General features: G+C 59.5%; 53 protein-coding genes and 4 tRNA genes (1 of these 57 cut by a window edge). 13 read left to right on the top strand and 44 right to left on the bottom strand.

Going from position 1 to position 55,561, the window contains the following annotated elements; genetic code table 11:
- Positions 1-267 precede the first annotated feature (267 nt).
- The 23 genes from gmhB to ACB034_RS15685 form a co-directional block, all read right to left on the bottom strand.
- The gene (gene gmhB / locus ACB034_RS15795) at positions 268-810 is read right to left on the bottom strand and encodes a D-glycero-beta-D-manno-heptose 1,7-bisphosphate 7-phosphatase (RefSeq protein WP_371173217.1); all 543 of its coding nucleotides are present in this window, start codon (positions 808-810) and stop codon (positions 268-270) included.
- 113 nt (positions 811-923) lie between these two features.
- Positions 924-2,108 (bottom strand): elongation factor Tu, encoded by a 1,185-nt coding sequence (gene tuf / locus ACB034_RS15790; RefSeq protein ID WP_061476754.1) that lies wholly within the window; start codon positions 2,106-2,108, stop codon positions 924-926.
- A 54-nt stretch (positions 2,109-2,162) separates the two neighbouring features.
- On the bottom strand, positions 2,163-4,268 hold the full coding sequence (gene fusA / locus ACB034_RS15785) for an elongation factor G (protein WP_026456683.1): 2,106 nt from the start codon (positions 4,266-4,268) through the stop codon (positions 2,163-2,165).
- Positions 4,269-4,343: 75 nt separating this feature from the next.
- Entirely contained in the window at positions 4,344-4,814 is a 471-nt protein-coding gene (gene rpsG / locus ACB034_RS15780) for a 30S ribosomal protein S7 (protein ID WP_026456684.1), read from the bottom strand.
- A gap of 93 nt (positions 4,815-4,907) precedes the next feature.
- Positions 4,908-5,282 (bottom strand): 30S ribosomal protein S12, encoded by a 375-nt coding sequence (gene rpsL, locus ACB034_RS15775; protein ID WP_026456685.1) that lies wholly within the window; start codon positions 5,280-5,282, stop codon positions 4,908-4,910.
- 182 nt (positions 5,283-5,464) lie between these two features.
- Positions 5,465-5,743, bottom strand: coding sequence for a sulfurtransferase complex subunit TusB (gene tusB / locus ACB034_RS15770; protein WP_042025343.1), 279 nt, complete (start codon positions 5,741-5,743; stop codon positions 5,465-5,467).
- 7 nt (positions 5,744-5,750) lie between these two features.
- Positions 5,751-6,110 (bottom strand): sulfurtransferase complex subunit TusC, encoded by a 360-nt coding sequence (gene tusC, locus ACB034_RS15765; RefSeq protein ID WP_371173216.1) that lies wholly within the window; start codon positions 6,108-6,110, stop codon positions 5,751-5,753.
- A gap of 9 nt (positions 6,111-6,119) precedes the next feature.
- Entirely contained in the window at positions 6,120-6,512 is a 393-nt protein-coding gene (gene tusD, locus ACB034_RS15760) for a sulfurtransferase complex subunit TusD (RefSeq protein ID WP_371173215.1), read from the bottom strand.
- Positions 6,513-6,596: 84 nt separating this feature from the next.
- Positions 6,597-6,977: a RidA family protein gene (locus ACB034_RS15755; protein WP_026456688.1), complete on the bottom strand. Its 381-nt coding sequence runs from the start codon at positions 6,975-6,977 to the stop codon at positions 6,597-6,599.
- Positions 6,978-7,000: 23 nt separating this feature from the next.
- Positions 7,001-7,717, bottom strand: a complete 717-nt coding sequence (locus tag ACB034_RS15750; protein WP_042025337.1) for a transcriptional regulator — start codon at positions 7,715-7,717, stop codon at positions 7,001-7,003.
- Positions 7,718-7,911: 194 nt separating this feature from the next.
- Complete coding sequence (gene rpoC / locus ACB034_RS15745; RefSeq protein WP_042025334.1) at positions 7,912-12,216, bottom strand: DNA-directed RNA polymerase subunit beta'; 4,305 nt, start codon at positions 12,214-12,216, stop codon at positions 7,912-7,914.
- A 91-nt stretch (positions 12,217-12,307) separates the two neighbouring features.
- A complete protein-coding gene (gene rpoB / locus ACB034_RS15740) occupies positions 12,308-16,336 on the bottom strand; it encodes a DNA-directed RNA polymerase subunit beta (protein WP_042025333.1) in 4,029 nt (1,342 codons plus the stop codon).
- Between the two features lie 224 nt (positions 16,337-16,560).
- Positions 16,561-16,926 carry a 50S ribosomal protein L7/L12 gene (gene rplL / locus ACB034_RS15735; protein ID WP_026456242.1) on the bottom strand — a complete coding sequence of 122 codons (366 nt, stop codon included), beginning with the start codon at positions 16,924-16,926 and terminating at the stop codon, positions 16,561-16,563.
- Between the two features lie 51 nt (positions 16,927-16,977).
- Positions 16,978-17,478: a 50S ribosomal protein L10 gene (gene rplJ / locus ACB034_RS15730; protein WP_005339895.1), complete on the bottom strand. Its 501-nt coding sequence runs from the start codon at positions 17,476-17,478 to the stop codon at positions 16,978-16,980.
- A 257-nt stretch (positions 17,479-17,735) separates the two neighbouring features.
- Positions 17,736-18,437, bottom strand: a complete 702-nt coding sequence (rplA, locus tag ACB034_RS15725; RefSeq protein ID WP_026456243.1) for a 50S ribosomal protein L1 — start codon at positions 18,435-18,437, stop codon at positions 17,736-17,738.
- 4 nt (positions 18,438-18,441) lie between these two features.
- Positions 18,442-18,870 (bottom strand): 50S ribosomal protein L11, encoded by a 429-nt coding sequence (gene rplK, locus ACB034_RS15720; RefSeq protein ID WP_026456244.1) that lies wholly within the window; start codon positions 18,868-18,870, stop codon positions 18,442-18,444.
- A 134-nt stretch (positions 18,871-19,004) separates the two neighbouring features.
- Entirely contained in the window at positions 19,005-19,556 is a 552-nt protein-coding gene (gene nusG, locus ACB034_RS15715) for a transcription termination/antitermination protein NusG (RefSeq protein ID WP_005306318.1), read from the bottom strand.
- Positions 19,557-19,565: 9 nt separating this feature from the next.
- Positions 19,566-19,937 (bottom strand): preprotein translocase subunit SecE, encoded by a 372-nt coding sequence (gene secE / locus ACB034_RS15710; protein WP_026456245.1) that lies wholly within the window; start codon positions 19,935-19,937, stop codon positions 19,566-19,568.
- Positions 19,938-19,997: 60 nt separating this feature from the next.
- Positions 19,998-20,074, bottom strand: a tRNA-Trp gene (locus tag ACB034_RS15705).
- Between the two features lie 53 nt (positions 20,075-20,127).
- Entirely contained in the window at positions 20,128-21,312 is a 1,185-nt protein-coding gene (gene tuf / locus ACB034_RS15700) for an elongation factor Tu (protein ID WP_061476754.1), read from the bottom strand.
- 93 nt (positions 21,313-21,405) lie between these two features.
- Positions 21,406-21,480, bottom strand: a tRNA-OTHER gene (locus ACB034_RS15695).
- A 4-nt stretch (positions 21,481-21,484) separates the two neighbouring features.
- Positions 21,485-21,559: transfer RNA gene (locus tag ACB034_RS15690), tRNA-Gly, on the bottom strand.
- 38 nt (positions 21,560-21,597) lie between these two features.
- Positions 21,598-21,682 (bottom strand) — tRNA-Tyr (locus ACB034_RS15685).
- Positions 21,683-21,945: 263 nt separating this feature from the next.
- On the opposite strand from ACB034_RS15685, the gene coaA reads away from it, so the two are divergent.
- On the top strand, positions 21,946-22,884 hold the full coding sequence (coaA, locus tag ACB034_RS15680) for a type I pantothenate kinase (RefSeq protein WP_026457408.1): 939 nt from the start codon (positions 21,946-21,948) through the stop codon (positions 22,882-22,884).
- 74 nt (positions 22,885-22,958) lie between these two features.
- Here the strand turns inward: coaA and birA are convergent, their stop codons facing one another.
- Positions 22,959-23,924, bottom strand: coding sequence for a bifunctional biotin--[acetyl-CoA-carboxylase] ligase/biotin operon repressor BirA (gene birA, locus ACB034_RS15675; RefSeq protein ID WP_371173214.1), 966 nt, complete (start codon positions 23,922-23,924; stop codon positions 22,959-22,961).
- The gene (gene murB, locus ACB034_RS15670; protein ID WP_371173213.1) at positions 23,921-24,958 is read right to left on the bottom strand and encodes a UDP-N-acetylmuramate dehydrogenase; all 1,038 of its coding nucleotides are present in this window, start codon (positions 24,956-24,958) and stop codon (positions 23,921-23,923) included. The genes birA and murB overlap by 4 nt, the downstream gene beginning before the upstream one ends.
- A 127-nt stretch (positions 24,959-25,085) precedes the next feature.
- Here murB and ACB034_RS15665 point away from each other — a divergent pair, with 127 nt between their 5' ends.
- Both ACB034_RS15665 and ACB034_RS15660 read left to right on the top strand, forming a co-directional pair.
- Entirely contained in the window at positions 25,086-25,739 is a 654-nt protein-coding gene (locus ACB034_RS15665) for a TrkA family potassium uptake protein (protein WP_026457411.1), read from the top strand.
- Entirely contained in the window at positions 25,736-27,091 is a 1,356-nt protein-coding gene (locus ACB034_RS15660; RefSeq protein ID WP_371173212.1) for a TrkH family potassium uptake protein, read from the top strand. The genes ACB034_RS15665 and ACB034_RS15660 overlap by 4 nt, the downstream gene beginning before the upstream one ends.
- A 39-nt stretch (positions 27,092-27,130) precedes the next feature.
- On the opposite strand, the gene ACB034_RS15655 is transcribed toward ACB034_RS15660, so the two are convergent.
- A complete protein-coding gene (locus tag ACB034_RS15655) occupies positions 27,131-27,964 on the bottom strand; it encodes a cupin domain-containing protein (protein WP_371173211.1) in 834 nt (277 codons plus the stop codon).
- Positions 27,965-28,067: 103 nt separating this feature from the next.
- Here ACB034_RS15655 and ACB034_RS15650 point away from each other — a divergent pair, with 103 nt between their 5' ends.
- Entirely contained in the window at positions 28,068-28,601 is a 534-nt protein-coding gene (locus tag ACB034_RS15650) for a carboxymuconolactone decarboxylase family protein (protein ID WP_042025191.1), read from the top strand.
- 13 nt (positions 28,602-28,614) lie between these two features.
- Positions 28,615-29,055, top strand: coding sequence for a DUF417 family protein (locus ACB034_RS15645; protein ID WP_371173210.1), 441 nt, complete (start codon positions 28,615-28,617; stop codon positions 29,053-29,055).
- 40 nt (positions 29,056-29,095) lie between these two features.
- Here the strand turns inward: ACB034_RS15645 and ACB034_RS15640 are convergent, their stop codons facing one another.
- The 3 genes from ACB034_RS15640 to ACB034_RS15630 form a co-directional block, all read right to left on the bottom strand.
- On the bottom strand, positions 29,096-31,066 hold the full coding sequence (locus ACB034_RS15640; protein ID WP_371173209.1) for a DNA topoisomerase III: 1,971 nt from the start codon (positions 31,064-31,066) through the stop codon (positions 29,096-29,098).
- Positions 31,067-31,133: 67 nt separating this feature from the next.
- Complete coding sequence (locus tag ACB034_RS15635; protein ID WP_201942202.1) at positions 31,134-31,628, bottom strand: response regulator; 495 nt, start codon at positions 31,626-31,628, stop codon at positions 31,134-31,136.
- Between the two features lie 59 nt (positions 31,629-31,687).
- Positions 31,688-33,652: an ATP-binding protein gene (locus ACB034_RS15630; protein WP_371173208.1), complete on the bottom strand. Its 1,965-nt coding sequence runs from the start codon at positions 33,650-33,652 to the stop codon at positions 31,688-31,690.
- Between the two features lie 278 nt (positions 33,653-33,930).
- Here ACB034_RS15630 and ACB034_RS15625 point away from each other — a divergent pair, with 278 nt between their 5' ends.
- Both ACB034_RS15625 and torA read left to right on the top strand, forming a co-directional pair.
- Positions 33,931-35,061: a NapC/NirT family cytochrome c gene (locus ACB034_RS15625; RefSeq protein WP_026457288.1), complete on the top strand. Its 1,131-nt coding sequence runs from the start codon at positions 33,931-33,933 to the stop codon at positions 35,059-35,061.
- 23 nt (positions 35,062-35,084) lie between these two features.
- Positions 35,085-37,565: a trimethylamine-N-oxide reductase TorA gene (gene torA / locus ACB034_RS15620; protein WP_371173207.1), complete on the top strand. Its 2,481-nt coding sequence runs from the start codon at positions 35,085-35,087 to the stop codon at positions 37,563-37,565.
- 87 nt (positions 37,566-37,652) lie between these two features.
- Here the strand turns inward: torA and ACB034_RS15615 are convergent, their stop codons facing one another.
- From ACB034_RS15615 to ACB034_RS15600, 4 genes are read right to left on the bottom strand one after another with little or no spacing between them, the layout of a single operon-like run.
- The gene (locus ACB034_RS15615) at positions 37,653-38,114 is read right to left on the bottom strand and encodes a hypothetical protein (RefSeq protein WP_026457286.1); all 462 of its coding nucleotides are present in this window, start codon (positions 38,112-38,114) and stop codon (positions 37,653-37,655) included.
- A 41-nt stretch (positions 38,115-38,155) separates the two neighbouring features.
- Positions 38,156-39,505, bottom strand: a complete 1,350-nt coding sequence (locus ACB034_RS15610) for a sensor histidine kinase (protein ID WP_371173206.1) — start codon at positions 39,503-39,505, stop codon at positions 38,156-38,158.
- Entirely contained in the window at positions 39,502-40,158 is a 657-nt protein-coding gene (locus ACB034_RS15605) for a response regulator transcription factor (RefSeq protein WP_371173205.1), read from the bottom strand. Before ACB034_RS15605 ends, ACB034_RS15610 begins: the two co-directional genes overlap by 4 nt.
- 21 nt (positions 40,159-40,179) lie before the next feature.
- Complete coding sequence (locus ACB034_RS15600) at positions 40,180-40,515, bottom strand: PepSY domain-containing protein (protein ID WP_371173204.1); 336 nt, start codon at positions 40,513-40,515, stop codon at positions 40,180-40,182.
- A 63-nt stretch (positions 40,516-40,578) separates the two neighbouring features.
- Between ACB034_RS15600 and ACB034_RS15595 the strand changes: the two genes are divergently transcribed.
- Positions 40,579-40,827 carry a PepSY domain-containing protein gene (locus ACB034_RS15595; protein ID WP_042025202.1) on the top strand — a complete coding sequence of 83 codons (249 nt, stop codon included), beginning with the start codon at positions 40,579-40,581 and terminating at the stop codon, positions 40,825-40,827.
- Here the strand turns inward: ACB034_RS15595 and msrQ are convergent.
- On the bottom strand, positions 40,824-41,450 hold the full coding sequence (msrQ, locus tag ACB034_RS15590; protein ID WP_371173203.1) for a protein-methionine-sulfoxide reductase heme-binding subunit MsrQ: 627 nt from the start codon (positions 41,448-41,450) through the stop codon (positions 40,824-40,826). The genes ACB034_RS15595 and msrQ overlap by 4 nt on opposite strands.
- A gap of 20 nt (positions 41,451-41,470) precedes the next feature.
- Entirely contained in the window at positions 41,471-42,475 is a 1,005-nt protein-coding gene (gene msrP, locus ACB034_RS15585) for a protein-methionine-sulfoxide reductase catalytic subunit MsrP (RefSeq protein WP_371173202.1), read from the bottom strand.
- Positions 42,476-42,843: 368 nt separating this feature from the next.
- On the opposite strand from msrP, the gene ACB034_RS15580 reads away from it, so the two are divergent.
- On the top strand, positions 42,844-43,317 hold the full coding sequence (locus ACB034_RS15580; RefSeq protein WP_042072502.1) for a DUF1097 domain-containing protein: 474 nt from the start codon (positions 42,844-42,846) through the stop codon (positions 43,315-43,317).
- A gap of 79 nt (positions 43,318-43,396) precedes the next feature.
- Here ACB034_RS15580 and ACB034_RS15575 read toward each other — a convergent pair whose 3' ends face one another.
- The 4 genes from ACB034_RS15575 to ACB034_RS15560 all read right to left on the bottom strand — a co-directional run bounded on the left by ACB034_RS15575 (position 43,397) and on the right by ACB034_RS15560 (position 46,792).
- Positions 43,397-44,677: a sigma 54-interacting transcriptional regulator gene (locus ACB034_RS15575; RefSeq protein WP_026456989.1), complete on the bottom strand. Its 1,281-nt coding sequence runs from the start codon at positions 44,675-44,677 to the stop codon at positions 43,397-43,399.
- Positions 44,674-45,192, bottom strand: a complete 519-nt coding sequence (locus ACB034_RS15570; protein ID WP_026456990.1) for a hypothetical protein — start codon at positions 45,190-45,192, stop codon at positions 44,674-44,676. Before ACB034_RS15570 ends, ACB034_RS15575 begins: the two co-directional genes overlap by 4 nt.
- 5 nt (positions 45,193-45,197) lie before the next feature.
- On the bottom strand, positions 45,198-46,598 hold the full coding sequence (locus ACB034_RS15565) for an ATP-binding protein (protein ID WP_371173218.1): 1,401 nt from the start codon (positions 46,596-46,598) through the stop codon (positions 45,198-45,200).
- A gap of 101 nt (positions 46,599-46,699) precedes the next feature.
- The gene (locus ACB034_RS15560) at positions 46,700-46,792 is read right to left on the bottom strand and encodes a YnhF family membrane protein (RefSeq protein WP_124239460.1); all 93 of its coding nucleotides are present in this window, start codon (positions 46,790-46,792) and stop codon (positions 46,700-46,702) included.
- Positions 46,793-46,915: 123 nt separating this feature from the next.
- On the opposite strand from ACB034_RS15560, the gene ACB034_RS15555 reads away from it, so the two are divergent.
- Entirely contained in the window at positions 46,916-47,473 is a 558-nt protein-coding gene (locus ACB034_RS15555) for a 2-amino-4-hydroxy-6-hydroxymethyldihydropteridine diphosphokinase (RefSeq protein WP_371173201.1), read from the top strand.
- Here ACB034_RS15555 and ACB034_RS15550 read toward each other — a convergent pair.
- Complete coding sequence (locus ACB034_RS15550) at positions 47,399-48,103, bottom strand: SDR family oxidoreductase (protein ID WP_371173200.1); 705 nt, start codon at positions 48,101-48,103, stop codon at positions 47,399-47,401. The two genes, ACB034_RS15555 and ACB034_RS15550, sit on opposite strands and share 75 nt — an antisense overlap.
- 148 nt (positions 48,104-48,251) lie before the next feature.
- On the opposite strand from ACB034_RS15550, the gene ACB034_RS15545 reads away from it, so the two are divergent.
- Positions 48,252-48,656 (top strand): CBS domain-containing protein, encoded by a 405-nt coding sequence (locus ACB034_RS15545; protein ID WP_224210822.1) that lies wholly within the window; start codon positions 48,252-48,254, stop codon positions 48,654-48,656.
- 50 nt (positions 48,657-48,706) lie between these two features.
- Here ACB034_RS15545 and ACB034_RS15540 read toward each other — a convergent pair whose 3' ends face one another.
- Entirely contained in the window at positions 48,707-49,243 is a 537-nt protein-coding gene (locus tag ACB034_RS15540) for a DUF2301 domain-containing membrane protein (protein ID WP_371173199.1), read from the bottom strand.
- Between the two features lie 86 nt (positions 49,244-49,329).
- Here ACB034_RS15540 and ACB034_RS15535 point away from each other — a divergent pair, with 86 nt between their 5' ends.
- Positions 49,330-50,094, top strand: coding sequence for a transporter substrate-binding domain-containing protein (locus ACB034_RS15535; RefSeq protein WP_342013662.1), 765 nt, complete (start codon positions 49,330-49,332; stop codon positions 50,092-50,094).
- Positions 50,095-50,206: 112 nt separating this feature from the next.
- Here ACB034_RS15535 and asnC read toward each other — a convergent pair whose 3' ends face one another.
- Positions 50,207-50,668, bottom strand: a complete 462-nt coding sequence (gene asnC, locus ACB034_RS15530) for a transcriptional regulator AsnC (RefSeq protein ID WP_223379716.1) — start codon at positions 50,666-50,668, stop codon at positions 50,207-50,209.
- 154 nt (positions 50,669-50,822) lie between these two features.
- Here asnC and asnA point away from each other — a divergent pair, with 154 nt between their 5' ends.
- Positions 50,823-51,815, top strand: coding sequence for an aspartate--ammonia ligase (asnA, locus tag ACB034_RS15525; RefSeq protein WP_371173198.1), 993 nt, complete (start codon positions 50,823-50,825; stop codon positions 51,813-51,815).
- Positions 51,816-52,116: 301 nt separating this feature from the next.
- Here asnA and clpB read toward each other — a convergent pair whose 3' ends face one another.
- Both clpB and pgeF read right to left on the bottom strand, forming a co-directional pair.
- On the bottom strand, positions 52,117-54,690 hold the full coding sequence (gene clpB / locus ACB034_RS15520) for an ATP-dependent chaperone ClpB (protein ID WP_026457211.1): 2,574 nt from the start codon (positions 54,688-54,690) through the stop codon (positions 52,117-52,119).
- Positions 54,691-54,859: 169 nt separating this feature from the next.
- Positions 54,860-55,561: the 3' portion of a peptidoglycan editing factor PgeF gene (pgeF, locus tag ACB034_RS15515; RefSeq protein ID WP_371173197.1), read on the bottom strand. 36 nt of this gene lie beyond the right edge of the window; only the last 702 of its 738 coding nucleotides appear in the window; the start codon falls outside the window, past its right edge; the stop codon is at positions 54,860-54,862.

Genomic DNA, 55,561 nt, shown 5'->3' with positions numbered 1-55,561 from the left:
AGATTGCTTGATTCAAATTGTTAAAGAGCGACGCAGCTTTTGGCTGCTGCGGGAGTGGCATTCTACTCAACCGCCTTCTCGAGTCAAGCCTTATTTTCACAGGCTTTTCGAGGCTACCGACTTGGCTTTCTGCGTTGCCGCTTGCCGTGTCGATGGAGGCGCATTATAGGGAGCTGAAACTTTCTGGCAAGCAGATAATTGCAAAAAGATGGCTCTCATCGCTCAACCGCTCACAAAGCCACCAAAAAGCATTTAAAACCAGCAAAATCAGCCCACGGTGGGAGCTGCCACGGCAAAATCATGCAGATTGTCATAGATGGCATCGGCCAGCTCGATGCCAGCATCCGTTACCGGCTTACCCGTTCTGACCATGATCTTGTGACCAACACCGGCATTGATGGCGGCTTTCAGATCGGAAGGCTTGTCACCCACCATATAGGAACGACTCATATCGATGTTCAGCTCTTGCTTGGCAAGCAGCAACATTCCCGGTTCTGGCTTGCGGCAGTCACAGGGAGCACCATGCTCCGGATGATGGGGGCAGAAGTAGATACCATCGAGATCCACGTCGCGATCGGCCAGTGACCAATCCATCCACTCGGTCAGGTTCATGAAATCATCTTCGCTGAAATAACCGCGGGCGATACCAGACTGGTTGGTGACAACGACCAGCAGATACCCTTTCTTCTTCATCAGTTGCAGGGCTTCAATGACCCCGGGCAAAAAGTGGAAGTCATCTACCTTGCTGACATAACCGGTGTCTTCGTTGATGACACCATCACGATCCAGAAAAATGGCTGGTTTGCTCACAGAAACGACCTCTATCAATGATTTCGCAAAAGTATCTCACAGGCCATTTAAAGCCCCAAAAGTAAAAGGGGTGGCCGAAGCCACCCCTTTCATGCGCGTATTTAAAGTATCGATTAAGCGATAACTTTAGCTACAACACCCGCACCTACGGTACGGCCACCTTCACGGATGGCGAAACGCAGGCCGTCGTCCATCGCGATCGGCGCAATCAGGGTAACAACCATCTTGATGTTGTCGCCCGGCATGACCATCTCTACGCCTTCCGGCAGTTCGATGGTACCGGTCACGTCGGTAGTACGGAAGTAGAACTGCGGACGGTAGCCTTTGAAGAACGGGGTGTGACGACCACCTTCTTCTTTGGACAGTACGTACACTTCAGATTCGAACTTGGTGTGCGGCTTGATGGTGCCCGGCTTGGCCAGAACCTGACCACGCTCTACGTCTTCACGCTTCACGCCACGCAGCAGTGCACCGATGTTCTCGCCTGCACGACCTTCGTCCAGCAGCTTGCGGAACATCTCAACACCGGTACAGGTGGTCTTGGTGGTATCTTTGATACCCACGATTTCCACTTCTTCACCTACTTTAACGATACCGCGCTCTACACGACCGGTTACTACGGTACCACGGCCAGCGATGGAGAATACGTCTTCGATAGGCATCAGGAACGGCTGGTCAATCGCGCGCTCCGGCTCCGGGATGTAGGAATCCAGGTGACCGGCCAGCTCGATGATCTTCTCTTCCCACTGAGCTTCGCCTTCCAGCGCTTTCAGTGCGGAACCACGGACTACCGGCAGGTCATCACCCGGGAAGTCGTACTCGGACAGCAGTTCGCGAACTTCCATCTCGACCAGTTCCAGCAGCTCTTCGTCATCGACCATGTCGCACTTGTTCATGAACACGATGATGTACGGAACGCCTACCTGGCGACCCAGCAGGATGTGCTCACGGGTCTGCGGCATCGGGCCGTCAGTCGCAGCTACTACCAGGATTGCGCCGTCCATCTGGGCAGCACCGGTGATCATGTTTTTAACGTAGTCGGCGTGACCCGGGCAGTCTACGTGAGCGTAGTGACGGGTAGCGGTGTCGTATTCTACGTGGGAGGTGTTGATGGTGATACCACGCTCACGCTCTTCCGGTGCCTTGTCGATCTGGTCGAAGGCGAAAGCTTTACCACCGAAGTGCTTGGCCAGCACGTTGGTGATAGCAGCAGTCAGGGTGGTTTTACCGTGGTCAACGTGGCCGATGGTGCCGACGTTTACGTGCGGTTTGGAACGCTCAAATTTTTCTTTAGACACGACGTAGTCCTTCTAGGTTAAACCCGCCTACCGTCGTAGGCGGGGAATCTTAAATTACTTGGATTTGCGCTCTTCGATCACAGCCTGGGCAATGTTGTTCGGGGCATCTGCATACTTACCGAATTCCATTGCGTAGGAGGCACGACCTTGAGTGGCGGAACGCAGGTCAGTCGCGTAGCCGAACATTTCAGCCAGCGGCACCAGGGCACGTACGATCTTGCCGGACGGGCCATCTTCCATACCTTCGATCAGACCACGACGACGGTTCAGGTCACCGATAACGTCGCCCATGTAATCTTCCGGAGTTTCGACTTCTACTTTCATGATCGGTTCCAGCAGAACCGGGTTGGCTTTCATGAAGCCAGCCTTGAAGGCCATGGAAGCAGCGATCTTGAACGCCAGTTCGGAAGAGTCAACATCGTGGTAGGAACCGAAGTGCAGACGCACGCCCAGATCCATAACCGGGTAACCAGCCAGAGGACCAGACTTGAGCTGCTCCTGGATGCCTTTGTCGACACCCGGGACGAATTCGCCAGGAATGACACCGCCTTTGATGTCGTTGACGAACTCGTAGCCTTTGCCTTCTTCCAGCGGGTACATGTCGATCACAACGTGACCGTACTGACCACGACCACCAGACTGCTTGGCATGCTTGCCTTCAACGTCTTTAACGGTGTTGCGGATGGTTTCACGGTAGGCAACCTGCGGCTTACCTACGTTGGCTTCAACCTTGAACTCGCGACGCATACGGTCAACGATGATGTCCAGGTGCAGCTCACCCATACCGGCGATGATGGTTTGGCCAGATTCTTCGTCGGTCCATACGCGGAATGACGGGTCTTCCTGAGCCAGACGGCCCAGTGCCAAGCCCATCTTCTCTTGGTCAGCCTTGGTTTTCGGCTCAACCGCGATGGAGATTACCGGTTCCGGGAATTCCATACGCTCGAGGATGATCGGCGCTTTTTCGTCACACAGAGTGTCACCAGTGGTCACGTCTTTCAGACCGATGGCAGCAGCGATATCGCCTGCGCGAACTTCTTTGATCTCTTCACGCTTGTTGGCGTGCATCTGAACGATACGGCCGAAACGCTCGCGCTTGTCCTTGACGGAGTTCAGCACGGAGTCACCGGAGTTAACCACACCGGAGTACACGCGGAAGAAGGTCAGGTTACCAACGAACGGGTCGGTAGCGATCTTGAACGCCAGAGCAGAGAACGGCTCGTCGTCAGAAGCGTGACGTACGTCTTTGGTTTCGCCGTCCATTTTCAGGCCGTCGATAGCAGCAACGTCGGTCGGAGCAGGCAGGTACTCAACAACCGCATCCAGCATTGCCTGTACACCCTTGTTCTTGAACGCGGAGCCACAGGTTACCAGGATGATTTCGTTGTTCAGCACGCGCTGACGCAGTGCTTGCTTGATCTCTTCCTCGGTCAGCTCTTCGCCGCCCAGGTATTTTTCCATCAAGTCTTCAGAGGCTTCTGCAGCAGCTTCAACCAGGTTCATGCGCATTTCTTGCGCTTGTTCCAGCAGCTCGGCCGGGACGTCTTCGTAGTCGAAGGAAACGCCTTGGTCAGCTTCGTTCCAGTTGATAGCCTTCATCTTGACCAGGTCGATAACACCCTTGAAGTTCTCTTCGGAGCCGATGTTCAGCTGCAGAGGAACCGGAGTGCCTTTCAGACGGGTCTTGATGTGCTCAACGCAACGCAGGAAGTTGGCACCGGTACGGTCCATCTTGTTGACGAACGCGATACGGGGAACCTTGTACTTGTTAGCCTGACGCCATACGGTTTCAGACTGTGGCTGTACGCCACCTACGGCACAGTACACCATTACGGCACCGTCCAGAACACGCATAGAGCGCTCTACTTCGATAGTAAAGTCAACGTGGCCCGGGGTATCGATGATGTTGATACGGTGCGGTTGGAACTGTTTACCCATACCGGACCAGAAAGCAGTGGTCGCGGCGGAGGTGATGGTAATACCACGCTCTTGTTCCTGTTCCATCCAGTCCATGGTGGCTGCGCCATCGTGAACTTCACCGATCTTGTGGCTTACACCGGTGTAAAACAGTACACGCTCGGTAGTAGTAGTCTTACCGGCGTCAATGTGAGCGGAGATACCGATGTTACGATAACGCTCAATGGGGGTTGTACGAGCCATTGTCATCCTCTTACTAAGGCGCTTGTCCCTAGATAATTAAAGGTGCGCAGAGCCAGAAGACCCTGCGCAAGCGGATTACCAGCGGAAGTGAGCGAAGGCCTTGTTCGCTTCAGCCATACGGTGAACGTCTTCACGTTTCTTGACAGACGAACCCTTGTTCTCAGCGGCATCCAGCAGCTCGCCAGCCAAACGCTGAGCCATTGATTTTTCACCACGTTTACGAGCGGCATCAACCAACCAGCGCATTGCCAGAGCATTGCGACGAACCGGACGAACTTCTACCGGTACCTGATAGGTTGCACCACCGACGCGACGAGATTTAACCTCGACCGCCGGACGAATGTTATCCAGAGCTTCTTCAAATACAGCCAGGTGCTCTTTGCCGGATTTAGCGGCAATGATATCCAGAGCACCGTATACGATGGCTTCGGAAACAGATTTCTTACCGTCAACCATTACTACGTTGACAAATTTAGCCAGCAGCTCAGATCCGAACTTGGGATCCGGCAGGATTTTACGCTGACCAACAACACGACGTCTTGGCATTTCAATTCTCCGTGAACTTCAGGGGTTACCCAAAACTAGAAAGTTATCTAACTAGAAACGAATTAACGTTTGGCCTTACTTAACGGAGAACCATTAAGCTTTCGGACGCTTCACGCCGTACTTGGAGCGAGCCTGCTTACGGTCTTTAACACCGGCACAGTCCAGCGCACCACGAACGGTGTGGTAACGAACACCAGGCAAGTCTTTTACACGACCGCCACGGATCAGAACAACAGAGTGCTCTTGCAGGTTGTGACCTTCACCGCCGATGTAGGAGGTGACTTCGAAGCCGTTGGTCAGACGTACACGGCATACTTTACGCAGTGCAGAGTTAGGCTTCTTCGGGGTGGTGGTGTATACACGGGTGCACACGCCACGCTTCTGAGGGCACGCTTCCAGCGCAGGCACGTTGCTCTTAACAACGAGCTTAGTGCGTGGCTTGCGAACCAACTGGTTAATAGTTGCCATCAAAAGGCTCCTGATAATGACTTCATAAACATGTGAAAAATCCTCCCCGCAGATACGGGGACGCGAAATTTTATGCCCTGTTGTCTAGGGAGTCAAGATTTATACAATTCGCGGCATGGACGGCGCAGCGCAAACCACCGAAAGCCATAATAACCATCTGAATTATATTGAAAATAATCCTGTCACTCCCCCCAGGTCAGTGGGGACCCTTTTTGTGCAATCAAGGCGACCAGACCCGCCATATCGATCTCTGCCCCCACGCGATGAGACAATCCGCGAGCCTGCAGGTCTTCCTGCATGACATAGAGCGGTATGCCTGCCAGCTGTTCACACCAGTGTGGCGCCGATGCGGCGATCACCGCATCCTGCATCAATACCAGCTCGTCTTCCGGCTGACAGTATGCCAACGCTTGCGCCAACGCCTGGCTCTGGAAGGGGGAGTTCATAATCAGATGCAACATGAAGACCTCAGAAACTGATGTGAGCCGAACATTGTGCCCAGCAGCGAGCCAATGCCTCCCGTGGCATGCTCTCGACCTGAATGAGCAGATCATCGAGGGTCAGCCCGCGCTCGGCCAGTGAGTCAGCACAGACATAGACCTCCTCGATATCGTAGAGTTCCAGCATCTTGAAGGTCGGTGCATAGTGACGCTGCAGGATACCGGCAGGTTGCTGCTCCTTGACCAGTTGCAGCACGCCGTCACCGATCAGAAAGAGTGCCACTGATTCGGTAAGCGCCGACGTGGCCAGCAGGGCATCCAGCCCCTCTCGCCCGGCCGCATAGCCATGAGGCCCACGGCGGCAGATGAATGCAATTTTTTTGGTCATGACCCTCTCCTAGAACTGGACCAGCCGATCGGCCGTCAAGGTCGCCTCGGCCAGCTGCCCCAGACCGCTCAGGCAGAAGGGGGCCTGCAGATTGAAGTGATCATGTCCAACCCCCTTGGCCTCCTGTTCATCGAGTACACCACGGCGCATGGCGGCGGCGACACAGACATTGATCCGGATCCCCTGCTCTATCGCCAACTCTCGCCACAGACGCACCAGATCCGTTTCATCAGAAGCGGGCGTATGGAGGCCGTTGCCGTTGTAGACACCATCCTGATAGAAAAACAGATGGGAAAGGGTATGCCCCTGCGCCAACAGGCTACGGGCAAAACGATAGGCGGTACTGGCAGACTGGGTACCATAGGCAGGTCCGGTCACCAGGAGGGCAAAGTTCAAACTCATATCAGGCTCCTGTGCTGATGCCTGTCCATTGTACGCCAAAAACAAAAAAGCCCCTGCCAGGAGGGGCTTGTTCAACCAGAACGATCAGAGGTGGGCAATGGCTTCCACTTCAACCAGCACATCCTTCGGCAAGCGGGCCACTTCCACACAGGAGCGTGCCGGAGCTGCGTCGCCAAAGTAACGGGCATAAACCTGGTTGAAGGCCACAAAGTTATTCATATCGCTCAGGAAGCAGGTGGTCTTCACCACCTTGCCGGCATCAGCACCAGCCGCTTTCAGCACGGCAACCAGATTCTTCATTACCTGCTCAGCCTGGGCTTCGATACCGCCTTCGACAATCTCCATGGTAGCCGGATCAAGCGGGATCTGTCCTGAAGTAAAGATCATCTCACCCACCTTGGTCGCCTGAACATACGGACCAATCGCAGCGGGTGCCTTGTCGGTTGCAATAACTTCTTTAGCCATTCATGTATCCCCTTCTGGAATGATTATTCGTTTTCGTCTTCACCCTGCTTGCGCTGCCGGATGTAGAGATAAACGGTATGTTTGGAAATATTCAGTTTGTCCGCCACCAGGTTGATCGAATCCTTGATGTCGAAAATTCCTTTCTCGAACAACTGGGTCACGATAAACCGGTTCTTGGCATTGTTGGCCACGGTCGGATCGCGGTTGATTTCATCGATGGTATTGTCCACCGTCTGGGCAACCAGCTCCTCGACGCTGTTGGCAAATGTCTCGGGAGACTGACGCGCAACCTGCTGCGGCGTCGGGAAAAATTCGGCCACGAACTCGTGGAAGGGGGCATTGATGTGCAGATTGATGCAGATAAGGCCGATCACCTGCCGCTCGCTATTCCGGATGGCGATGGTGCTCGACTTCATCAGGGCACCGGTGCGGCTGCGAGCAAAATAGCTATGCGTGTAATCTTGCCCCGTGCTCTCGATATCCTTGAGCATACGCAAGGCCAGATCGGTGATGGGCGCCCCCAGGGAGCGTCCGGTATTGAATCCGTTGGCGATCTTGATCACCGACTCATGCAGATTCTCCAGGGAGTGAAGCACCACTTCACAATGCTTGCCGAACAACTCGGCCAAGCCATCGATGAGCCCGTCATATGAGCGCAACAATTCCCTGTCTTCATCTGTAAAAGTGCGGCTGATCAGCTGTTCTTCGGGAAGCATGGCCTCCTCGATACCGACAGTCATGTTCTACCCCTGTAATAACCGTTCAACTTTTCCGAGTTTTAAATTGCAGGGCATTAAAGTCAACTTTTTTTGATTTTTTACTCTACAACTTTGCTCTGGATCATCCTGAAAACCGTGCCAGACCTGACTTTGACGAGGAAAACACCAACAAAAAGGGCTCCCTGAAGGAGCCCTTTTTAATCATGGAGAAGAGATTACTCTTCGTCGAAGCTACCGGCTGCGTTCAGCAGATCCGCCAGGTTCTGTTGAGCCTCATCAGCGGTCACCTGCGGGGTGCCAACAGCACGAGCTGCGGCAGCACGCTGGTTGATCCGGCCATGGTGGTACGCAAAACCGGTACCGGCCGGGATCAGACGACCCACGATGACGTTCTCTTTCAGACCACGCAGTTCGTCACGCTTGCCACCTACGGCGGCTTCGGTCAGAACGCGAGTGGTTTCCTGGAAGGAAGCCGCGGAGATGAAGGACTCGGTGCTCAGAGACGCCTTGGTAATACCCATCAGCACGTGACGGTAGGTCGCAGGGGTCTTGCCCTCGGCAACCAGCTTACGGTTGGCAATCTTCACGCGAGCCACTTCAACCTGTTCGCCTTCGATCAGGTCGGTGTCGCCAGCAGTCAGGATCTCGCACTTGCGCAGCATCTGACGAACGATGACTTCGATGTGCTTGTCGTTGATCTTAACGCCCTGCAGACGGTAAACGTCCTGCACTTCGTTGGCGATGTAGTTGGCGACCGGGCTGATACCGCGCAGACGCAGGATGTCGTGAGCAGACTCGGGACCATCCGCCAGTACTTCACCCTTCTCAACTTTTTCACCTTCGAACACGTTCAGGTTACGCCACTTCGGAATCATCTCCTCGTAGACGTTGCCACCATCGGTCGGAGTGATGACCAGACGGCGCTTGCCCTTGGTCTCTTTACCGAAGGAGATGGTACCGGAGATCTCGGCCAGGATAGCCGGTTCTTTCGGCTGACGTGCTTCGAACAGATCCGCAACGCGCGGCAGACCACCGGTGATGTCCTTGGTACCGCCGGATTCCTGCGGGATACGCGCAACCGCGTCACCCACACCCACGTTAGCACCATCTTCCAGGTTCACGATCGCCTTACCCGGCAGGAAGTACTGGGCGGCTACATCGGTACCCGGGATCATCACATCATTGCCGTTCAGGTCGACCAGTTTCACGGTCGGACGCATCTCTTTACCGGCGCTCGGACGCTCGTTGACGTCCAGCACGACGATAGAGGAGAGACCGGTCAGCTCGTCGGTCTGACGAGTGATGGTCACGCCGTCGATCATGTGTTCGAAGTGCAGACGACCTGCCACTTCGGTGATGATCGGGTGAGTGTGCGGATCCCAGTTGGCAACGGTATCGCCAGCGTTCACGGCCTGACCGTCCTTCACTTCCAGCACGGCACCGTAAGGCAGCTTGTGGCTTTCCTTGGTACGGCCCATGTCGTCCATGATGGTCAGTTCGGTAGAACGAGAGGTGATAACCAGCTTGTCTTCGCTGTTGTGAACGAACTTGGCATTCTGCAGCTTGATGCTACCGGTGTTCTTCACCTGGATGCTGCTTTCTGCTGCGGCACGAGATGCGGCACCACCGATGTGGAAGGTACGCATGGTCAGCTGGGTACCCGGTTCACCGATGGACTGGGCGGCGATAACACCGACAGCCTCACCCTTGTTAACCAGGTGACCACGGGCCAGGTCGCGGCCATAGCAGTGAGCACAGTTACCGAAGTCGGTCTCACAGGTGATGGCAGAACGTACCTTCACACGGTCAACGGAGTTACGCTCCAGCAGGTCACACAGCTGCTCGTCGAGCAGGGTGTTGCGAGCTACCAGGATCTCGTCCTCGGTACCCGGCTTGATGACGTCTTCCGCCACCACACGACCCAGCACGCGCTCACGCAGCGGCTCGACTACGTCGCCACCTTCGATCAGCGGAGTCATCCACAGACCGTCGGTAGTGCCGCAATCGTCCTCGGTGATCACCATGTCCTGCGCCACGTCTACCAGACGACGAGTCAGGTAACCGGAGTTCGCAGTCTTCAGTGCGGTATCCGCCAGACCCTTACGAGCACCGTGAGTGGAGATAAAGTACTGCAGTACGTTCAGACCTTCGCGGAAGTTCGCGATGATCGGGGTCTCGATGATGGAGCCATCCGGCTTGGCCATCAGGCCACGCATACCGGCCAGCTGACGGATCTGGGCTGCGGAACCCCGCGCACCAGAGTCGGCCATCATAAAGATGCTGTTGAACGAGGCCTGCTCTTCTTCGTCACCCAGCGAGTTGACGTTACGCTCTTTGGACAAGTTCTCCATCATGGCCTTGGAGACGCGCTCGTTGGCGCTGGCCCAGATATCGATAACCTTGTTGTAGCGTTCGCCCGCAGTCACCAGACCGGACAGGAACTGATCCTGGATCTCGGCAACTTCGGCTTCAGCTGCGGCGATGATGTCTTTCTTGGCATCCGGGATGACCATGTCATCGATACCAACGGACGCACCGGACAGGGCCGCATAGTGGAAACCGGTATACATCAGCTGGTCAGCGAAGATAACGGTGTCCTTCAGGCCCTGCTTGCGATAGCAGGTGTTCAGCAGACGAGAGATCAGCTTCTTGCCCAGCGCCTTGTTGGATACGCACTTGATCCAGTTTTGCGGATTGGCGTCCAGATCGGCTTGCTCGGCAGCGCTCAGCACCTTCGGCTCGTCAATCAGGGCGTATTCCATGCCTTTCGGCAGGATCAGGCTCAGGATCGCACGACCAACGGTGGTGTTCTTCATTTCGGTCTTGGCAACCAGTTCACCGGCTTCGTTCTTCACGTACTCGGTGATGCGGCACTTGACGCGCGCATGCAGGTCAGCCAGGCCGGCACGGTAAACCTTCTCAGCCTCTTTCGGACCGGACAGCACCATACCTTCGCCCTTGGCGTTGATACGGGCACGGGTCATGTAGTACAGACCCAAGACCACGTCCTGAGAAGGAACGATGATCGGTTCACCGGATGCAGGCGACAGGATGTTGTTGGTAGACATCATCAGCGCACGCGCTTCCAGCTGGGCTTCCAGGGTCAGCGGTACGTGAACAGCCATCTGGTCACCGTCGAAGTCCGCGTTATACGCAGCACAAACGAGCGGGTGCAGCTGGATTGCCTTACCTTCAACCAGGGTCGGTTCGAATGCCTGGATACCCAGACGGTGCAGGGTCGGTGCACGGTTCAGCAGGACCGGGTGTTCGCGGATCACTTCGTCCAGGATATCCCAAACGACAGCTTCTTCGCGTTCAACCATCTTCTTGGCAGCCTTGATGGTGGTCGCCAGGCCGCGAGTTTCCAGCTTGCCATAGATGAACGGCTTGAACAGTTCCAGCGCCATCTTCTTAGGCAGACCACACTGATGCAGGCGCAGGGTCGGACCTACGGTGATAACGGAACGACCAGAGTAGTCGACACGCTTACCGAGCAGGTTCTGACGGAAACGACCTTGCTTACCCTTGATCATGTCGGCCAGGGATTTCAGCGGGCGCTTGTTGGAACCGGTGATGGCGCGGCCACGACGGCCGTTGTCCAGCAGGGCATCGACGGACTCTTGCAGCATGCGCTTTTCGTTGCGCACGATGATGTCCGGCGCAGCCAGATCCAGCAGACGCTTCAAGCGGTTGTTACGGTTGATCACGCGACGGTACAGATCGTTCAGATCGGAGGTCGCGAAACGGCCGCCGTCCAGCGGTACCAGCGGACGCAGGTCCGGCGGCAGCACGGGCAGCACTGTCATGATCATCCACTCCGGCTTGTTGCCGGACTGCAGGAAGGCTTCCATCAGCTTCAGACGCTTGGTGGTCTTCTTGCGCTTGGTCTCGGAGTTGGTCTGATCCAGCTCCTCGCGCATGGTCTTGACTTCACCTTCCAGATCGATGGCACGCAGCAATGCCAGGATTGCTTCGGCACCCATCTTGGCGTCAAATTCGTCGCCCCACTCTTCCAGCGCATCCAGGTATTGCTCTTCGGAGAGCATCTGGCTGCGTTCGAGGTTGGTCATGCCCGGCTCGATTACCACGAAAGATTCGAAGTAGAGCACGCGCTCGATGTCGCGCAGGGTCATGTCCAGCAGCAGACCGATACGGGACGGCAGGGACTTCAGGAACCAGATGTGGGCAGTCGGGCTGGCCAGCTCGATGTGGCCCATACGCTCACGACGGACCTTGGTCTGGGTCACTTCAACGCCGCACTTCTCACAGATCACACCACGGTGTTTCAGGCGCTTGTACTTGCCGCACAGACACTCGTAGTCCTTCACCGGTCCGAAGATACGGGCGCAGAACAGACCATCACGCTCCGGCTTGAAAGTCCGGTAGTTGATGGTCTCAGGCTTTTTGACCTCACCGAATGACCAGGAGCGGATCATGTCAGGAGAGGCCAGACCGATCTTGATACTGTCAAACTCTTCGGTCTTGGTCTGAGCCTTCAAAAACTTGAGTAAGTCTTTCACGTGTTTCCCCTGTCAGGAGTCTAACCTCGGCGCCCCGGCTGCCAAAACAGCGGGGCGCCCACGTCAATTCTCGAACAATAAGAGCGAGCTCTTACTCTTCGTCCAGCTCGATGTTGATACCCAGAGAGCGGATTTCCTTCAGCAATACGTTGAAGGATTCGGGCATGCCCGGCTCCATACGGTGGTCGCCATCCACGATGTTCTTGTACATCTTGGTACGGCCATTCACATCGTCAGACTTGACGGTCAGCATCTCCTGCAGGGTATATGCCGCACCGTAAGCCTCCAGGGCCCACACTTCCATCTCACCGAAACGCTGACCACCGAACTGAGCCTTACCACCCAGCGGCTGCTGGGTAACCAGGCTGTAGGAACCGGTAGAACGCGCGTGCATCTTGTCGTCGACCAAGTGGTTCAGCTTCAGCATGTACATGTAACCTACGGTTACCTTACGCTCGAAGCGGTTACCAGTGCGGCCATCGAACAGATCAATCTGACCGGATTCCGGCAGATCGGCCAGCTTCAGCAGGGCCTTGATTTCGCGCTCTTTGGCACCATCAAAGACCGGCGTAGCGACCGGCAGACCCTTACGCAGGTTACCCACCAGGGTACGCACGTCGTCGTCGGACAGCTCGGCGATGTTCACTTGCTGGGAGTCCTTCTCGCCCAGGTCATAGACCTGTTGCAGGAAGTTGCGCATCTCGTGCAGCTCACGCTGTTCTTTGACCATACGATCGATCTTCTCGCCGATCCCCTTGGCCGCCAGGCCCAGGTGAACTTCGAGGATCTGACCGATGTTCATACGAGACGGTACACCCAACGGGTTCAGTACGATGTCGACCGGACGGCCGAATTCGTCATGAGGCATATCCTCGACCGGGCAGATCTTGGAGATAACACCCTTGTTACCGTGACGGCCCGCCATCTTGTCACCCGGTTGGATGCGACGCTTGACTGCCAGATAAACCTTGACGATTTTCAGTACGCCCGGCGCCAGATCATCACCCTGGATAATCTTGCGACGCTTGTTCTCGAACTTCTTGTCGAACTCGGCTTTCAGCTCAACGTGCTGCTCAGCGATCTGCTCCAGTTCGGTCTGCTTGGCTTCATCTTCGATGGCCAGTTCAAACCACTTGGAACGCTCCAGCTTGTTCAGACGATCTTCGCTGTAACCGGCGGCCAGCAGCAGGTTGCGGGAGCGGCCGAAAATGCCGTCTTCCAGGATCTTGAACTCTTCGGTCAAGTCCTTCTTCGCTTCCTTAAGCTGCATCTCTTCGATTTCTTTGGCGCGCTTGTCTTTTTCCACGCCATCGCGGGTAAAGACTTGCACGTCAACCACGGTACCGTACACACCGTTCGGCACACGCAGGGAGGAGTCCTTCACATCGGACGCCTTCTCACCGAAGATGGCGCGCAGCAGCTTCTCTTCCGGAGTCAGCTGGGTTTCACCTTTCGGAGTCACCTTACCAACCAGGATGTCGCCGCCCTTCACTTCGGCACCCACGTAAACGATACCGGACTCATCCAGCTTGGACAGCGCGGCTTCACCCACGTTCGGGATGTCGGCAGTGATCTCTTCCGGACCCAGCTTGGTGTCACGGGAGATACAGGCCAGTTCCTGGATATGGATGGTGGTCAGGCGATCTTCCTGAACAACACGCTCGTTCACCAGGATCGAGTCTTCGAAGTTGTAACCGTTCCACGGCATGAACGCGACACGCATGTTCTGACCCAGCGCCAGTTCACCCAAGTCGGTGGACGGACCGTCAGCCAGTACGTCGCCCGCCATCACCGGCTCACCCAACATCACACAAGGACGCTGGTTGATACAGGTGTTCTGGTTGGAACGTGTGTATTTGGTCAGGTTGTAGATGTCGATGCCGGCTTCGCCTGGCAGCAGCTCATCTTCATTTACCTTGATAACGATACGGGAGGCATCGACATAGTCGATCATACCGCCACGCTTGGCGACTACGGTTACACCGGAGTCAACGGCCACAGCGCGTTCCATACCGGTACCTACCAGCGGCTTGTCAGCACGCAGGGTCGGTACAGCCTGACGTTGCATGTTTGAACCCATCAATGCGCGGTTCGCGTCATCGTGTTCCAGGAACGGGATCAGGGCCGCTGCCACAGATACGATCTGCTGCGGGCTCACATCCATATACTGGATCTGGTCGGCGTTCATAAAGGTGGATTCACCTTTGTGACGGCACGGGATCAATTCATCTTTCAGACGGCCATCTTCGGTGGTCGCGGCGTTAGCCTGTGCGATCACGTACTTGCCTTCTTCAATAGCAGACAGGTAGTCCACTTCGTCGGTGATCACACCGTCAATGACCTTGCGGTACGGTGTCTCGAGGAAACCGTACTCGTTGGTACGAGAGTACACAGACAGGGAGTTGATCAGACCGATGTTCGGACCTTCAGGGGTCTCGATCGGGCACAGACGACCGTAGTGGGTCGGGTGTACGTCTCGGACTTCAAAGCCGGCGCGCTCACGAGTCAAACCGCCCGGGCCCAGCGCGGAGATACGGCGCTTGTGGGTCACTTCGGACAGCGGGTTGTTCTGGTCCATGAACTGGGACAGCTGGCTGGAACCAAAGAACTCTTTGACTGCGGCGGAAATCGGCTTGGCGTTGATCAGATCCTGCGGCATCAGGGTGTCCAGGTCGCCCAGGGAGAGACGCTCCTTGACCGCACGCTCGACACGCACCAGACCGACACGGAACTGGTTTTCAGCCATTTCGCCGACGGAACGGATACGACGGTTACCCAGGTGGTCGATATCGTCCACTTCATCGTTGCCGTTACGGATGTCGATCAGGCGCTTCATCACCTCGACGATGTCGTCCTTGGTCAGCACACCCACGCCGGTTTCGTCTTCACGACCCAGGCGACGGTTGAACTTCATGCGACCAACGGTGGACAGGTCGTAACGCTCGGCGGAGAAGAACAGGTTCTCGAACAGCTGCTCTGCCGCTTCACGAGTGGGCGGCTCGCCCGGACGCATCATGCGGTAGATCTCTACCAGCGCTTCCAGACGGTTGGTGCTGGAGTCGATGCGCAGGGTCTCTGACATGTAGGCACCGTGGTCCAGTTCGTTGGTGAACAGAACCTCGAAATGCTTGAAGCCGGCCTGGGACAGGTTGGCGATGGCTTCCAGGCTCAGGGCCTGGTTGGCAGCGACTACCAGCTCGCCAGTCTGCGGATGTGCGTAGTCCTTGGCAGCAACTTTGCCAACAACATACTCAACCGGCACTTCGATCTGGGTGACGGAATCTTTTTCCAACTGGCGGATGTGACGCGCGGTCACACGACGACCGGTTTCAACCACCACGGCGCCATTGGCCACGATGTCAAAGGTCGCAGTTTCACCACGCAGGCGTTCAGGCACCAGATCCATCATCAACTTGCCATCTTTCACTTCGAAACCGATGGTCTCGAAGAAGGTGGCCAGGATTTCTTCGGAACTGAAGTCCAGGGCGCGCAGAATAATGGATGCCGGCAGTTTACGACGACGGTCGATACGGACAAACAGGTTGTCTTTCGCATCGAACTCGAAGTCCAGCCAGGAGCCACGGTAGGGGATAACGCGGGCGTTATAAAGCACCTTACCGGATGAATGTGTTTTGCCTTTATCGTGGTCGAAGAAGACGCCCGGGCTACGATGCAGCTGGGAGACGATTACCCGCTCGGTACCGTTGATAACAAAGGTGCCGTTTTCGGTCATGAGCGGAATTTCGCCCATGTATACTTCTTGTTCCTTGATGTCTTTGACGGTGCCGGCAGCTGCTTCACGGTCGTACAGAACCATACGAAGCTTGACACGCAGCGGCGCGGAGTAGGTCACTCCACGGATCTGGCATTCTTTTACGTCAAATACCGGCTCACCCAGGCGATAGCTGACATACTGAAGCTCAGCACTACCGGAGTAACTGGTGATCGGGAAAACGCTACGGAAAGCGGCCTCTAGGCCATATTCACCTTCCGGGTCAGCCTCGATGAACTGCTTGAAGGAGTCCAGCTGAATGGACAACAGATAAGGCGTGTCCAGTACCTGGTCTCGCTTACCGAAGTCCTTACGAATGCGTTTTTTTTCGGTATAAGAGTAAACCATAGGGTTCCTCAGCTCGCTGATAAGTGACCCACTCTGTCCCGCGGGACAGCTCTGTCTCAACACCGTTTTGTGTTGGCCCGGACGAAAGAAAACAGTCCGGATTGCTGGTGCACCGAGAGTCGTAAACGGTGTGAAATGCTCTCAGTCTACAGCGCAAAAAGGCTGGTGAACAAAAATTCACCAGCCCTAGCCTGTTTTATCAGGCTAATCTACATAAATGCAGATTATTTGATCTCAACAGAAGCACCGGCAGCTTCCAGCTCTTTCTTCAGAGCTTCAGCTTCGTCTTTGGAGATGCCTTCTTTCAGGTTAGCCGGAGCAGCTTCTACCAGGTCCTTGGCTTCTTTCAGGCCCAGACCGGTGGCGCCACGAACGGCTTTGATAACGGCAACTTTGTTAGCACCGGCAGCAGTCAGAACTACGTCGAACTCGGTCTTCTCTTCTACTGCTTCAGCAGCAGCCGGGCCAGCCATTACGGCAGCAGCGGCAGAAACACCGAACTTCTCTTCCATAGCTTCGATCAGCTCAACAACTTCCATTACGGACATGGAAGCAACGGCTTCGATGATTTGGTCTTTAGTGATAGACATGACAAAAATTCCTGATGTTGAATAAACTCAAACAGCCTAGATAGGCGAGAATCAAGCAGCAGCTTGTTTCTGGTCGCGAACAGCAGCGATAGTACGAACCAGCTTGCCAGCAGAGGCTTCCTTCATGGTAGCCATCAACTTCGCAATTGCTTCTTCGTAGGTCGGCAGCGTGGCCAGACGATCAATTTGTGCTGCGGCGATAAACTCACCGTTAAAAGCGCCAGCCTTGATTTCGAACTTTTGGTTCGCTTTGGCAAACTCTTTGAACAGACGAGCAGCAGCGCCCGGGTGTTCGTTGGAGAAAGCAATCAAGGTAGGACCGGTAAATGCGTCGTTCAGGCACTCGTATTCGGTACCTTCAACCGCGCGACGCAGCAGGGTGTTACGCACAACGCGCATGTACACACCAGCTTCACGAGCGGTCTTACGCAGGACGGTCATCTTGTCTACAGTCACACCGCGAGAATCGGCTACAACTGCGGACAGGGCGCCTTTGGCAGCTTCGTTGACTTCAGCAACAATTGCCTTTTTGTCTTCGAGTCCCAATGCCATTGGCTTAACTCCTGGATTGAATCCGGGTCTGTAGACCCAGTACTGACACATCCCCCCTACCTTTAACAACAGAGGGGAACGATGCGGTAGCAGGATTCCAGAAGAGAAAGAATCTTTCTCGCTGGGTTTCCGGCACCGTCTACGCAGGAAACATTAAGGCTTTGCAGCCTCCTGCGGTCTTGGACGGAGGTCGAAACCCCCAACCAATCAAGGCGCAAAATTATAGATTAAATTTTGCGCCTTGTAAAACCCATCAATTAGGCCTGAGCTTCCAGAGAGGCTTGGTCTACGGCAACACCGGCACCCATGGTGGTGGAGATGCTGACTTTCTTGATGAATTGACCTTTGGCGGAAGAGGGCTTGCCTTTTTTCAGGGCAACCAGCAGAGCTTCCAAGTTTTCTTTCAGCTGAACTTCGTTGAAAGAAACCTTACCCAGAGTGGTATGGATGATACCATTCTTGTCGTTACGGTAACGAACCTGACCAGCCTTGGCGTTCTTGACGGCTTCGGCAACGTTCGGCGTTACAGTACCAACTTTCGGGTTCGGCATCAGACCGCGCGGGCCCAGGATTTGACCCAGCTGACCAACAACGCGCATGGCATCCGGGGATGCGATAACGACGTCGAAGTTCATCTCGCCTTTTTTGACCAGCTCGGCCAGGTCATCCATACCTACCAGGTCAGCACCGGCAGCTTTGGCAGCTTCGGCGTTGGCACCTTGGGTAAATACGGCAACGCGAACGTCACGACCGGTACCGTGCGGCAGTACAGTTGCACCACGTACGTTCTGGTCGGATTTACGAGCGTCGATACCCAGGTTGACTGCAACGTCAACGCTTTCAACGAACTTGGCGGTAGCCAGTTCTTTCAGCAGGGCAATGGCTTCGTTGATGGAGTACTCTTTGGTACCGTCAACTTTTTCGCGAATAACGCGCATACGCTTGGAAAGTTTAGCCATTGTCTTAATCCTCCACTACCAGACCCATGGAACGAGCGGAGCCGGCGATGCAACGTACTTTTGCATCCAGATCGGCACCGGTCATATCCGGCTCTTTGGTCTTGGCGATTTCTTGCAGCTGAGCTACGGTCACCTTACCAACCTTGTCTTTGTTCGGCTTGGCAGAACCAGACTTGATGCCAGCAGCTTTCTTCAGCAGGAAGGAAGCGGGCGGAGTCTTGGTTTCGAAGGTGAAGGAACGGTCGCTGTAAACGGTGATCACGACCGGAGTCGGTGAACCTTTTTCCAGCTTCTCTGTACGGGCGTTGAACGCCTTACAGAATTCCATGATGTTAACACCGTGTTGACCCAGTGCAGGACCAACGGGAGGAGACGGGTTGGCTGCACCAGCAGCAACCTGCAGCTTGATATAAGCTGTGACTTTCTTAGCCATTAGGAAATTACCTCAAATATGGGTTCTAGCGCCTCGGAGACATGCTCCTGCAAACGGCTCCCCAACTAATAAAGGGGCAGCGAATTATAGAGATATTCGCTGCCCCTGACAACCGTTAAACGTACAGAATTCGATCAGCCTTTTTCGACCTGACCAAAATCCAGTTCAACCGGAGTAGAACGACCGAAGATCAGTACGGAGACCTTCACGCGGCTCTTCTCGTAATCCACTTCTTCAACGGTACCGTTGAAGTCGGCAAACGGACCATCGGCAACCCGTACCATCTCACCCGGTTCAAACAGGGTTTTCGGACGCGGCTTGTCGTGGGCATCCTGCAGACGATTCAGAATGGCATCGGCCTCTTTGTCGGAGATCGGCGCCGGGCGGTCGGAAGTACCGCCGATGAAACCCATGACGCGCGGTACGTTGCGTACCAGGTGCCATGTGGTTTCATCCATGATCATCTGGACCAGGACATAACCCGGGAAAAATTTGCGCTCACTCTTGCGCTTCTGGCCGGCACGCATCTCGACCACTTCTTCGGTCGGGACCAGTACTTCACCGAACATGTCTTCCATGCCATGCATCTTGATATGTTCACGCAGAGATTTGGCAACACGGCCTTCATAGCCGGAAAATGCCTGCACGACATACCATCTCATACGTTGTTCACGTTGTTCAGTCATGGCTTATCCTTACACACCGGTAATCAGGTTGACCAACCAGACCAAGGCACCGTCCAGAACGAACAGCAGCAGGCCCATCACGGCAGTCACCGCCAGCACAATCAGGGTTGTCTGAATGGCTTCCTGACGGGTCGGCCATACGACCTTGCGGACTTCCAGGCGAGACTCACGGGCGAATGCCAGTGTTGCCTTTCCCTTGGTGGTTTGCAGGGCCACTGCACCAGCAGCAGCAATCACAACGACCACACCCAGGGCGCGGACGGCAACCATGACATCACTCAGCAGATAATTACCCACTACAGCGGCCGCCAGGATAATGAAAACCAGGCCCCAAAGCAGGGTATCCTTGCTTCCGCCCTGGCTCTCAGAACTAACACTCATACAACCCACCTGTATCTGACGTAACCAAAGACACAAAAGCCCCGTACGAGACGAGGTATATGGCAGGGGCGGCAGGACTCGAACCCGCAACCATCGGTTTTGGAGACCGCTGTTCTACCAATTCGAACTACGCCCCTGCATAAGAAAGCCCCTATTATAGGGGCTTTGCTTTATTTATGTAAGCCAAAGATTAAGCGATAACTTTAGCTACAACACCAGCACCTACGGTACGGCCACCTTCACGGATGGCGAAACGCAGGCCGTCGTCCATCGCGATCGGCGCAATCAGGGTAACAACCATCTTGATGTTGTCGCCCGGCATGACCATCTCTACGCCTTCCGGCAGTTCGATGGTACCGGTCACGTCGGTAGTACGGAAGTAGAACTGCGGACGGTAGCCTTTGAAGAACGGGGTGTGACGACCACCTTCTTCTTTGGACAGTACGTACACTTCGGATTCGAACTTGGTGTGCGGCTTGATGGTGCCCGGCTTGGCCAGGACCTGACCACGCTCTACGTCTTCACGCTTCACGCCACGCAGCAGTGCACCGATGTTCTCGCCTGCACGACCTTCGTCCAGCAGCTTGCGGAACATCTCAACACCGGTACAGGTGGTCTTGGTGGTATCTTTGATACCCACGATTTCCACTTCTTCACCTACTTTAACGATACCGCGCTCTACACGACCGGTTACTACGGTACCACGGCCAGCGATGGAGAATACGTCTTCGATAGGCATCAGGAACGGCTGGTCAATCGCGCGCTCCGGCTCCGGGATGTAGGAATCCAGGTGACCGGCCAGCTCGATGATCTTCTCTTCCCACTGAGCTTCGCCTTCCAGCGCTTTCAGTGCGGAACCACGGACTACCGGCAGGTCATCACCCGGGAAGTCGTACTCGGACAGCAGTTCGCGAACTTCCATCTCGACCAGTTCCAGCAGCTCTTCGTCATCGACCATGTCGCACTTGTTCATGAACACGATGATGTACGGAACGCCTACCTGACGACCCAGCAGGATGTGCTCACGGGTCTGCGGCATCGGGCCGTCAGTCGCAGCTACTACCAGGATAGCGCCGTCCATCTGGGCAGCACCGGTGATCATGTTTTTAACGTAGTCGGCGTGACCCGGGCAGTCTACGTGAGCGTAGTGACGGGTAGCGGTGTCGTATTCTACGTGGGAGGTGTTGATGGTGATACCACGCTCACGCTCTTCCGGTGCCTTGTCGATCTGGTCGAAGGCGAAAGCTTTACCACCGAAGTGCTTGGCCAGCACGTTGGTGATAGCAGCAGTCAGGGTGGTTTTACCGTGGTCAACGTGGCCGATGGTACCCACGTTAACGTGCGGTTTACTACGCTCAAATTTTTCTTTAGACATGATCGTCCCTCTAAACTAACGCTGAGTACGCGGTGGCAAGCTAACCACAGAACAGTTTATATGATGGATTTGAATCTGGTGGGGAAGAGAGGTTGGTGCTGACAGGCAGATTCGACTGCCGACCTCACCCGAGGGTGTAGCTCTTGGTATCGCCTGAGCCATATCAGCATCTTGGAGCGGGCAGCGGGAATCGAACCCGCATCATCAGCTTGGAAGGCTGAGGTAATAGCCATTATACGATGCCCGCATTTCTCTAACCCAAAGAACTCAAACCGCAGAGAAATATGGTGGAGGGAGAAGGATTCGAACCTTCGAAGGCAGAGCCGTCAGATTTACAGTCTGATCCCTTTGGCCGCTCGGGAACCCCTCCAAATACCAGATTGTCACAACGGTAATTCTGCTTGCACCCGTTGTTTTTATCGCTTTTGCTCGGCAAATAGACGACAGACATCTAAGCGTCGCGCATTTTATTGTAAGGATTTGGGGGATGCAACCATTGAGCCCGGCAAAAAGTGCTTTATTGCCGCCAAGTTTGCAAAAACATGGCGACAAATCGGGCAATCCCGCCAGGTCGCTTGTCGCTCTCCCACCCTTGGTGTATGGTCGCCGTGCCCAAGAAACAGTGACGACACCATGACGACAGAGCATAACCCCTATCTGCAATTCACCCGCGAACAATGGGCGTTATTGCGCGATTCGGTCCCCCTGACCCTGACCGAGCACGATCTGCAGACCCTGCGCGGGATCAACGAGAAGGTGTCATTGCGGGAAGTCGAAGAGATCTATCTGCCGCTCTCCCGTCTGCTCAATCTCTACGTCAAGGCCAAACAGCGTCGCAGCCGGGTGCTGGAGCAGTTTCTCGGCCAGTCCCGCGGCAAGGGCACCTACATCATCAGCATCGCGGGCAGCGTGGCCGGTGGCAAGAGCACCACGGCGCGTATTCTGCAAGCGCTGCTGGAGCGCTGGCCGGAGCACCCGCGGGTAGAGCTGGTTACCACCGACGGCTTTCTCTATCCCAACAAGGTGCTGGAGGAGCGCGGCCTGATGCGCCGCAAGGGATTCCCCGAGTCCTACGATATCCGTCATCTGGTGGAGTTTGTCGCCAACATCCGCGCGGGCCACGAAAAGGTGGAGGCCCCCGTCTATTCCCACCTTATCTACGACATCATTCCCGACGAGAAGAAGGTGGTGGAGCAGCCGGACATCCTGATCCTGGAAGGGCTCAATGTGCTGCAAAGCGGCATGGACTACCCGCAGGATCCGCACCGCGTGTTCGTGTCTGATTTCGTCGACTTTTCCATCTATGTGGATGCTGATGCCGAGCTGCTGCGCACCTGGTATATCGAACGTTTCCTCAAGTTTCGCAGCGGCGCCTTCTCGGATCCGGACTCCTACTTCCACCACTATGCCAAGCTGGCGGAAAGCGAAGCGACCCGGATTGCCGGCAACATCTGGCAAGATATCAACTATCTGAATTTGCAAGAAAACATCCTACCAACTCGGGAGCGAGCCAACCTGATCCTGACCAAGGGGCAGGAGCACGCCATCGAACAGATCAAACTGCGCAAGTGACGGCTTGAACAGACAACGGATAAACGCAGAGGGGGCCAGTGGCCCCCTCTTCGTTTATAACTGCCACGGTACCCTCAGTCTCCCCGGCGCAGGGAGATTTCACCGCCCAGATAGAACTTGATGCCCTCCTCCGTCTCCAGACGCAGGGCACCGCGATCGTCGATCCCCCTGGCGATGCCGCGGATCTCCTGATCGCCCATCAGCAGACGGACAGGGCGACCGGCAAAATGATCGAGCCGGTTCCACGCGTCGACGAAGCTCCCCAATCCGCTCTGTTCGAAGGTCTGCATGGCAGTTTGCAGACGTTCTATCACCCGGGCAGCCAACTGGTTGCGATCAACCAACTCGGGGTTGATGTGGCGCAGTTCGGCCCAGGCCTGATCAATTCTCTCCCCTTCCCGGGCAGGCATGGCCAGATTGAGCCCTACCCCGATCACCAGATGGCAACTGGCACCGGCACTGCCGCTCATCTCTACCAGAATGCCCGCCAGCTTGCGCCCCTGATAGTAGAGATCGTTTGGCCACTTGAGCTCAACTCCCTGATAACCCAGGGACTCCAGCGCCTCCACCACGGTAACGCCCACTGCCAGGCTCAATCCCATGGCAGCAGCCATCCCCTGCTCCAGCCGCCAGTACATGCTCAAGATCAGCTGGCAACCAAACGGCGAAATCCACGGCTTGCCACGACGACCACGGCCGGCGGTCTGGCACTCGGCCAGGCAACACTCGCCGGCGCGGGCCTGGTTGACCCGCTCCAGCAGGAACTGGTTGGTGGAATCGATGACCGGGAAGCAGTGGATTGGCGCCATCGGGGCCAAGGCTTGCAACTGGGCCTGATCGTAGAGGGCCAGCGGCACGGCCAATCGATAGCCCTTGCCGGTCAGACTGAACAGATCCAGCCCCAGACCCTTGAGGGCCGCCATATGCTTGCTCACCGCCGCACGGCTGATGCCGAGTTGCTCACCCAGCTGCTCACCGGAGTGGAACTGGCCGTCGCTGAGCAGGGAAATCAGAGTCTGTCTGATGGGAGTCAATGTCATGCCAGCACCTCGTCAAGCCAGGTTTCCCCCTGCGCCCCCATGAAGCGCACCTCGTGCTCCAGCACCACGCCAAACTTCTGCTCCACGCTGTCACGCACATGGGCCGCCAGGGCGATCAGCTCCATGGCGCTGGCGTCCCCCAGGTTGACCAGTACCAACGCCTGCTCCTGATGGACGGCGGCGCGACCAATGGCAAAGCCCTTGAGGCCGCACTGATCGATAAGCCATCCCGCAGCCAGCTTGGCCTCACCGTCGCCGGCCGGATAGCAGGGCATCTGTGGATACTGCTGCTTGAGCCGCTGCGCCAGCTCGGCCGGCACCACGGGATTTTTGAAAAAGCTACCCGCATTGCCGAGCACAGCCGGATCCGGCAGCTTGGCCATCCGGGTTGCGCAGACTGTATCGAAAATAGCCCGGGCCGTTGGGTATTCACCAAGGGCTGCCAACGGGCCGTAGCCCGCAACGGGTTGCCACGCCTTGGGCAGATGCAGGCCGACGGCGGTGATTAGGTGAGTATCCTGATACTCATGCTTGAAGATGCTGTCGCGATAGCCGAAACGGCACTGGTCCGCCGCGATCCGCTCCATCTCACCGCTCTGCCAGTTGAACGCATCCACATAGTCGCAGAAGGTGGCCAGCTCGACGCCATAGGCACCGATATTCTGCACCGGTGCGGCGCCGACCGTACCCGGGATCAGCGCCAGGTTTTCCAGTCCATGCCACCCCTGCTGCAGGGCATGGCACACCAGCTGATGCCAATCCTCGCCCGCGGCCACATGGAGCAACCAGTGATCGCCGCCATCCTGCATCTCGATCCCTTTCAGACGGTTGAGGATCACCAGCCCGAGGAAATCGGTGGTAAACAGCACATTACTGCCGCCGCCCAGGGTCAGACGCGGCAAAGACCCGAGCTGGGGATCGGCGCGCAGGTTGCCCAGATCGGCGACCTGCTCCACCTCGGCCAGCCAGAGGCAATGAGCATCGAGGGCAAGGGTGTTGAGACTCAACAGGGAGGCGTTGGCATTCAGTTTCATCGGTCTGTCCCGGCTTGGTGCGAAGGCGCAGTCTACCTCAAGTTGGTCGATGACGAAAAACCTGGGCTCTTTCCGGCCGAATAACAGTGGTTTAGAGTAGACAGATCCAACTGTTGAGGAACCACTCATGAACAACCAGTTTGCCGTCATCGGCCTGGGCCTGTTTGGTAGCGCTCTGTGCGAAGAGCTGCAGCGACAGGATGCCGAGGTACTGGCTATCGACATCGACGAGAGCAGAACCCGCCAGATCGCCACCCTGTGCAACCATGTCATCGTCGCCGATGCCACCGACGAGGCCACTGTGGCCGAGCTGGGGCTTGCCAACTTCGACATCGTCTTCGTCGCCATCGGTGACAATCTGGAGACCAGCATCCTCACCACCCTAGTGCTGAAAGAAGCCGGCGTGAAGAAGGTGTGGGTCAAGGCGCGCGACAAGTTTCACGCCAAGATCCTGCAGAAGGTGGGGGCCGACAAGGTGATCAACCCTGAATGGGACATGGGACGCCGGGTCGCCCAGAGCATGCTCGACAACCGCCTGTTCGACTATCTGGAACTGGGCCATGACATGGTGCTGACCGAGTTCGTCATCGGTCTGCAGTTGAACGGCAAGGCCCTCAGCGACTTCCACCTGTTGCAACAGAGTGACTTCCAGCTGCTCGCCATCAAGCGCGGCGAAACCCTGCACAACGTGCTGACCGGCAAGATGGAGCTGCAGCTGGGAGATATCCTGATCCTGGCTGGCAACAAACACGCCATCGATCACTGGCTCGAAACCCTATGATCAACTGGCGCAGCAATTACACCTTCGCCCTGTATCAGAAGGATGAGTCCCGCTGGAGCGAAGCCCGGCTGATCCTCGGCAGCTTTCTGATCATCCTGCTGGTCGGCACCATCTTTCTGGTGCAGCCCTCCAGCCACAAGGGCGAGGTCACCTTCATCAACGCCCTGTTTACCGCTACCTCGGCCATCAGCGTAACTGGCCTCGGGGTCGTGGATACAGGTACCGCCTTCACCCTGCAGGGGCAGATCTTCCTGCTCATCCTGATGGAAATTGGCGGTCTGGGCCAGATGACCATGACCCTGTTGCTGATCGCCATGTTCAGCAAGCGGGTCGGCCTGCGCCAGCAGGTGCTGGCCAAGGAGGCGCTGGGCCAGGAGGGATCGGTCAACATAGTCCAGCTGGTCAAGCGCATCGTGCTGTTCGCCTTCATCGCCCAGCTGATCGGCACCGCCATCATGGCCATTCGCTGGGTGCCCGAGATGGGCTGGGTCCACGGCCTCTACGTCAGCTTCTTCCATGCGGTATCGGCCTTCAACAACGCTGGCTTCTCGCTGTTTGCCAACAATCTCATGGACTATAGAGATGACCCTCTCATCAGCCTCACCATCGCCGGCCTGCTGATCCTGGGGGGGATAGGCTTTACCGTCATCGTCGATCTGGTACGCAACCGCCGCTGGCGCAGGCTCAAGCTCCACAGCAAGCTGATGCTGGTGATGACGCCTGCCCTGCTGCTGATCGGTACCCTGATGTTCTGGCTGCTTGAGCACAACAACCCGGGCACTCTGGGTGAAGCCAGCCTGGGCAGCCAGTTGCTGGCGGCTTTCTTCCAGTCGGCCAGCGCCCGGACGGCGGGTTTCAACTCCATCGACATCGGCCAGATGGTGCCCGCCTCCCTGCTGTTCATGATGATGCTGATGTTCATCGGGGCCGGCGCCACCTCCACGGGGGGCGGTATCAAGGTCACCACCTTTGCGGTGGTCCTGCTCGCCACCAAGGCCTTCTTGACCAAGCGTCCCCACGTCACTGCCTTTGGCCGCACCCTGTCGCCCCAGATAGTGACCCGCTCGCTGGCCATCATCATGGTCAGCGTCATGGGGTTGATGCTGGCCATGTTCCTCTTGATGATCACCGAGGATCTGCCGTTCGACAAAATCATGTTCGAGACCATCTCGGCCTTTGCCACCGTCGGCCTCTCCACTGGTATCACCAGCTCCCTGAGCGAGCCGGGCAAACTCATCCTGGTACTGGTGATGATCTGTGGCCGTCTTGGCCCCCTCACCCTGGCCTTCATGCTGGCTCGCCCGGCCGAGACTCGCATCCGCTACCCGGAAGAGGGTGTCTACACGGGTTGATCGATCATGAGAACGGGGCAGCCACTGGCTGCCCCGTTTCTATTCTGCCCGCTCCCGCTGTGCCTTGAGCCAGCGCCCCGGACTCACCCCCAGCTCCCGCTCGAACGCCCGGCCGAAGGCGACACTGCCGCTGTACCCCGCCCCCAGCGCTACCTGCACCATGGACTCCCCCGCCAGCAACTGCTGGCAAGCACGCGCCATGCGCCAGCGGGTCAGATAACCGAGCGGCGCCTGACCGACCCGCTCCTGAAACCGTGCGGCAAAACGGGCTCGCGACATGCCGGCCTCCCGCGCCAGCGTGGCCACGGTCCAGGGTTCATCTCCGCGCTGATGCATCGCCGAAATAGCTCTCGCCAGCTGGGGATCGGACAGACCCGCCAGCATCCCCTGCTGGCACGCCCCCTGTTCGACCAGATGGCGGAGCAGCAGGATCAACAGCACCTCCAGCAGGCGGGAGAGCACCGGCTCCTGCCCATAGCGGGGGTGAAATGCCTCGTCAAACAGCTGATCCAGCACCGGCGTCAGGGCAGGCAGCGCTCGCAGCGGCAACACCAGCGAGTCCGGCAACGCCTGCTGCAGCGGCGATGCGCCCCCCTGCCCGAACGCCACGTTGGCACACACCAGATCGCAGCCCCCCAGCTTTCTGGGCTCAAGCCTGTGCCGGCGCCCCCGGGGAAACAGGATCAGAGTCGGCTCCTCGAGCAGCAGGCTGGCGCCCCCCTCTTCGCGCAGCGTCAGGGCACCGCTGCGCAGCAGATGGAGATGTCCGCCGCCCGGGTAGTCGTCGCTGGGGGAGTGCTGGCACAGGTTGCCGGCGAAGAAGAGTCTGGCTTCGGGGGTGGCATGGGCCAACAGAGTGGAGAGCGGATCCATATTTGAGACGAATAGTATCTATTTAAAGACAATGGGTGATAAACCGTATCACGAACGACGGCACACTGTCTCCCGTACCTTCACCAACTCACAGGAGTACATCATGAGCCGTATCCAACCCGTATCCCAGCCGCAACCGGCTGCCGCCCCGACCCTGGCCACCCTGCAACGCACTCTGGGCATGGTGCCCAACCTCTACGCCACCCTGGCCCACTCGCCAGCCCTGCTCAACGGCTTCCTGGCTTTTGCCGATGCCCTCGGCAAGGGACGCCTCACCGCCCCCCAACGAGAGCTGCTGGCACTGGCCATCGGCCAGGCCAATGCCTGCCAATACTGCTTGTCTGCCCACACCCTGCTGGCGGGCAAGGCCGGATTCTCGGCCCAGGAGATCCGCGCAGCCCGTCTTGGCCAGGCGGCGGATCCCCTCGATCACGCCCTGCTGCAGCTGGCTACGGCGCTGGTCAGCCAGCGTGGTGTCATCAGTGACGAGCAGTTGGCGAGCGCCCGCGCTGCCGGTGTGGATGACGAGCTGCTGCTGGAGGTGCTCGGACAGGTGGTGGTCAATACCCTGACCAACTATGGCAACCATCTGGCGGCGACCGATATCGACTTCCCGCCCGTCACCCTGACCCCTTAAGCGAGGCTCCCCCATGCAGCAACATGACAAAGGCTTTCTGATCGCCCTGGCGGGCGTGGTGTTGACCCTGCTCTGGATCGGCGTGTTCAAGTTCACCCCGACCGAGGCGGCCGCCATCAAGCCACTGGTAGCCAGCCACCCCTTGATGAGCTGGCTCTATGGTCCCTTGTCGGAACAGGGCGTATCGAACCTGATCGGGCTGGCCGAGATAGTGATCGCCATCGGGCTGATCGTGGGTCTGTGGCAACCCCGCATCGGTTACTGGAGCAGCATGGGGGCTATCGTCACCTTCCTGGTTACCCTGAGCTTCCTGCTGACCCTGACAGGGGTCTGGAAGGTGGTCGACGGCGTGCCGGTCACCGAGTTCTTCATCTTCAAGGATCTGGTGTTCCTCGGTGTGGTTCTGCACTACCAGCACAGGATCCGCGCCAACTTGCCCGCCCGGGCAGCCTGACAACAATGCCTTTGGCGCCCAGGACGGGCGCCTTTTTTCGTCATGCCGCCCTGGTTTGGCGCTTGCTGGTCGTTTTGCGTGGTCGGGATCCGCCGGTCGTGCTGGCCGTCCCCTTGCGCCGGGTGAAACGCCGCTTGGCTGCGCCGGGCGCCTCCCTGGGCAGGGCGCTGAAACCGGCCCCGGAATCCTGCCTGGCTCCCTCCACCAGCCCGTGCAACTGTTCGGTCAGCGGTCCCATGAACTGCTGGTAGCTGCCGTGGCGCTCGGCAATCCGACCGAGACTCTGCTCCCATAACGCCGTCATGTCCGGGGTAGTGGCGCTGGTCGGCAAGGCCTGGATCAGCGCCCGTCCCGTGGGAGTCGCCTTGATGACCTTGCCCTGACGCACCAGGAAGCGACGCTTGAACAGCAGATCTATGATGCCGGCCCGGGTCGCCTCGGTGCCAAGGCCATCGGTCTCCCGCAGGGTCTTGCGAATCTCGGGATCCTGCACATAACGGGCAATCCCCGTCATGGCAGCCAGCAGGGTGGCATCGGTAAACGACTTGGGCGGCTGGGTCATCTTCTCCAGCAGCTCACCCCGCTCGCATAACAGTTGCTCTCCCTCCTTCAGAGCGGGCAGAGTGCCGGCTTTCTCTTCATCGTCATCTTCTTCCACCCCGAGCAACGCCTTCCAGCCGGCCTTGAGGATGCGACGCGCCTTGGCATGGAACAGACCGCCGGCAATACGCAGCAGCACCTTGCTGTCGTTGTACTCGAACGGCGGATAGAACTGCAGCAGGTACTGGCGGGCGATGAGGCCATAGAGTTTGGCCTCGTCAGCCCCCAGGCTCCCCTCGTTGCCGCGCTTTTCGGTGGGGATGATGGCGTGGTGGGCATCTACCTTGCTGTCGTTCCACGCCTTGCTGCGGATCTTGCCGTCCGCCTCGCTCACCGCCTTGGCCAGAGCGGGGGCCGTGGCGGCGATAGCCTCACGTACCTGGGGGGCCCGGCTGAAGTGATCGCTTGGCAGATGGCGGCTGTCTGATCTGGGATAGGTGATGAGCTTGTGGCGCTCATAGAGGCTCTGGCACACGTCCAGCACCCGCTTGGCATCCATGCCGAAGCGCTTGGCCGCATCGATCTGCAGGCTGGAGAGGTTGTAGGGCAGCGGCGCCGCCTGCTTGCGAGCCTGCTCTTCCACCGACTCCACCTGCGCCGGCTGGCCGTTGATCCTGCTCACCACCTTGTCGGCCAGCGCCCGGTTGAGCACCCGCCCCTCCTCATCCTGCCAAGGCAGGCAAGCCTCGGAGGGCAACCACTTGGCGGTGAAGCGTTCGTTGCCATCGGTCACCAGATGAGCCAGCACCTCGTAGAAGGGCTTGGGGACAAAGGCCTCTATCTCGAGATCCCGGCGCACCACCAGCCCCAGCAGCGGGGTCTGTACCCGCCCCACCGAGAGCAGCTCGCTGCAGCCCGCCTTGCGTCCCAGCAGGGTGTAGGCGCGGGTCATGTTGATGCCATAGAGCCAGTCGGCCCGACTACGGGCCAGCGCCGACACCGCCAGCGGCACGAACTCCTTGTTGTCCCTGAGCTTGTCGAGGGCGCGGCGCACCGCCGGCGGATTGAGATCGCTGATGAGGCAGCGCTGCACCGGCTTGGTTTTGGGGTAGCCGAGAAAATCGATCACCTCGTCCACCAGCAGCTGCCCCTCCCGGTCCGGGTCACCGGCGTTGACCACACAGTCGGCCTGCTTGATGAGGCGTTTGATGACGGTGAGCTGGGTCCTGGTCTTGGGCTTGGCCACCAGTTGCCACTGATCCGGCACTATGGGGAGGTGTTCCATCCGCCACTGCTTGAAGGCGGCGTCATAGGCATCGGGCTCGGCCTGCTCCAGCAGATGGCCGATGCACCAGGTGACCACATCCCCCTGGGCAGTTTCGATGAAACCCTCCCCCTTCTTGTGGGGCTTGGGCAGTGCATCGGCTATGGCGCGGCCGAGGGTGGGCTTCTCGGCGATAAAGAGTCGCATCTGTGGCTACCTGCAATACTGTATATGCAGACAGTATACAACCCAGTGCGGCAAAGCCCAACCGCCGCTATTCGTCGAACGGATGGTCGTGAATGGCGGCAAACAGCCTGGCCTGGTTAAGCAGGGAGGCGTAATGGAAGGCGTTGTCGCCATCCTCCGCCAGCAGATAATCGGTGAGTTGCTCCCGCACCGCCTCTTGCAGCGTCTCCAGCTTCCACGGCTTGGCCAGATAGTAGTGCAGGCCGCCGCGATTGACCGCCTCGACGGTCGCCTCCAGCCCCGCCTGACCGGTCAGCAGCAGCTTGCGGCTGGCCCGGGTACTGGCGCGCTGGTTCAGCTCGATGAGAAAGTCGATGCCGAGAGTCCCCGGCATGATGTGGTCGCAGAGGATCAGGGCCAGTTTGCCTCCCTCGCTCTCCCACTCATCCACCACGGCGCGCGCCTCGTCGACACTCTCGGCGGCTTCCAGCTCGAAGTGGGTACGGAAGGGGGCGAGATCGTGGATCACCGCTTCCAGCACTTCCCGCTCGTCATCCACACACAGGATCAGGTAGTTTTTCATTGTTTTTCCTCCTTGGCGGCATCTCGCGACGGCTCCGCCGGTTGATGTCGGCGGCCGCGTCAGGCCGCGTGTTCCTTGTAATGATTTTCTCCCCCATGGCTGGCATGCCCCCTGCCATCCAGCGGCAGACAGACCCGCATCCGGGTGTAGCGGCCAGGTTCGGAGGCCACCTCGATCCGGCCGTGGTGCTGCTGCACTATCTGCAACGCCACGCTCAGACCGATGCCGAGGCCAAAATGGCCCTCTCGCTTGGTGGTGAAGTTGAGATCGAAGATCCGCTCCCGCAGTTCGGGAGGAATGCCGCAGCCCGTGTCCTCCACCTCCACCATGACCCACTCGGGATCCAGCAGGGCGGTGCGGATGGTGAGCCGGCCCGGGCCGCTCATGGCATCCAGGCTGTTGCCGATGAGGTTGGTCCACACCTGCTGCAGGGCGATGGGATGGCAGCGCACCGGCGGCAGCGGCTGGTACTCCTTGCACAGCTCGTGCTGTTTGAGGCGGTTTTCGAAGATCATCAGGGTATCTTCCAGCCCCTCGTGCAAGTCCACCAGCGAGGGCTCATCCCCGTCCTGGCGGGCATACTGTTTGAGACTCTTGACCAGATCGCCAATGCGGCGAGCACACACCTCTATATTGCGCAGAAAGCTGCCGGTCTGTTGGAACAACTCCAGCTGCGCCAGCAGGGCCTCCCGCTGTGCGCCAGTGCGGCCGGCAAACCAGCGTTGCCAGCTCAGCTCGTCATCCAGATGCATCTGCACCGCCAACCGCGCCTGCTGGCGATCGCCGAAACGTCCCTCCGCCTGGCGGGTCTTGTCGCGGATCTCGCTGGTCGAGACCGGTTGGGCCGTCAGGGCCTGGCAGAGGGTCTGGTTGCCCAGCGCCTTGATGGCGGCGGGCAGCTCGAGGTTGACCAGATCGGGGATGGCGGCCCGCAGGGTTTCGCTGCCGCGGATGATGGCCGCCACCGGATTGTTGAGCTCATGGGCTACGCCGGCCACCAGCTGCCCCAGCACCGCCATCTTCTCGCTCTCCACCAGCTGGGCATAGGCCGCATCGAGGGAGTTGAGGGTCTGCTGCAACCGGATCTCGGTGCGGATGCTGTTCTGCAGGCGGCGGTTGAAGTGGCGCAGCAACAGGCTGGTAAAGGAGGGAAGCAGCTCGCTGCGGGCCTGCATGACACGGGAGAATTGCAGCTTGTCGAGCTTGATCACCTCGGCCCCGGTCAGGGTCACAGCCGTGGTGAAGGCCGGTTCGCCGGTGACGAAGGACATGCCCCCCACCAGGGAGCCGGTACGATAGTGCACCACCTCCTGCTCGATCCCCTGCTCATCGCGCTTGCGCAGCACCACCTCCCCCTTGGCGATGAACCAGAGAAAGCGGTTCGGCTCCCCTTCCCGGGTCAGCACATGGCCCGGACTGTAATGGAGACAGACCTTGGCCTCGTCATCTCCTTCGAAGAACTGGTAGAGCCCCTCGATCACCACCCGGGAGAGCTCTTCATCGCTGCAATGGGTGTAATCCATGAAGCCCTGGCGGTACTCGGCCATCTTGCGATCGACGTGAGCTCGCAGCAGCTTCTGGTTGTCGAGCACGGCGGCATAGCTCAGCAGATCCACCTCGGGGTGCTGCAGCACGAAGTGACTGGCCTGTTCGATCACCGCCCGGCGCAGACTGCCATCGCGCCAGGGGAGCTGCAGGTAGTAGTCGAGCCGGCCCAGGTTGACCGCCTCTATGATGGATTTCATCTCCGGCTGGCTGCCCAGCAGGATCTTGCGGCACGCATCGTGGCGATCGCCAAGGTGGATGAGGAAGTCGGCCCCCCGGCCATCCCCCAGATCGCTGTCGCACACCACCACGGCGGGCAGTTGCCCCTTGCCTTCCAGCTCGTCCAGCGCCTGTTCGGCGGACTGCTGTCCGGCCACCACCACCAGATTGAAGTGACTCAGCAACGGGGCCAGCTCCTGCTCGAACTCGGCCAGCATCTGCACATCGGCGGCAACACACAACAGGGAGAAGGGGCTCATCAGCGACGCTCCATGGGGGCTCACTCATGACTATATCAATGAATCCGGGAGGGTTTTGCGAGGAGGCTAACAGCTGCAAAGGAAAGAGTCAGAAAACAGGCTGCGATCAGGGCGGTGAATTTAATTCAGCAATAATTCAAAAAAATAAATTAATCACGAAGTGTGACGCCATTCAAAAAATATAAAGCATGACAAAGGTCAACGTCTTACAACCACCGATACCACTACCATGGAGGTACTACTATATTGGTACAAAATAACTGTAGGACAATGTCGTCATGATTGGAAAACTGACCCGAAAAACCTGGTTCTGGCTCCTGCTGCTCGGAGCCCTGCTGGGCGTCGCGGCACTGGGGGTGACAGTGACTGTGCTGCACAAGACCAGCTCCACCGAATTCTGCGTCTCCTGCCACTCGATGCAGACCCCGCTTGCCGAGTACCAGGGCAGCGTTCACTTCCAGAACACCAAGGGGATCCGCGCCGAGTGCGCCGACTGCCACATCCCGGGGGATCCCACCTCCTATCTGTGGACCAAGATCCGCGCCGTGAAGGATATCTACCACGAGGCGATCGGCACCCTGGACACCCCGGAAAAATACGAGGCCCACAAGCTGCGCATGGCGCAGTCGGTATGGGACGAGCTCAAGGCCAACGACTCGGCCACCTGCCGCAGCTGCCACAGTTATGAGGCGATGGACATCCTGGCCCAGCGCCCCAACGCCCGCGCCGAGCACCCGGTCGCCATCAAGGATGGCCAGACCTGCATCGACTGCCACCGCGGCGTCGCCCACATCATGCCCGACATGAGCGGCCTGGCCGCCGCCGGCGCCAGCGAACTGGCCCAGGCTGCCGCCCAGACCCCGGCCAGCGTCACCACCCGCTACGCCATCGCCACCACCCCGCTGTTCCTCGATGCCAACGCCAAGACTGACGAAGGCACCCTGATGCCCTCCACCCAGGTGGAAGTGCTGGCCAACGAGAACGGCCGTGCCCAGGTGCGCATCGACGGCTGGCAGCAGGATGGCGTGAGCGAAGTGTTCTACGCCGCCCCCGGTAAACGGATCCTGAGCGCCCTGGTCGGCGACGCTGCCAAGAAGGAGTTGGTCACCGGCAAGAGCGAAACCGACAGCGCCACCAACCTCACCTGGCATCAGGTCAGCCTGACCGCCTGGGTTGACCAGAGCCAGCTCATCGGCGATCAGGGCAAGCTGTGGCAATACGCCTCCACTCTGATGTCCAATAACTGTACTGGCTGCCACGGCCTCACCGCACTGGATCACTTCAATGCCAACCAGTGGATCGGCGTCATCAAGGGGATGGAATCTCGCACCTCCCTGACCCCCGAACAGTCGCGCATGCTGACCCAGTATGTCCAGAAACACGCCAGTGACATGAGCGCGGCCCACTAAGGCTGGCACAGAGGAAAACCGTTATGACTTTTTACAACGACAAGAAAACCAATCTGTCCCGCCGCAATCTGCTCAAGGGTCTGGGTGCCTGTGCCGCCTTGCCCCTGCTCGGCGGCCTGTTTCCGAAAAGCGCCCTGGCCCAGGCCATCAGCACGGCGCTGAGCCAGTTCCCGACCCTGGTGCCGGCCCAGAAGGGCATCCTCACCGGCGCCCACTGGGGTGCCTTCGAAGCCATCGTCGAAGAGGGGCGCATGGTACGCGTCCAGCCGGTGGCCGATGATCCGGCCCCGAACGATCTCATCGACATGGCGCCGTTCCAGGTCCACGCCAAGAACCGCATCAAGTACCCCATGGTACGCAAGAGCTGGCTGGAGCACGGCCCGGGGGCCAAGACCGAGCTGCGCGGTGCCGACGAATGGGTGCGGGTGAGCTGGGAGAAGGCCATCGAGCTGGTCGCCGGCGAAATCAAACGGGTGCAGAGCGACTTTGGCCCGCAGGCCATCCACGCCGGTTCCTACGGCTGGAAGAGCGTCGGCATGTTCCACAACAGCCGTACCCTGCTGCACCGTCTGATGAACCTGGCCGGCGGCTTTACCGGTTATGCCGGTGACTACTCCACCGGTGCCGCCCAGGTGATCATGTCCCACGTGATGGGCTCCATCGAGGTGTACGAGCAGCAGACTGCCTGGCCCAACGTGGTGGAAAACGCCGAGCTGGTGGTGCTGTGGGGGGTCAACGCCCAGGTCACCCTGAAGAACAGCTGGAACATGCCGGATCACGAGGGTCAGGCCGGCTTCAAGGCGCTCAGGGAGAAGGGCACCCGCGTCATCAGCATCGACCCCATCTACAACGAGACCGCCAAGCAGCTGAATGCCGAGTGGATCGCCCCGAACGCCTACACAGACGTCGCCATGATGCTGGGGGTCGCCCACACCCTGTATAGCGAGAAGAAACACGATCAGGCCTTCCTCGACCGCTACACCGTCGGTTTCGACAAGTTCCTCGCCTACCTGCTCGGCAAGGACGACGGCCAGCCGAAGAGCGCCGAATGGGCGAGCTCCGTGTGTGGCGTCGACGCCAAGGTCATTCGCCAGCTGGCCCTCGACATGGCCGGCAAGCGCACCATGATCATGGCGGGCTGGGGCATGCAGCGTCAACAGCACGGCGAACAACCCAACTGGATGCTGGTCACCCTGGCCGCCATGCTCGGCCAGATCGGCCTGCCGGGCGGTGGCTTTGGCTTCAGCTACCACTACTCCTCAGGTGGCAGCCCCACCGCCAAGGGCGGCATCCTAGCGGGGATCTCAGCCGGCAACGCACCGAAGAACAGCCCGGCGCCGATCCCGGTGGCTCGAATCGCCGACTGCCTCGCCAATCCGGGCAAGACCATCGACTTCAACGGTCGCAAGGTCACCTATCCGGACATCAAGCTGGTCTATGTGGCGGGCGGCAACCCCTTCCATCATCATCAGGACACCAACAACCTGATCCAGGCCTGGCGCAAGCCGCAGACCGTGATCGTCCACGAGCCCTACTGGACCGCCACCGCCAAGCAGGCCGACATCGTCCTGCCGGTGACCACCAGCTATGAGCGCAACGATCTGGAGATGGGCGGCGACTATTCCCAGCGCTACGTCTTCCCGATGCACCAGTGCGTGCCGCCCCAGTTTGAAGCCCGCAACGACTTCGACATCTTCAGCGCCATCGCGGCCAAGCTGGGTGTGCAGGATCAGTACACCGAAGGCAAGGACGAGATGCTGTGGCTCAAGCAGATGTACGACGGCATGGCGGCCCAGGCGCGCGGTGCCCGGGTGGCGCTGCCGCCGTTCAACATGTTCTGGGAATCCAACAACTATGTGCGCTTCCCGGTGCCCGAGGCGAGCCGCGAGTGGGTACGCCACGCCGATTTTCGCGAGAACCCGCTGCTCAATCCGCTCGGTACCCCGTCAGGCAAGATCGAGATCTTCTCCAATACGGTGGCAGGCATGGATTACGCCGACTGCGCGGGTCATCCCAAGTGGTATGAGCCGAAAGAGTGGATCAAGAGCGAGGTGGCGACCGCTTATCCCCTGTCCCTCAACACCTCGCACCCGACCCAGCGGCTGCACTCCCAGCTCGACAACACTCCGCTGCGGGACAAGTTCGCCATCGCCGATCGCGAAGCCATCATGATCAACCCGGCAGATGCCAAGGCTCGCGGCATCGCCCAGGGAGATCTGGTACGCGCCTTCAACGATCGCGGCCAGATCCTGGTGGGGACGCTTATCTCCGAGGATATTCGCCAGGGAGTGGTGCGGATCTGCGAAGGGGCCTGGTTCGATCCGGCCAAGCCGGGTGACGTGGGCAGCATCTGCAAGAACGGCAACGTCAACTGCCTCACTTTCGATGAAGGATCCTCCAGCCTGGCCCAGGGCAACTGCGGTCACATGGCCCAGTTGCAGATCGAGAAGTACACAGGCCCTGCGCTGCCCAACACCGCCCACGCGGTACCGGCCGGTGCCTGACAACGCCAGAACCTGACAAAGTGCAACAAAAACGGCGCCATCCAGGCGCCGTTTTTATCTCTGCTGCAACAGAAGCCGGGGACAGGATCAGAAGTCCCCTTCCTCCATATATTCCTGAGCGCACTCCACCAGCTGGGGCCAGAGCTCTTCCGGCACCCAGGCATCCGGGTCATCCTCGTCGCCATCGTACTGGCTCCAGAAGTAACGGCGCAGGCCGGAGGCAAATTCGTCGCTGATCTCCGCCAGCTCGGAGAGCGGCCCCAACCAGGCGATGCGGCGCAGGCCGGAGGCGAGATCGTTGATCGCGTCCATCAGGGTGCGATCGTCGAAGCTCTGTTCCACCAGCAGGGTGAAGCGTTCGCGCGCCTGTTCGGTCTGCTCCTCGTCCAGCTCGCCGACATCGGCCAGCAGATCGACAAAATCCTCCAGCAGGAACTGGATCAGGCCGTCCCTGTCTTCAAACCACTGGATCTGGGCACCCTTGGTGCCCAGAACAGAGGCATCGAATGAATCGTCAAGATGACATAGTGCCCACGGATCGTCAGTCATGGTTCTCTTCCTCAGGCTGAAACAAGTGCCATATCTTATGCCTAGCTCTCTACTCTTGCCACCTTGGGCAGGGAGAGCGAGGCCGCCAGACCGCCCAGCTCGGCGCGGCCCATAATGAAGCTGCCCCGATAGGCTTCCGCCAGATCGGAGACGATGTTGAGGCCAAGCCCAGAGCCCGGCACCTTCTCGTCGAGCCGCACTCCGCGCAGCACCGCCTTGGCGATCTGATCCTCGCTCATGCCGGGGCCATCATCCTCGATGCGCAGGGTGATCCAGCCCCCCAGTTCGGCGCTGGAGATGCGCAGCTGGCTGGCGGACCACTTGAAGGCATTTTCCAGCAGGTTGCCCACCATCTCGTCAAAATCCTGCTCCTCCACCCCGACCGCCAGATTGGCGGGTACCTGCAAATCCACCGTCTTGCCCGGATAGAGGCGGGAGAAGGCACGGCAAATGTACTCCACCCTGGCCCGCACCGGCGTCGAGACCCCCAGGATCTTGGCCGCCCCGGTCACCCGCGCCTTGCCGAGGTGATAGTCGATGTGGCGCTGGATCTGGTCGAGCTGCTCACCGATGGCAGCCTGATCCTCGGGCGGCAGCTGGGCTACCTGATTGCGCATGATGCTCAGCGGCGTCTTGAGGGCGTGAGCCAGGTTGCCGGTGTGGGAGCGGGCCCGCTGCAGCAACTCGCTGTAGTGGTGCAGCAGCCGGTTGATGTCCTCCACCAGCGGCTGGATCTCCAGCGGATAGCGCAGCCGGAACCCCTCCTGATGCCCCTGATGCACCCGGCTCAATTCGCGGCGCAGCAGATGCAGCGGGCGCAGGCCGTAGACAATTTGGAACATGAAGCCGAGCACCAGACCGGCGGCCGCAAACCCGAGGCCGAAGAAGAGGCTGATCCGGGTCTTCTTCAGGGTCTGGGTCAGGGCGCTGCTGTCTTTCGCCATCACCAGGGTGAACACCTTGTCCGACCCCGGCAGCAGCACGGTGCGAGTCATGATCAGGAGGGGTTCCTTGTTGGGGCCCCGCCCGAGAAACAGATCCGGGTCGCCAAAGGCGGATTTCAGCCCCTGGGTATTGAGATTGGTGTCCCACAGGGAGCGGGAACGACCGATGACGTGATGTTCCAGCTCCAGCTGCCAGTAGTGGCCGGAATAGGGCTGGCGAAAGCGGGGATCCGACAGGGGCTCACTCACCACCGGCAGGCCATTCTTCGCCACCTCCAGTCGGGAGAGCAGGTCATAGAGCTGCAGACGCAGGCCGTCGGCTTCCGCCTCCTGCCAGTAGTTGCGCATCATGGTCTGCAGGCTGAAGCCGGTGGCAAACAGGAACAGGCCGCACCACACCAGGGCGATGGCGACCAGCCGTCCCCGCAGGGTTCTGACCAGCCTCATTCGTTGATCCGGTATCCGAGGCCGCGCACCGTTTCAATCAAATCGGGATGGGTCTTCTTGCGGATCCGGCCGATGAACACCTCGACGGTGTTGGAGTCACGGTCAAAATCCTGGGCATAGATGTGATCGATGAGCTCGCTGCGCGACACCACCTTGCCCCTGTGCTGCATCAGATAGCCCAGCACCCGGAACTCGTGGGCAGTGAGCTTGATGGGGGTGCCCTCATACCACACCTGGGAGGCCGCCATATCGAGGCGAACCCCGCCGATCTCCAGGATCGAGCTGGCATTGCCCGCCGCACGGCGCACCAGGGCATGGACCCGGGCCACCAGCTCGGCCACCTGGAACGGCTTGGTGAGGTAGTCATCCGCGCCGGCATTGAGCCCTTCGATCTTCTGGTGCAACTGGCCGCGAGCAGTGAGCACCAGCACGGGGGTGTCGATCCCCTTGCTGCGCCACTCCTTGAGCACGCTCAGGCCATCGCGCCCCGGCAGACCCAGATCGAGAATGATGGCGTCATAGGGTTCGGTCTCGCCGAGAAAACCCGCCTCGTTGCCATCGTGGCAGAGATCGGTGACAAAACCGGACAGCCTCAGCTGTTCCGCCAACTGGCCCGCCAGGGTCTTTTCGTCTTCAACTATCAGAATTCGCATCAGCAGCTTTCCAAACAGGGATTACTCTTCGTCAACCGGATCCGCTCTGGGCACGAACAGCCGCTCCAGGTGGTGGCCCTTGGCCCACACCATCTCCAGGTTGTCGGCCCGATAGGCCACCTTGAGCACGCTGTTCTCCTGGTCGATCACTCGCAGTTCATAGAGCCAGACACCATCCTCTTCCCCCAGATCCACCCGCAGCACCCGTACCGGCAATCTGGCTGCCACCTCCATCATCTCCTGGAAGGGCCGAACCCGTCCCTCGCGGACAGCTTGTTGCAACTGGGCCTCATCAGGCGTGATCGCCTGCGCCAGTACCGGCAACAAGAGCCCGAGCAGAGGGAGCGCTCTATTCATGGATGATTCATCTCCAAAAACCTAACATAATGGGGTTTATAGTCTGCCAGCCATGAATCCGGAATGAATATGATCCCGCGCAGTTTCCTGCTAATCCTCTGCCTTTTCAGCGCCACAGGCTGGGCGCTCGACAACCGTCTCGACATGGCCGGACTGGTCAAACTCTTGCTGGCTCAAGGGTATCACGACATTCGGGAAGTTGAGCTGGAAGGCGACAAGTTCGAGGTCCGCACCCTCAATCGCCAGGACGAGAAAGTCCATCTTATCGTCGATGCCTACACCGGCGAGATCAAACAAAAAGAGGCCGACTAGGCCTCTTTTGCTTTCCAGCGTCCGCGCCAGGGGCGCAGCAACCTGTCCCGCCGCGGCAGCAGCAAGGCACAGGCCAGCGCCAGATAGATGAGGGGCTCCAACCAGCCGCTCTTCACCGACCACCAGTAATGCACCGGCACCAGCAGGGCGATGGCATAGACCCAGTTGTGCAGCTTCTGCCAGGCCGGCCCCATGGCGCGCTGCAAGGCCGGCAGCGAGGTGATGCCAAGCGCAATCAGCAGCAGCAGCGCCACCAGGCCCACTACTATGTAGCTGCGCTTGACCAGTTCCCCTGCGATGAGCCCCCAGTCGAACTGCAGATCCAGCCCCAGCCAGGCCATGAAATGAAGCAGGGCCCAGGCCAAAGACCAGAGACCGAGGGGGCGGCGCAGTTTGATAAGCAGCCCCTGACGCCAGCGCTTGGCGAGCGGCGACACCAGCAGGGTGAGCAGCAGCAGGTTGAGCGCCCCCTTGCCGAGATAATGAATCAGCTCGGGGACGGGATCGCCCCCCAACCGTCCGGCCGGAATGGCAAACCCCAGCCAGAGCAAAAAGCCGAGCGCTCCCAGATGCACCAGCGCCCGCAGCAAGGTGATGTGACGCGCCGTCAGTCGCAATGTCATGGTGTCAGCTCCAGCTTGTCTCAATACCACTTGCGCAGATCCATGCCCTGATAGAGCGAGGCCACCTCATCGGCATAGCCGTTGAACATCAGGGTCGGCTGGCGCTTGGCACCGAACAGCCCTCCTTCGCCGATGAAGCGCTCGCTGGCCTGGCTCCAGCGCGGGTGATCCACCTCTGGATTGACGTTGGCGTAGAAGCCATATTCGTTGGGGGCCAGCAGGTTCCAGGTGGTGGGAGGCATCTCCTCCACCAACCGGATGGAGACGATGCTCTTGATGCTCTTGAAGCCGTACTTCCAGGGCACCACCAGCCGGATCGGTGCCCCGTTCTGGGCCGGCAGCGTCTTGCCATAGAGCCCCATCGCCAGGAAGGAGAGCGGGTGCATCGCCTCGTCGATGCGCAGTCCCTCCACATAGGGATAATCGATGCCGCCCCCCAGGCTGCGGGAGGCCTGACCCGGCAGCTGTTTCGGGTCAAACAGGGTCTCGAATGCCACGAACTTGGCACGGCTGGTCGGCTCGGCCCGGCGGATGAGATCCGCCAGCGAGATGCCGTTCCAGGGCAGCACCATGGACCAGGCCTCGACACAGCGCAGCCGGTAGATGCGCTCCTCCAGCTCGGTATTGTTGATGAGATCCCACACATCCAGGGTGAAGGGCTTGGCCACCTCCCCCTCCACCTTCAGAGTCCAGGGCTCGGGTTTGAGGCTGTGGCCATTGCGGGCCGGATCCCCCTTGTCGGTCCCCAACTCGTAGAAGTTGTTGTAACTGATGGCTTTCTCTTCCGGCGTCAGCACCATTCCAGCCGGTCTCGCGGCCTGCGGACTGTTGAGCCCCTTGGTTGCAGGCGCAGGGGATGCCTTGTCGGCACCAAACAGATCGAGTACACCCGCCCGGGTCGGAAATGCCAGGGTCGCGGCCCCCAGGCCCAATCCCTTGAGGATCAGGCGGCGATCCTGATAGACGGCTTCCGGGGTAACATCCCGTTCGGTGAGGTGATGTGAAGCAGAGCGTTTGATCAGCATGAAAAACTCCCGGGGCGAATAGAGGCGACACAGATAAGACCCGCCCCGGCAGATTTTTATTTCACACAAATTTACATGAGGGGGTGCAGGGGCAGCGCCTTGGCCATGGTTCCGACCAGAAACAGAAGTACGCACACCAGCAGGGGCACGAGCACATTTGGCACCATCAGACTCACTCCATGAGCAGGACAGGGCCCCTAACTATGGAACAGGGCCAGACCGGTCGCCAGTGAATTTTTTTCGCGAGCGCAAGCGTATTCCCGAGTTGCAAAGAGTGATGCAGATCACACACAATTCGCCCCCCGCTTGCCGCCCCGCCAGTCAGGCGTAGGCTGCTTTTTCTTCGAAATCCACAGCAGGATCGCGCCATGAGCCCACTGATCGCCATCGCCATCACCACAGGTATTCTCTCCGCCCTCTGGGGCTGGATTGCCGTCGCGTTCGGCCTGCTTTCCTGGGTCGGTTTCCTCGGCTGTACCAGCTACTTTGCCTCCAGCGGCGGCTACAAGGCGCTGCTGCAGACCCTGCTGTGCAATGCCAGCGGCATGCTGTGGGCGCTCTTGCTGCTCAATGGCGAAGCCTGGTGGGGTGCCGGCGTGGCGGGGTATGTGATGACCGGCGTGGTGGCCACCCTGATGTGCGTGCAGGCCAGGCAACAGTGGCTCGGCTATATTCCCGGCACCTTTGCCGGTTGCTGTGCCACCTTCGGCGCGGCTGGTGAGTGGCGGCTGGTGCTGCCCTCTCTGGTGATAGGTGCCCTGTTCGGCTATCTGATGAAGGCAAGCGGTCTCTGGCTCTCCCGCAAGACCCAGACCGACGCCGGCGTGGCCGATCCGGCCTGAGCCCTTCCCCCGATCCGGGCCGGCTTTCCGGATAAACAAACGGGCCTGCTGCCAGGCCCGCTTTCCCGTCTCTTCCCCGTCACCCCTTCGACTTGAAGTTGGCCGCCTCGATACCGTGGCGGTTCAATAACTTGTAGAAGTCGGTTCGATTTCGGCCCGCCATGTTGGCCGCCAGGGTCACGTTACCCTCGGTGGTGCGCAGCAAGCGGATCAGATACTCCTTCTCGAACTCGGCACGCGCCTCGTTGAACGAGGGAATGCCGCCCCCACCGCTACTCAGGGCCGACTCCACCATGGCGGCGCCGATCACCGGGCTGCAGCAGAGGCTGGCGAGTTGTTCCACCACGTTGCAGAGCTGGCGCACGTTGCCGGGCCAGGCGGCAGCGGCCAGCATGGCCAGCGCCTCCGGCGAAAAGCCCATGACGGCGCACTCTTCGTGGCGGCTGCGATACTCATCGAGCGCCTGGCGAGCCAGCAGGGGAATGTCCTCACTGCGGGCGCTGAGCGACGGCAGCGTGATGTTGGCCACGTTGAGGCGATAGAAGAGATCCTCACGAAAGCGTCCCTCCTCCATCGCCTTCACCAGATCCTGATGGCTGGAGCTGAGCACCCGCACCTCGGGGGTTCCCTGACCGTACTCTTCCATCACCTGCAGCAACTTGGCCTGCAGCGACTCCGACAACCCGCCGATTTCGTCGAGAAACAGGGTCGCCCCCCTGGCCTGCTCGAACAGGCCGGAGTGACCGTCTTCACCGAACAGTTGCAGATCCAGCGAAGCCCAGGGGATGGCGGCGCAATTGATGGTATAGAGCGGCTTGTCACTGCGATGGCTCGCCTGATGCAGCGCCTGGGCCATCACCCCCTTGCCTGAACCGGACGGCCCCATGATCAGCACAGGCACCTCCATGGTCGCCATGCTGTGAGCCTGGATCAGCACCTGTTCCAGCTGGGGATTGCGGGTCAGGATCAGCGATTGCCACTCCTGTTGCTGCTTGGGACGAGTCAGGCTCAGGGCATGCTCTATGGTGGCAAACAGCTCGTCCTTGTCGACGGGCTTGGTGAGAAAACTGAACACCCCAGAACGGGTCGCCTGGATCGCATCCGGGATGGTGCCGTGGGCAGTCATGATGATGACCGGCAGCCCCAGCCACTGGGTCTGGATCCGCTCGAACAGGGCCAGACCGTCCATGCCCGCCATCCGCAGATCGCTCAGCACCAGGTCAGCCCGTTGCTGGCGCAACCGGTCGAGGGCCCCTTCCGCGCTGTCGGCGGTATCCACCTCATACCCCTGACTGCGCAGGCGCATGCTCATCAGCTTGAGCAGGCTGACGTCGTCATCCACCAGCAGGATCCGGCTCATGGCAGGACCTCGCGATGTTCGTTGAGCTTGCGCTGGTTGAGCTGGTCGTCGATAGCGGAAAGCTGCTCTATCTGGCGGCGCAGCCGCTGGATCTCCTGGCTCTGGTCGTCACGCCGGCTATCCCGTTCCAATACCGCCTCGCCGAGGGCAATCCAGCTGCGCAGAAACGCCTGGGTATCGAGACCGAGTTCGGGCAGCATCTGCTTGAGTCTGGCCAGACCGGCGCGGCGATTGGCCACCGACTCGGCCGGGTGGGAGTCCACCATGGCCAGACTGACCCGGCTCTCCAGATCATCGGCCCCCTTGAGCCGCTGACGCTCCTGGACCCGTTGCTGGGGATGGCTGGCCAGCAACCAGTCGGAGTATTGCAGGCGCACCTGCATCTCCTTGTTGGCAAACTCCATCCGCTTGGCAAAAGCGATATCGGAGGACTCCCGCTGTTCATGTTGTGGCAGCAAGGAGCAACCCGCTATCAACCCTGCGATCAGGGCTGGCAATACGCGTTGTATCTTCATAGTCCTCATTTCAACGTCAACCTGAAACAGACATCAGCCTGTTCATCTTTCACCAGAACCAACGACCCTCCCAAGCTGTGGGCAGACTCGCGGGCAATGGAAAGGCCCATGCCAGAGCCTTTCAGAATGCCTTGCCGTACCGTGCTGCCCTGCTCAAAGGGTTCAAAAATCCGTTGCTGATCGGCCTCGGGGATCTCGGGTCCCTCATTGGCGACCACCAACCAGTGTCCCTGCGCCTCCTCGCCGGCGCGGATCCAGATATTGCCGCCACTGGCACCATAACTGACGGCATTGGAAAACAGATTATCGAGGATCAACTGCAGCCGATAGGGCTCGGCCAGCAGGCTCACCGGCTCGGTCGGCAAGTGTACACGGATCTGCTTGGACTCCAATGCCAGCCGGTATTCGGCGACCAGCTTGTCGAGAATGGGGTTGAGCGGCACCGGCTCCAGCTCGAACACCTCCTGCTGGCTGAGGCGGTTGAAGTCGAGCAGCCGCTCGATCAGGGTCTGCAGGCGGCGGCTGTTCTCGTCCAGCATCTGGCAGATCTCCAACTGATCCGGCGTGAGCGGCCCAACCACCTGTTCGCAGAGCAGATCCGATCCTTCCCGCAGCACCGCCAGCGGTGTCTTGAGCTCGTGGGAGACATGACGCAGGAATTGGTACTTCTGCTGTTCCAGCTCCTTGAGCTTGCCGTGCAACCAGACGATCCGCTCTCCCAGCAAGACCAGTTCGGCCGGCCCATCCACCGGCTCAGCATCCGGTTCGACACCGGCCCCCAGGCTCAGAATGCGCGACTCAATCTGTCGCACCGGGTGAATAATAAGGTAGGTGAAGATCAGCACCAGCAGCAGGCTGAGCACGGCCACCACACCACTCACCCACCAGATCTCGCGGGTCAGTCCGGCGATGGTAAGGCGGACCCGATCCATCCTTTCATCAACCCGGTTGCGGGTAACCTGTTCGAGCTGCTGGCCGAGCTGATTGAAATGGACGAGCTTGTCGTTCTCCACCGCCGCCCTGGCCTGAGTCATATCCTGCAGGCTATCGAGCCACTCGATCGCCTGTTCAAGCCCGCCGTAGACATCGCTGTCGGCGATGGAGTGGCGATGCTCCGCTAGCAGCTGGCGGTAACTCGACAGCTGCTGGCGGTAGCTGGCCAGGCTCCTGATATCCCCCAGCACCACATAACGACGCAGGGTTCGCTCGATGTCGATGGCCTGCGCCGTCAGCAAGGTGGCACGGCGGGTATCCTTGACCGCTCGCTCCATCTCGTCGCTGGTCAGCTTGCTGAGGTGGGAAAGGGCATTGCTGTTATGCCAGATCATGCCGCCAAGCGGCATCAGTACCAGCACGAATCCCATCAACACCACCTGCAGCAGGGAACGCGGGCGAACCTTGGCCATCATCTCTTCTCTTCATTTTCACCGGTGCGCCAGCATAGCCGCACAGCCCAAAAAACAAAACCGGCCCAAAGGCCGGTTGATGCTACGAACGAGAGCGTGATTCACGCCAGACCGACGGAGGCCACACAGATAACCAGGATCATCGCCAGCGCGCCTGCAGCCGTCAGCAGTGCCCATTTCAGTTCCACACTCATGCAAGTCTCCTTCTGCCAATCAGTGCCGGATCACAATAGATAAATCCATGTTACGTCATAGTTAATACGATAACCGTGAACTGCGTATACATTTCAGATGAGCCCAACCCAGGGAAGGTGAGCATGTTCTATCTGTGCAGCATAGGATCCAATCTCGAGCCCCAGCGCCATGTCGGCCAGGCGCTGGACGAGCTGATCACCCAGTTTGGCTGGCTACAGCTAAGCTCGGTGATCCGGACCAAACCGGTGGGCATGCACTCCCGCCACGATTTTCTCAACTGCCTGTTTGTCATTGAAAGCCGGCTGGAAACCACAGAACTCAAGCAGTGGTTTGTCACCCTGGAAGTCGCCCACGGACGGGATCGCAATGACCCCCTGTGCAAGGTGCACGACCGGCCGCTCGATATCGATATCCTGGCCAGCAGCCCGATCGCTGATTTTGCGACGGCCAGGGTCGATAGCTACCTGGCCCCCCTGCTGGCCGAATGGTATGGCACCGGCGAGGTGCACGCCACCAAGGTGGCGCTCTCCCTACGCAGCCCGCTGGCTGCGGGCCACGGCCATAATCAGCAGATTGGCCTGCACCCAGTCACCCTGCAGCTGGCCTCACAGGGTGGCCAGGGCACGGCCCCCATCCACCTTGATGCTGGCCCCCGTCATGTAACTGTTCTGCATCAGTAGTTGCACCGCCTGCCAGATGGGCTCAAGCCCCCCTTCACGGGCCAGCGGCGTCCTGGCCAGCACCTGCTGACGCCATGCCTCGTCATGCTCATCGAGAAACAGGATGGGGCCGGGCTCTATGGTATTGACCCGCACAGCCGGCGCCAGTTCGCGGGCAAAACTCATGGCGAGCGAATGGGCTCCCGCCTTGGTGGCCACATAGCTGGCAAAATGCGGGGGCGGGGCGTGGATGTAGATATCCGTGATATGGATGATGCTGGCGTTGTCGTTGCACGCCAGCTGGGGGGCCAGTGCCCGATTGAGCTGGAAGGGGGCCGCCATGTGCACCCGGTAGTACTGTTCGAACTGGGCCAGCTGTGCGGCAGGATCTGCCGCTTGGGGTTCGAAGGCCGAGGCGTTGTGGATCACCAGTGCCAGATCGCGGTGGGTAGCCAGCACCTCAATCAGTCGGCTGACCTCCTCCTCACAGCCAAAGTCCGCCCGCACCAGTTCGACCCCGAGCTCGCGCAGCCGCGCCAGTTCAGGCCGCTCGCTGCGATAACTGCCGGTCACCCGCCATCCCGCCGCCACCAGTTGTTCGCACAGATAGAAGCCGAGTCGCCGACCACAGCCCGTTACCAATGCCCTCATAAGATCTCCTCTTCCATGAATACCCCGGCAATGCCACCGCTTCAGCAGCCATTTCTGCCGCCTATCAATCCCTGCGGTACAAGCCATTGGCGCACCGCCCCACGGCTCCGCCATAGTAGCCCCCATGCACACCAAGGGAGCCACCACCATGCTGAAAGTTCACCATCATATGAGCCGCCTGACTCATTCGCTCACCGCCGGACTGAGCCTGGCCGAAGCGCTCGATCGCCTGCATCACTCGGGCCTGAGCGGCCTGCCGGTGCTGGACGACGAGAAGCAGCTGATCGGCTTTCTGTCAGAGCAGGACTGCATTCCCAGCCTGCTCACCGGCAGCTACCACTGCGATACCCGCACCCGGGTGGAAGACATGATGAACCGGGCACCGCTTTCGGTGGGCCCAGACGAGAGCATACTGGAGCTGGCACGCCAGATGACGGGAGCCAAACCCAAGATCTACCCCGTGCTGCAGCAGGGCAAGGTGATCGGCATCATCAGCCGTCGCCAGGTCATGCAGGCCCTCAACCAGCAGCTCAAAGTCTGCCAGCAGACCTAAAGACAGCCGGCAAGTTGGTGCAACTCCAGTGGCTGCGCCAACCATCCCTTCTAAATCTGGTAACGCCCCTTGTCACCGATGTCGAAGTGCAGGGGCATTCGCCACTTGGCCAGCGCCAGCAGGGTTAACAATGCCCCACTGACCAGCGCAGCCAGGGCAGCGGCCCACTCCAGCCGGCCCCACTCCAGCAACCATAACAGCGGTAGCAACACGGGCACCAACCTGATCCCCGGGATGGCGAAGCAGAACTGCTCCTTGAATGCCAAACCTGAGAGGGTGGCCAGTGCTGCCCCCAACACCAGAACATCCGGCGCCCCCAGCGCGGCGAACGCCAGCGCGCCCCAGCCAAACCCCTGCAGCATCAGACGGATACGCTTGTCATAGAGATGGATGGAGAAACTGCACAGCGCACTGGCCAGCGCCAGCAGACTCAACCAGCGAGCAGGAGCGATGACCTCGATACCACTCAGCAGCGACGCCCCGCGCCCGAGCAGCAACAGGGCGGCACCACTCAGGCCGATGCGGTAGAGCAGCACCGTCAGCTTGTCGACACCATCGAGCTGGCTTTCGATTTCAGGGTTTGCCATGCGGGATCACCTCTTTACACCTTATAAACCAATATACTGGGAGCAGGCCCCCAACATCATCTTCCTGAGGGGTCAGGAGGCATAGTGTGCGCGTGATCCCCCTGCTGTGGCTACTCTTCCCGCTCTGGCTCAACGCCAGAGAGCTGGTGATCTGCGGCACTCTGGAAGCCCCGCTCAAGTTCATGAATGCCGCCGGGCAACCGCAGGGGCTCGATATCGACATAGTGACCGCCATCTTTGGCAAGCTTGGGCTCCCGATCAAGATAGAACTGACCGACTCCGGTGCCCGTCTCACCCGCAATGCCGAGAGCGGTGTCTGCGATGTGGTGATGACCCACTCCTACAAGCCTGAGCGGGAGAGCTATCTGCTCTATCCGCAGCAGGCACACCTGCGCCACAGCTGGCACTTTTTTGTGCGCAAGAGCGATCTGCTGACGATCCGTTATGAAACCCTGGCCGACCTCAAACCCTGGCGCATCGGCGTCACCAAAGACTTCTCCTACACCCCCGAACTGGCTGCAGCCATGGCAGACCCAAGCTATCACTTCCAGGAAGTCACCATGAACCAGTTGCAGCTGCGCAAGCTGATCGCCAATCGCATCGATGTCGTCCCCATGCCGCTGGTCACCGCCTTCGCCCAGATCCATGAGGAGAAACTCGGCGATCTGGTGGATTACCTGCCAAGGCCGCTCAAGAGTAGCCCCTACTTCAATACCTGGGCCCGTGCCCGCGCCGACGCACAGACTCCTGCCCAGATGGCCGCCTATGATAGCGAACTGCTGCACATGAAGCGGGATGGCCGCCTCAAGGCCCTCTACAACAAGTACGGTATCCCCTATATCGAGCCCTGATCCCGGCCAACCAGCTTCATCAGGGCTTCACATCCCGCAGGAGCGGGCTCTACAGCGAAAGCAGCGTCTCGCGCGGGAGAGGGATCTCTACGCCCCTCTCATGCAACCCGACTCAAGGCTTCACGTCCCGCAGAATGGGGTTTTGCAGCGAAATGAGCGTTTCGGTGGACTGGATCTCGTCAATGGTCTGGATCTTGTGGATCAGCACGGTCTGCAACTCGTCGATGGAGCGGGTCATCACCTTCATGAAGATGCTGTAGTGGCCCGTGGTGTAGTAAGCCTCCACCACCTCGTCCAGCGCCTGCAGCTTGGCCAGGGCCGACGGGTAATCCTTGGCGCTCTTGAGGTTGATCCCGATAAAGCAACAGACGTCATAGCCGAGCTTCTTGGGGTTCACCTGCACCCGCGTACCCTCGATGATGCCCGCCTGCTTCATCTTCTCCACCCGCACATGGATGGTGCCCGGGCTGACCGCCAGTTGCTTGGCCAATTCGGCGTATGGGATTCGCGCATTGTCCATCAATGCGGTGAGGATGGCCTGATCGAGATTATCGATCCGATAATTTTCCGGCACTTTTTTCTACTCCCGTTGACGATCTTTCATTAAAAGCCGGCATATTTTGAAGAAAAAAACACGCAAAGCCTATTTTTATTATCGAATATTGAATTTAGCTTGCTGGCTGTTGAAGAATCACCACATCCAACGGGGTTTGAAACAGGAATTCAGCATGAAACAGCACTACATTCGCAGCCAACAGCAGATCAGCTTCGTCAAGGAGATGTTCTCTCGCCAACTCGCCCAACAGCTGGGTCTGATGGAGGTGCAAGCCCCCATCCTGAGCCGGGTCGGTGACGGTACCCAGGACAACCTGTCCGGCAGCGAGAATGCAGTGCAGGTCAAGGTGAAGACTCTGCCGGAGCACAGCTACGAGGTGGTGCACTCCCTGGCCAAATGGAAGCGCCAGACCCTGGGTCGCTTCGGTTTCGCGCCAGGCGAAGGGATCTACACCCACATGAAGGCCCTGCGCCCGGACGAAGACAGACTCAGCCCCATCCACTCCGTCTATGTGGATCAGTGGGACTGGGAGAAGGTGATGCCGAGCGAGCGCCGCGATCTGGCCTATCTGCAGGAAACCGTGCGCGGTATCTGGGCCGCCATCAAGGCCACCGAGCGCGCCGTCTGTGCCGAGCACAAACTGACCCCCTTCCTGCCGAGCGAAATTCAGTTCCTACATAGCGAAGAGTTGCTGACCCGCTACCCGGATCTCGATGCCAAGGGGCGCGAGCGGGCCATCGCCAAGGAGCTGGGGGCCGTGTTCCTGATCGGCATCGGCGGAGCACTGTCCCATGGTGAGCGCCACGACGTGCGCGCCCCGGACTACGACGACTGGAGCAGCCACAGCGAGCTGGGCCTGGCGGGTCTCAACGGCGACATCCTGGTGTGGAACCCGGTGCTGGAAGACAGCTTCGAGATCTCTTCCATGGGGATCAGGGTAGACGCCGAGGCGCTGCGCCGTCAGCTCGCCATCACAGGCGACGAGGATCGCCTGCAGTATGACTGGCATCAGGAACTGCTGGCAGAGCGCATGCCGCAGACTATCGGCGGCGGTATCGGCCAATCCCGTCTGGCCATGTTGTTGCTGCAAAAGGAACATATCGGTCAGGTGCAAGTTGGTGTCTGGCCGGCCGAGATGAAAGCCGCCGTTCAGGGCATGCTGTAAAGCCAAAGTCATTTGACTTGCCCCCTTGCGCTGCGGCACAACAGGACACGGTTCAGGTTCAACAAGTGTGTGGTCATCCGGGATGAGAGAGCGCAGTCCGGACAGGCTGTAAGCAGGGCGACCATCCTCGATGGTCCTCCGCGAAACCGGGGCTAGCCCCTGCGACCCGCTCAACCCACGTCAGGTCGCATTGAATACATTCCTCCCGGCAATCCTCGGATTGCCGTTTTTTTATTTCCATTTCATGGATATGACAACGCCAGCCCGAGGGCTGGCGTTGTAAACACGGACAAAGGGGAGGTTACTGGCGCATGGTCAGGCCGTTGCTGTCGGCTCCAAGCACCAGCTTCTTGCCCGGAACGATGCGGCCGGAGAGCAGCGCCTGGGCCAGCGGGTTCTCCACCTTGTGCTGGATCGCCCGCTTGAGGGGACGCGCCCCGTAGACGGGGTCGAACCCGGCGTGAACCAGCTTGGTCAGCAGCTCCTCGGTCACCTCCACCTCGTAACCCTGGGCCTCCAGGCGGCCCATCAGGCTCTTGAGCTGGATGCGAGCGATGGACTTGATGTGCTCCTCGCCGAGGGGGTGGAACACCACGGTCTCGTCGATCCGGTTGATGAACTCGGGACGGAAGCTGCGGGTCAGCACCTCCATCAGCATGCCCTTCATCTCGTCGTAGTCCTTCTCGCTGTGGTGCTCCTGGATAAGATCCGAGCCGAGGTTCGAGGTCATGATCACCACGGTATTGCGGAAGTCCACGGTGCGACCCTGGCCATCGGTCAGGCGACCGTCATCCAGCACCTGCAGCAAGATGTTGAACACATCCGGATGAGCCTTCTCCACCTCATCCAGCAGGATCACCGAATAGGGGCGACGGCGCACCGCCTCGGTGAGATAACCCCCCTCCTCGTAACCCACGTATCCCGGAGGCGCGCCTACCAGACGGGCCACGCTGTGTTTCTCCATGAACTCCGACATGTCGATCCGCACCATGGCATCCTGGGTATCGAACAGGAACTCGGCCAGCGCCTTGCACAGCTCGGTCTTGCCCACCCCGGTGGGGCCGAGGAACAGGAAGGAGCCGATGGGACGGTTCGGGTCAGACAGCCCGGCGCGGGAGCGGCGGATGGCGTTGGAGACGGCGTCCACCGCCTCCTCCTGGCCGATCACCCGGCTATGCAGCTGATCTTCCATCCGCAGCAACTTCTCCCGCTCCCCTTCCAGCATGCGGGCGACCGGAATGCCGGTCCAGCGCGCCAGCACGTCTGCGATCTCCACGTCGGTGACCCGGTTGCGCAGCAGGCTGGTCTCCTGCATCTCCGCCTGGGTGGCGAGATCGAGCTGTTTCTCCAGCTCGGGGATGCGACCGTACTGCAGCTCGGACATGCGGCCCAGATCCCCGGCGCGACGTGCCACCTCCAGATCCTGACGGGCCTGCTCCAGCGCCGCCTTGATGTGCTGGGTGCCAGCGAGGGCGGCCTTCTCGGCCTTCCACACCTCTTCCAACTCATTGTATTCCCTATCCTTTTCGCCGATCTCCTGATTGATGAGCTCCAGCCGCTTACGGCTGGCGTCGTCGTCCTCCTTCATCAGCGCCTGCTGTTCGAGTTTCAGCTGGATGATGCGCCGCTCGAGGCGATCGAGAGACTCGGGCTTGGAGTCGATCTGCAGCCGGATGCTGGCAGCCGCCTCGTCGATGAGGTCAATGGCCTTGTCCGGCAGCTGACGATCCGCGATGTAGCGGTGCGACAGCTGGGCCGCCGCCACGATGGCGGGGTCGGTGATCTGCACGTGGTGGTGCAGCTCGTAACGCTCCTTCAGGCCGCGCAGGATGGCGATGGTGTCCTCCACGCTCGGCTCCTCCACCAGCACTTTCTGGAAGCGGCGCTCCAGCGCGGCATCCTTCTCGATGAACTGGCGATACTCATCCAGGGTGGTGGCCCCGACGCAGTGCAGTTCGCCCCGCGCCAGCGCAGGTTTCAGCATGTTGCCCGCGTCCATGGCCCCCTCGCCCTTGCCGGCGCCGACCATGGTGTGCAGCTCGTCGATGAAGAGGATGACGTTGCCCTCCTCCTTGGCCAGATCGTTCAGCACAGCCTTGAGCCGCTCCTCGAACTCGCCGCGATACTTGGCACCGGCCACCAGTGCTCCCATGTCCAGCGACAATACCCGTTTGTTCTTAAGCCCCTCCGGCACCTCGCCGTTGACTATGCGCTGGGCCAGCCCTTCGACGATGGCGGTCTTGCCGACGCCGGGGGCACCGATCAGCACGGGGTTGTTCTTGGTGCGGCGTTGCAGCACCTGAATGGTGCGGCGAATTTCGTCATCGCGGCCGATCACCGGGTCGAGCTTGCCGATCTCGGCCCGCTCGGTGAGATCGATGGTGTATTTCTCCAGCGCCTGACGGTTCTCCTCGGCGTTGGCGTCGTCTACCTTCTTGCCACCACGCACCTTGTCGATGGCGGCTTCCAGTTTCTCCTTGGTCAGCCCCTGGGCACGCAGCAGCTCGCCGAGGGTCCCCTTCTCGTCGAGGGCCGCCAGCACAAAGAGTTCGGACGAGATGAACTGATCCTTGCGCTGCTGGGCCAGCTTGTCACAGACATTGAGCAGCCGGCCGAGGCCATTGGACAGTTGCACGTCCCCTTCCACACCACTGACGCGAGGCAGGCGATCGAGCTCTTCGCCCAGGCGCGAGCGCAGGGCATTGATATCCATCCCGGTCAGGGTCAGCAGCGGACGAATGGAACCGCCATCCTGGTTGACCAGGGCAGACATCAGATGGACGGGTTCGATAAATTGGTGGTCACGACCCAGTGCCAAAGACTGGGCATCGGAAATAGCAATCTGGAATTTGCTGGTCAGGCGATCGAGGCGCATTGCACTCCCCCTTCAAACAGACGCCGCGTGCGCGGCAAACAACATAACTTTCTGAGATGAAAGATGAGGCCCGTACGGACTATTTCAAGGGGCAGGAGTGGTTATTTTTTCTGCAAACAAGGGATTGGCGGGATCCCGGCCCCCTCATGAGGAGGGAGCCGCTGAAGCTTTACTCGGCGAGCCAGATAATCGAGGCCATGCGGCCGGTCTGGCCGTCACGACGGTAGGAGTAGAATTGCTCCCCATCGCTGAAGGTGCAGTAGTCACCGCCATAGACGGCGGTCACACCGGCGCGGGCGAGGCGAAGTCGGGCCAGTTGGTAGATATCCGCCAGCCATTTTCCCTCGTTGACGGAGGGTTCGAAGGCCGCCACCGCCTCGGCCTGCTCCGCCATAAAGGCCTCGCGCACCTCGCCACCCACTTCAAAGGCTTGCGGGCCGATGGCCGGGCCGAGCCAGGCTAGGATCTCACCCGGTTCGCGGCCCATGGCCGCGATGCTCGCCTCCAGCACACCAGCATGCAGTCCGCGCCAACCGGCATGGGCGGCGGCCACCCGGGTGCCGGTCCGATCGCAGAACAACACCGGCAGACAGTCGGCGGTCATCACGATACAGGCCAGCCCCGCCTCATGGGCACAGGCGGCGTCAGCATCTGGCGCACTCTCATACTGATGGCTGACCGGATGAACGACGATACCATGCACCTGGTTGAGCCAGTTCAGTGGCCCGGGGATCCCGGCCTCCTGTTGCAGGCGGGCCCGATTGGCCTCGACCCGCGCCATTGCATCGCCAACATGGGCCCCCAGGTTGAGAGCGGCGAAGACCCCTTCACTTACGCCCCCGTCCCGGGTGGTCGAGAGGGCCCGGACATG

Source organism: Aeromonas sp. S18(2024) (assembly GCF_041402525.1).
Classification (GTDB): domain Bacteria; phylum Pseudomonadota; class Gammaproteobacteria; order Enterobacterales; family Aeromonadaceae; genus Aeromonas; species Aeromonas enteropelogenes.
Note: the sequence above shows the minus strand (reverse complement) of the source record. Positions and strands in the feature narration are given on the sequence as shown.

Coding starts and splice junctions, on each gene's coding strand:
- rplK (WP_026456244.1), bottom strand. CDS start 18,870: ATGGCTAAGAAAGTCACAGCTTATATCAAGCTGCAGGTTGCTGCTGGT.
- nusG (WP_005306318.1), bottom strand. CDS start 19,556: ATGACTGAACAACGTGAACAACGTATGAGATGGTATGTCGTGCAGGCA.
- ACB034_RS15640 (WP_371173209.1), bottom strand. CDS start 31,066: ATGCGACTCTTTATCGCCGAGAAGCCCACCCTCGGCCGCGCCATAGCC.
- ACB034_RS15635 (WP_201942202.1), bottom strand. CDS start 31,628: ATGAAAAACTACCTGATCCTGTGTGTGGATGACGAGCGGGAAGTGCTG.
- ACB034_RS15655 (WP_371173211.1), bottom strand. CDS start 27,964: ATGGATCCGCTCTCCACTCTGTTGGCCCATGCCACCCCCGAAGCCAGA.
- rplJ (WP_005339895.1), bottom strand. CDS start 17,478: ATGGCATTGGGACTCGAAGACAAAAAGGCAATTGTTGCTGAAGTCAAC.
- asnA (WP_371173198.1), top strand. CDS start 50,823: ATGAAACAGCACTACATTCGCAGCCAACAGCAGATCAGCTTCGTCAAG.
- ACB034_RS15565 (WP_371173218.1), bottom strand. CDS start 46,598: ATGGCCAAGGTTCGCCCGCGTTCCCTGCTGCAGGTGGTGTTGATGGGA.
- torA (WP_371173207.1), top strand. CDS start 35,085: ATGACTTTTTACAACGACAAGAAAACCAATCTGTCCCGCCGCAATCTG.
- ACB034_RS15540 (WP_371173199.1), bottom strand. CDS start 49,243: ATGGCAAACCCTGAAATCGAAAGCCAGCTCGATGGTGTCGACAAGCTG.
- ACB034_RS15665 (WP_026457411.1), top strand. CDS start 25,086: ATGAACAACCAGTTTGCCGTCATCGGCCTGGGCCTGTTTGGTAGCGCT.
- birA (WP_371173214.1), bottom strand. CDS start 23,924: ATGACATTGACTCCCATCAGACAGACTCTGATTTCCCTGCTCAGCGAC.
- msrP (WP_371173202.1), bottom strand. CDS start 42,475: ATGCTGATCAAACGCTCTGCTTCACATCACCTCACCGAACGGGATGTT.
- coaA (WP_026457408.1), top strand. CDS start 21,946: ATGACGACAGAGCATAACCCCTATCTGCAATTCACCCGCGAACAATGG.
- ACB034_RS15575 (WP_026456989.1), bottom strand. CDS start 44,677: ATGAGCCGGATCCTGCTGGTGGATGACGACGTCAGCCTGCTCAAGCTG.
- ACB034_RS15750 (WP_042025337.1), bottom strand. CDS start 7,717: ATGACTGTCGGTATCGAGGAGGCCATGCTTCCCGAAGAACAGCTGATC.
- ACB034_RS15550 (WP_371173200.1), bottom strand. CDS start 48,103: ATGAGGGCATTGGTAACGGGCTGTGGTCGGCGACTCGGCTTCTATCTG.
- tusB (WP_042025343.1), bottom strand. CDS start 5,743: ATGTTGCATCTGATTATGAACTCCCCCTTCCAGAGCCAGGCGTTGGCG.
- tuf (WP_061476754.1), bottom strand. CDS start 21,312: ATGTCTAAAGAAAAATTTGAGCGTAGTAAACCGCACGTTAACGTGGGT.
- ACB034_RS15560 (WP_124239460.1), bottom strand. CDS start 46,792: ATGAGTGTGGAACTGAAATGGGCACTGCTGACGGCTGCAGGCGCGCTG.
- ACB034_RS15595 (WP_042025202.1), top strand. CDS start 40,579: ATGAATATGATCCCGCGCAGTTTCCTGCTAATCCTCTGCCTTTTCAGC.
- ACB034_RS15600 (WP_371173204.1), bottom strand. CDS start 40,515: ATGAATAGAGCGCTCCCTCTGCTCGGGCTCTTGTTGCCGGTACTGGCG.
- ACB034_RS15645 (WP_371173210.1), top strand. CDS start 28,615: ATGCAGCAACATGACAAAGGCTTTCTGATCGCCCTGGCGGGCGTGGTG.
- ACB034_RS15625 (WP_026457288.1), top strand. CDS start 33,931: ATGATTGGAAAACTGACCCGAAAAACCTGGTTCTGGCTCCTGCTGCTC.
- ACB034_RS15630 (WP_371173208.1), bottom strand. CDS start 33,652: ATGAGCCCCTTCTCCCTGTTGTGTGTTGCCGCCGATGTGCAGATGCTG.
- clpB (WP_026457211.1), bottom strand. CDS start 54,690: ATGCGCCTCGATCGCCTGACCAGCAAATTCCAGATTGCTATTTCCGAT.
- rpsL (WP_026456685.1), bottom strand. CDS start 5,282: ATGGCAACTATTAACCAGTTGGTTCGCAAGCCACGCACTAAGCTCGTT.
- tusC (WP_371173216.1), bottom strand. CDS start 6,110: ATGACCAAAAAAATTGCATTCATCTGCCGCCGTGGGCCTCATGGCTAT.
- murB (WP_371173213.1), bottom strand. CDS start 24,958: ATGAAACTGAATGCCAACGCCTCCCTGTTGAGTCTCAACACCCTTGCC.
- msrQ (WP_371173203.1), bottom strand. CDS start 41,450: ATGACATTGCGACTGACGGCGCGTCACATCACCTTGCTGCGGGCGCTG.
- rplA (WP_026456243.1), bottom strand. CDS start 18,437: ATGGCTAAACTTTCCAAGCGTATGCGCGTTATTCGCGAAAAAGTTGAC.
- ACB034_RS15650 (WP_042025191.1), top strand. CDS start 28,068: ATGAGCCGTATCCAACCCGTATCCCAGCCGCAACCGGCTGCCGCCCCG.
- rpsG (WP_026456684.1), bottom strand. CDS start 4,814: ATGCCAAGACGTCGTGTTGTTGGTCAGCGTAAAATCCTGCCGGATCCC.
- ACB034_RS15615 (WP_026457286.1), bottom strand. CDS start 38,114: ATGACTGACGATCCGTGGGCACTATGTCATCTTGACGATTCATTCGAT.
- tusD (WP_371173215.1), bottom strand. CDS start 6,512: ATGAGTTTGAACTTTGCCCTCCTGGTGACCGGACCTGCCTATGGTACC.
- ACB034_RS15755 (WP_026456688.1), bottom strand. CDS start 6,977: ATGGCTAAAGAAGTTATTGCAACCGACAAGGCACCCGCTGCGATTGGT.
- ACB034_RS15605 (WP_371173205.1), bottom strand. CDS start 40,158: ATGCGAATTCTGATAGTTGAAGACGAAAAGACCCTGGCGGGCCAGTTG.
- rplL (WP_026456242.1), bottom strand. CDS start 16,926: ATGTCTATCACTAAAGACCAAATCATCGAAGCCGTTGCTTCCATGTCC.
- fusA (WP_026456683.1), bottom strand. CDS start 4,268: ATGGCTCGTACAACCCCCATTGAGCGTTATCGTAACATCGGTATCTCC.
- ACB034_RS15580 (WP_042072502.1), top strand. CDS start 42,844: ATGAGCCCACTGATCGCCATCGCCATCACCACAGGTATTCTCTCCGCC.
- ACB034_RS15555 (WP_371173201.1), top strand. CDS start 46,916: ATGTTCTATCTGTGCAGCATAGGATCCAATCTCGAGCCCCAGCGCCAT.
- ACB034_RS15570 (WP_026456990.1), bottom strand. CDS start 45,192: ATGAAGATACAACGCGTATTGCCAGCCCTGATCGCAGGGTTGATAGCG.
- ACB034_RS15660 (WP_371173212.1), top strand. CDS start 25,736: ATGATCAACTGGCGCAGCAATTACACCTTCGCCCTGTATCAGAAGGAT.
- ACB034_RS15545 (WP_224210822.1), top strand. CDS start 48,252: ATGCTGAAAGTTCACCATCATATGAGCCGCCTGACTCATTCGCTCACC.
- secE (WP_026456245.1), bottom strand. CDS start 19,937: ATGAGTGTTAGTTCTGAGAGCCAGGGCGGAAGCAAGGATACCCTGCTT.
- ACB034_RS15610 (WP_371173206.1), bottom strand. CDS start 39,505: ATGAGGCTGGTCAGAACCCTGCGGGGACGGCTGGTCGCCATCGCCCTG.
- rpoB (WP_042025333.1), bottom strand. CDS start 16,336: ATGGTTTACTCTTATACCGAAAAAAAACGCATTCGTAAGGACTTCGGT.